This is a genomic window from Pseudonocardia sp. Ae150A_Ps1 (assembly GCF_001932315.1).
Lineage (GTDB): Bacteria > Actinomycetota > Actinomycetes > Mycobacteriales > Pseudonocardiaceae > Pseudonocardia.
The window spans coordinates 2105640-2162600 of the sequence record NZ_MCIJ01000001.1 but is presented as its reverse complement, the minus strand read 5'-3'; the positions used below and the strand labels follow the sequence as shown (position 1 = coordinate 2162600).

49 protein-coding genes, 3 tRNA genes and 2 pseudogenes (2 of these 54 running past the window's edge) are annotated in these 56961 nt (G+C 73.0%); 34 read left to right on the top strand and 20 right to left on the bottom strand.

Going from position 1 to position 56961, the window contains the following annotated elements; genetic code table 11:
• Positions 1 to 928, top strand: the 3' portion of a protein-coding gene (locus Ae150APs1_RS09880; protein ID WP_075297111.1) for a PEP/pyruvate-binding domain-containing protein. Its footprint begins 1694 nt before the window's first position; the window shows 928 of its 2622 coding nt (coding positions 1695-2622); its start codon lies off the left edge, out of view; the stop codon is at positions 926 to 928.
• A gap of 14 nt (positions 929 to 942) precedes the next feature.
• Here Ae150APs1_RS09880 and ilvD read toward each other — a convergent pair whose 3' ends face one another.
• Positions 943 to 2784 (bottom strand): dihydroxy-acid dehydratase, encoded by a 1842-nt coding sequence (gene ilvD / locus Ae150APs1_RS09875; protein ID WP_075297109.1) that lies wholly within the window; start codon positions 2782 to 2784, stop codon positions 943 to 945.
• A gap of 388 nt (positions 2785 to 3172) precedes the next feature.
• Here ilvD and Ae150APs1_RS09870 point away from each other — a divergent pair, with 388 nt between their 5' ends.
• A complete protein-coding gene (locus Ae150APs1_RS09870; protein WP_075297107.1) occupies positions 3173 to 4588 on the top strand; it encodes a selenium-binding protein SBP56-related protein in 1416 nt (471 codons plus the stop codon).
• A 7-nt stretch (positions 4589 to 4595) separates the two neighbouring features.
• Here the strand turns inward: Ae150APs1_RS09870 and Ae150APs1_RS09865 are convergent, their stop codons facing one another.
• On the bottom strand, positions 4596 to 5111 hold the full coding sequence (locus tag Ae150APs1_RS09865; protein ID WP_139316857.1) for a PH domain-containing protein: 516 nt from the start codon (positions 5109 to 5111) through the stop codon (positions 4596 to 4598).
• A gap of 275 nt (positions 5112 to 5386) precedes the next feature.
• Between Ae150APs1_RS09865 and Ae150APs1_RS09860 the strand changes: the two genes are divergently transcribed.
• The 4 genes from Ae150APs1_RS09860 to serA all read left to right on the top strand — a co-directional run bounded on the left by Ae150APs1_RS09860 (position 5387) and on the right by serA (position 10786).
• A complete protein-coding gene (locus Ae150APs1_RS09860) occupies positions 5387 to 7327 on the top strand; it encodes an acetolactate synthase large subunit (protein WP_075297103.1) in 1941 nt (646 codons plus the stop codon).
• Positions 7324 to 7833 carry an acetolactate synthase small subunit gene (gene ilvN / locus Ae150APs1_RS09855; RefSeq protein WP_010244179.1) on the top strand — a complete coding sequence of 170 codons (510 nt, stop codon included), beginning with the start codon at positions 7324 to 7326 and terminating at the stop codon, positions 7831 to 7833. Before Ae150APs1_RS09860 ends, ilvN begins: the two co-directional genes overlap by 4 nt.
• A 44-nt stretch (positions 7834 to 7877) precedes the next feature.
• Positions 7878 to 8882, top strand: coding sequence for a ketol-acid reductoisomerase (gene ilvC, locus Ae150APs1_RS09850; protein ID WP_010244175.1), 1005 nt, complete (start codon positions 7878 to 7880; stop codon positions 8880 to 8882).
• Between the two features lie 293 nt (positions 8883 to 9175).
• Positions 9176 to 10786, top strand: coding sequence for a phosphoglycerate dehydrogenase (gene serA / locus Ae150APs1_RS09845; protein WP_075297100.1), 1611 nt, complete (start codon positions 9176 to 9178; stop codon positions 10784 to 10786).
• 156 nt (positions 10787 to 10942) lie between these two features.
• On the opposite strand, the gene Ae150APs1_RS09840 is transcribed toward serA, so the two are convergent.
• Complete coding sequence (locus Ae150APs1_RS09840; RefSeq protein ID WP_075297098.1) at positions 10943 to 11959, bottom strand: LLM class flavin-dependent oxidoreductase; 1017 nt, start codon at positions 11957 to 11959, stop codon at positions 10943 to 10945.
• A gap of 271 nt (positions 11960 to 12230) precedes the next feature.
• Between Ae150APs1_RS09840 and Ae150APs1_RS09835 the strand changes: the two genes are divergently transcribed.
• On the top strand, positions 12231 to 13271 hold the full coding sequence (locus Ae150APs1_RS09835) for a 3-isopropylmalate dehydrogenase (RefSeq protein WP_075297096.1): 1041 nt from the start codon (positions 12231 to 12233) through the stop codon (positions 13269 to 13271).
• 49 nt (positions 13272 to 13320) lie between these two features.
• Here Ae150APs1_RS09835 and Ae150APs1_RS09830 read toward each other — a convergent pair whose 3' ends face one another.
• On the bottom strand, positions 13321 to 13629 hold the full coding sequence (locus tag Ae150APs1_RS09830; protein ID WP_075297094.1) for an EthD family reductase: 309 nt from the start codon (positions 13627 to 13629) through the stop codon (positions 13321 to 13323).
• A gap of 113 nt (positions 13630 to 13742) precedes the next feature.
• On the opposite strand from Ae150APs1_RS09830, the gene gltX reads away from it, so the two are divergent.
• The 6 genes from gltX to Ae150APs1_RS09800 all read left to right on the top strand — a co-directional run bounded on the left by gltX (position 13743) and on the right by Ae150APs1_RS09800 (position 16645).
• Positions 13743 to 15227, top strand: a complete 1485-nt coding sequence (gene gltX, locus Ae150APs1_RS09825) for a glutamate--tRNA ligase (RefSeq protein ID WP_075297092.1) — start codon at positions 13743 to 13745, stop codon at positions 15225 to 15227.
• 66 nt (positions 15228 to 15293) lie between these two features.
• A tRNA-Gln gene (locus Ae150APs1_RS09820) sits at positions 15294 to 15365 on the top strand.
• 62 nt (positions 15366 to 15427) lie between these two features.
• A tRNA-Glu gene (locus tag Ae150APs1_RS09815) sits at positions 15428 to 15503 on the top strand.
• Between the two features lie 69 nt (positions 15504 to 15572).
• Positions 15573 to 15645 (top strand) — tRNA-Glu (locus Ae150APs1_RS09810).
• 197 nt (positions 15646 to 15842) lie between these two features.
• The gene (locus Ae150APs1_RS09805; RefSeq protein ID WP_075297090.1) at positions 15843 to 16307 is read left to right on the top strand and encodes a hypothetical protein; all 465 of its coding nucleotides are present in this window, start codon (positions 15843 to 15845) and stop codon (positions 16305 to 16307) included.
• The gene (locus Ae150APs1_RS09800; RefSeq protein WP_075297088.1) at positions 16304 to 16645 is read left to right on the top strand and encodes a transcriptional regulator; all 342 of its coding nucleotides are present in this window, start codon (positions 16304 to 16306) and stop codon (positions 16643 to 16645) included. Before Ae150APs1_RS09805 ends, Ae150APs1_RS09800 begins: the two co-directional genes overlap by 4 nt.
• 22 nt (positions 16646 to 16667) lie before the next feature.
• Here the strand turns inward: Ae150APs1_RS09800 and Ae150APs1_RS09795 are convergent, their stop codons facing one another.
• The 3 genes from Ae150APs1_RS09795 to Ae150APs1_RS09785 form a co-directional block, all read right to left on the bottom strand.
• A complete protein-coding gene (locus Ae150APs1_RS09795; RefSeq protein WP_249266282.1) occupies positions 16668 to 17951 on the bottom strand; it encodes an acetylxylan esterase in 1284 nt (427 codons plus the stop codon).
• Between the two features lie 274 nt (positions 17952 to 18225).
• Positions 18226 to 20127 (bottom strand): Hsp70 family protein, encoded by a 1902-nt coding sequence (locus Ae150APs1_RS09790; RefSeq protein ID WP_075297086.1) that lies wholly within the window; start codon positions 20125 to 20127, stop codon positions 18226 to 18228.
• Between the two features lie 95 nt (positions 20128 to 20222).
• Positions 20223 to 20927: an IclR family transcriptional regulator gene (locus Ae150APs1_RS09785; RefSeq protein ID WP_050802284.1), complete on the bottom strand. Its 705-nt coding sequence runs from the start codon at positions 20925 to 20927 to the stop codon at positions 20223 to 20225.
• A 92-nt stretch (positions 20928 to 21019) separates the two neighbouring features.
• Here Ae150APs1_RS09785 and leuC point away from each other — a divergent pair, with 92 nt between their 5' ends.
• The 8 genes and pseudogenes from leuC (at position 21020) to Ae150APs1_RS09745 (ending at position 32006) form a co-directional block, all read left to right on the top strand.
• Entirely contained in the window at positions 21020 to 22447 is a 1428-nt protein-coding gene (gene leuC, locus Ae150APs1_RS09780; protein WP_060575045.1) for a 3-isopropylmalate dehydratase large subunit, read from the top strand.
• 14 nt (positions 22448 to 22461) lie between these two features.
• Positions 22462 to 23052, top strand: coding sequence for a 3-isopropylmalate dehydratase small subunit (gene leuD / locus Ae150APs1_RS09775; protein ID WP_075297084.1), 591 nt, complete (start codon positions 22462 to 22464; stop codon positions 23050 to 23052).
• A 54-nt stretch (positions 23053 to 23106) separates the two neighbouring features.
• A complete protein-coding gene (locus Ae150APs1_RS09770) occupies positions 23107 to 24159 on the top strand; it encodes an HU family DNA-binding protein (RefSeq protein ID WP_349289878.1) in 1053 nt (350 codons plus the stop codon).
• A 714-nt stretch (positions 24160 to 24873) separates the two neighbouring features.
• Positions 24874 to 26250 (top strand): annotated as a pseudogene (locus tag Ae150APs1_RS09765) (sugar transferase).
• Between the two features lie 176 nt (positions 26251 to 26426).
• Positions 26427 to 29408 (top strand): lipid II flippase MurJ, encoded by a 2982-nt coding sequence (locus Ae150APs1_RS09760; RefSeq protein WP_139316856.1) that lies wholly within the window; start codon positions 26427 to 26429, stop codon positions 29406 to 29408.
• Complete coding sequence (locus tag Ae150APs1_RS09755) at positions 29408 to 30103, top strand: polysaccharide deacetylase family protein (RefSeq protein ID WP_075297080.1); 696 nt, start codon at positions 29408 to 29410, stop codon at positions 30101 to 30103. The genes Ae150APs1_RS09760 and Ae150APs1_RS09755 overlap by 1 nt, the downstream gene beginning before the upstream one ends.
• The gene (locus Ae150APs1_RS09750) at positions 30100 to 31233 is read left to right on the top strand and encodes a glycosyltransferase (RefSeq protein ID WP_075297078.1); all 1134 of its coding nucleotides are present in this window, start codon (positions 30100 to 30102) and stop codon (positions 31231 to 31233) included. The genes Ae150APs1_RS09755 and Ae150APs1_RS09750 overlap by 4 nt, the downstream gene beginning before the upstream one ends.
• Positions 31230 to 32006: a Wzz/FepE/Etk N-terminal domain-containing protein gene (locus Ae150APs1_RS09745; protein ID WP_075297076.1), complete on the top strand. Its 777-nt coding sequence runs from the start codon at positions 31230 to 31232 to the stop codon at positions 32004 to 32006. The genes Ae150APs1_RS09750 and Ae150APs1_RS09745 overlap by 4 nt, the downstream gene beginning before the upstream one ends.
• A 178-nt stretch (positions 32007 to 32184) precedes the next feature.
• On the opposite strand, the gene Ae150APs1_RS34285 is transcribed toward Ae150APs1_RS09745, so the two are convergent.
• Entirely contained in the window at positions 32185 to 32310 is a 126-nt protein-coding gene (locus tag Ae150APs1_RS34285) for a hypothetical protein (protein ID WP_256385581.1), read from the bottom strand.
• 101 nt (positions 32311 to 32411) lie between these two features.
• Here Ae150APs1_RS34285 and Ae150APs1_RS09740 point away from each other — a divergent pair, with 101 nt between their 5' ends.
• Positions 32412 to 33278, top strand: a complete 867-nt coding sequence (locus Ae150APs1_RS09740) for a cytochrome P450 (RefSeq protein WP_212567194.1) — start codon at positions 32412 to 32414, stop codon at positions 33276 to 33278.
• Between the two features lie 206 nt (positions 33279 to 33484).
• Here the strand turns inward: Ae150APs1_RS09740 and Ae150APs1_RS33480 are convergent, their stop codons facing one another.
• Positions 33485 to 33739 carry a hypothetical protein gene (locus tag Ae150APs1_RS33480; protein WP_075297074.1) on the bottom strand — a complete coding sequence of 85 codons (255 nt, stop codon included), beginning with the start codon at positions 33737 to 33739 and terminating at the stop codon, positions 33485 to 33487.
• A gap of 286 nt (positions 33740 to 34025) precedes the next feature.
• Between Ae150APs1_RS33480 and Ae150APs1_RS09730 the strand changes: the two are divergent.
• Positions 34026 to 34508: pseudogene (locus Ae150APs1_RS09730) on the top strand (GNAT family N-acetyltransferase); the annotation flags it as partial.
• 30 nt (positions 34509 to 34538) lie between these two features.
• Here Ae150APs1_RS09730 and Ae150APs1_RS34280 read toward each other — a convergent pair.
• The 6 genes from Ae150APs1_RS34280 to cofC all read right to left on the bottom strand — a co-directional run bounded on the left by Ae150APs1_RS34280 (position 34539) and on the right by cofC (position 40850).
• Complete coding sequence (locus Ae150APs1_RS34280) at positions 34539 to 34661, bottom strand: hypothetical protein (RefSeq protein ID WP_256385580.1); 123 nt, start codon at positions 34659 to 34661, stop codon at positions 34539 to 34541.
• The gene (locus Ae150APs1_RS09725; RefSeq protein ID WP_212567193.1) at positions 34628 to 35560 is read right to left on the bottom strand and encodes a glycosyl hydrolase; all 933 of its coding nucleotides are present in this window, start codon (positions 35558 to 35560) and stop codon (positions 34628 to 34630) included. The genes Ae150APs1_RS34280 and Ae150APs1_RS09725 overlap by 34 nt, the downstream gene beginning before the upstream one ends.
• Positions 35557 to 36624 (bottom strand): glycosyltransferase, encoded by a 1068-nt coding sequence (locus Ae150APs1_RS09720; protein ID WP_249266281.1) that lies wholly within the window; start codon positions 36622 to 36624, stop codon positions 35557 to 35559. The genes Ae150APs1_RS09725 and Ae150APs1_RS09720 overlap by 4 nt, the downstream gene beginning before the upstream one ends.
• A gap of 77 nt (positions 36625 to 36701) precedes the next feature.
• A complete protein-coding gene (locus Ae150APs1_RS09715) occupies positions 36702 to 37649 on the bottom strand; it encodes a bifunctional NUDIX hydrolase/histidine phosphatase family protein (RefSeq protein ID WP_083680040.1) in 948 nt (315 codons plus the stop codon).
• Entirely contained in the window at positions 37649 to 39907 is a 2259-nt protein-coding gene (locus Ae150APs1_RS09710) for an RNA degradosome polyphosphate kinase (protein ID WP_075301916.1), read from the bottom strand. Before Ae150APs1_RS09710 ends, Ae150APs1_RS09715 begins: the two co-directional genes overlap by 1 nt.
• Positions 39908 to 40100: 193 nt before the next feature.
• Positions 40101 to 40850, bottom strand: coding sequence for a 2-phospho-L-lactate guanylyltransferase (gene cofC / locus Ae150APs1_RS09705; protein ID WP_075297068.1), 750 nt, complete (start codon positions 40848 to 40850; stop codon positions 40101 to 40103).
• Positions 40851 to 41001: 151 nt separating this feature from the next.
• On the opposite strand from cofC, the gene Ae150APs1_RS09700 reads away from it, so the two are divergent.
• Both Ae150APs1_RS09700 and Ae150APs1_RS09695 read left to right on the top strand, forming a co-directional pair.
• Entirely contained in the window at positions 41002 to 41724 is a 723-nt protein-coding gene (locus Ae150APs1_RS09700; protein ID WP_010241175.1) for a lysophospholipid acyltransferase family protein, read from the top strand.
• A complete protein-coding gene (locus Ae150APs1_RS09695; protein ID WP_083680038.1) occupies positions 41721 to 42770 on the top strand; it encodes an NAD(P)H-dependent glycerol-3-phosphate dehydrogenase in 1050 nt (349 codons plus the stop codon). Before Ae150APs1_RS09700 ends, Ae150APs1_RS09695 begins: the two co-directional genes overlap by 4 nt.
• Before the next feature lie 75 nt (positions 42771 to 42845).
• Here the strand turns inward: Ae150APs1_RS09695 and Ae150APs1_RS09690 are convergent, their stop codons facing one another.
• Positions 42846 to 44084 carry a DDE-type integrase/transposase/recombinase gene (locus Ae150APs1_RS09690; RefSeq protein ID WP_249266236.1) on the bottom strand — a complete coding sequence of 413 codons (1239 nt, stop codon included), beginning with the start codon at positions 44082 to 44084 and terminating at the stop codon, positions 42846 to 42848.
• Between the two features lie 155 nt (positions 44085 to 44239).
• On the opposite strand from Ae150APs1_RS09690, the gene Ae150APs1_RS09685 reads away from it, so the two are divergent.
• Positions 44240 to 45370, top strand: coding sequence for a cystathionine gamma-lyase (locus Ae150APs1_RS09685; protein ID WP_075297066.1), 1131 nt, complete (start codon positions 44240 to 44242; stop codon positions 45368 to 45370).
• Positions 45371 to 45402: 32 nt separating this feature from the next.
• On the opposite strand, the gene Ae150APs1_RS09680 is transcribed toward Ae150APs1_RS09685, so the two are convergent.
• On the bottom strand, positions 45403 to 45591 hold the full coding sequence (locus Ae150APs1_RS09680; RefSeq protein WP_075297064.1) for a hypothetical protein: 189 nt from the start codon (positions 45589 to 45591) through the stop codon (positions 45403 to 45405).
• A 272-nt stretch (positions 45592 to 45863) separates the two neighbouring features.
• Here Ae150APs1_RS09680 and Ae150APs1_RS09675 point away from each other — a divergent pair, with 272 nt between their 5' ends.
• Positions 45864 to 46517 carry an HNH endonuclease gene (locus Ae150APs1_RS09675; RefSeq protein WP_083680037.1) on the top strand — a complete coding sequence of 218 codons (654 nt, stop codon included), beginning with the start codon at positions 45864 to 45866 and terminating at the stop codon, positions 46515 to 46517.
• A 10-nt stretch (positions 46518 to 46527) separates the two neighbouring features.
• Here the strand turns inward: Ae150APs1_RS09675 and Ae150APs1_RS09670 are convergent, their stop codons facing one another.
• Complete coding sequence (locus tag Ae150APs1_RS09670) at positions 46528 to 46812, bottom strand: hypothetical protein (protein WP_075297062.1); 285 nt, start codon at positions 46810 to 46812, stop codon at positions 46528 to 46530.
• A gap of 407 nt (positions 46813 to 47219) precedes the next feature.
• Here Ae150APs1_RS09670 and Ae150APs1_RS09665 point away from each other — a divergent pair, with 407 nt between their 5' ends.
• Positions 47220 to 48134: an LCP family protein gene (locus Ae150APs1_RS09665; RefSeq protein WP_139316855.1), complete on the top strand. Its 915-nt coding sequence runs from the start codon at positions 47220 to 47222 to the stop codon at positions 48132 to 48134.
• 68 nt (positions 48135 to 48202) lie between these two features.
• Here the strand turns inward: Ae150APs1_RS09665 and Ae150APs1_RS09660 are convergent, their stop codons facing one another.
• Both Ae150APs1_RS09660 and Ae150APs1_RS09655 read right to left on the bottom strand, forming a co-directional pair.
• Positions 48203 to 48991, bottom strand: a complete 789-nt coding sequence (locus tag Ae150APs1_RS09660) for a glucose-1-phosphate cytidylyltransferase (protein WP_075297060.1) — start codon at positions 48989 to 48991, stop codon at positions 48203 to 48205.
• Between the two features lie 146 nt (positions 48992 to 49137).
• Positions 49138 to 49929: a glucose-1-phosphate cytidylyltransferase gene (locus Ae150APs1_RS09655; protein WP_075297058.1), complete on the bottom strand. Its 792-nt coding sequence runs from the start codon at positions 49927 to 49929 to the stop codon at positions 49138 to 49140.
• A gap of 340 nt (positions 49930 to 50269) precedes the next feature.
• On the opposite strand from Ae150APs1_RS09655, the gene Ae150APs1_RS09650 reads away from it, so the two are divergent.
• The 6 genes from Ae150APs1_RS09650 to Ae150APs1_RS09625 all read left to right on the top strand — a co-directional run.
• Positions 50270 to 51772, top strand: coding sequence for a polysaccharide biosynthesis tyrosine autokinase (locus Ae150APs1_RS09650; protein WP_075297056.1), 1503 nt, complete (start codon positions 50270 to 50272; stop codon positions 51770 to 51772).
• Positions 51773 to 51818: 46 nt separating this feature from the next.
• Positions 51819 to 52943, top strand: a complete 1125-nt coding sequence (locus tag Ae150APs1_RS09645) for a DUF1972 domain-containing protein (RefSeq protein ID WP_249266280.1) — start codon at positions 51819 to 51821, stop codon at positions 52941 to 52943.
• A 73-nt stretch (positions 52944 to 53016) separates the two neighbouring features.
• On the top strand, positions 53017 to 54402 hold the full coding sequence (locus Ae150APs1_RS09640) for an O-antigen ligase family protein (protein WP_075297053.1): 1386 nt from the start codon (positions 53017 to 53019) through the stop codon (positions 54400 to 54402).
• Positions 54399 to 55424, top strand: coding sequence for a glycosyltransferase family 2 protein (locus Ae150APs1_RS09635; protein ID WP_075297051.1), 1026 nt, complete (start codon positions 54399 to 54401; stop codon positions 55422 to 55424). Before Ae150APs1_RS09640 ends, Ae150APs1_RS09635 begins: the two co-directional genes overlap by 4 nt.
• A 51-nt stretch (positions 55425 to 55475) precedes the next feature.
• Positions 55476 to 56696 (top strand): glycosyltransferase, encoded by a 1221-nt coding sequence (locus tag Ae150APs1_RS09630; protein WP_170918068.1) that lies wholly within the window; start codon positions 55476 to 55478, stop codon positions 56694 to 56696.
• Between the two features lie 31 nt (positions 56697 to 56727).
• Positions 56728 to 56961 carry the 5' end (the start) of a lipopolysaccharide biosynthesis protein gene (locus Ae150APs1_RS09625; protein ID WP_075297048.1) on the top strand. 990 nt of this gene lie beyond the right edge of the window, so 234 of the gene's 1224 nt are visible here — the first part of the coding sequence; the start codon lies at positions 56728 to 56730; its stop codon lies beyond the right edge, outside the window.

The window sequence follows — 56961 nt, the reverse complement described above, 5'->3', positions numbered from 1 at the left end:
CCGGCGGCGGGTGCTGCCGCCGCTACTGACCGCCGAGCTGGACGGCTTCCTCGCCGAGCACGGGCACCGGGCCGTCGCCGAGATCGACCTGGGGGCGCCCCGCTGGTCCGACGACCCGTCGTACCTGCTCGGGGTGCTCGCCAACTACCTGCGCACCGACGATCCGGACGCCGCGCCGGACGTCCGCTTCGCCCGGGTGCGGCGGCGGTCCGCGGTCCGGGCCGTGGCCGTGCGGTTCGCGCTCGGACGGACGCGGCGCCTGGCCGGTCTGCGCGAGGAGCACAAGGACCTGCTTGTGCGGATGCTCGCCGTCGCCCGGGCCGATCTTACCGCCGTCGGCGCCGAGCTGACGGCGCGCGACCTGCTGGACGGACCGGACGACGTGTTCGACCTGCAGCTCGCCGAGATCCGCTCGGTCCTGGACGGCGACAGAGACAGAGACAGAGACGGCGACGGTGCCGTCGTGCCCGGTGACCTCCGCGCGCTGGTCGTGACCCGCCGGGCCGGGCGGGAACGGGAGCGGGCGCGACGGCACGTCCCGCGGGTCCTGCTCTCCGACGGCACCGAGCCCGAGACGCTCGCCGCCACTGGCACCGGTGCCCCGGGCACGCTGCTCGGGTCGGCGGCCTCGGCGGGGACCGCGACCGGGCCCGCGCGGGTCGTGCTCGACCCGGTCGGCGCGCACCTGGAACCCGGCGAGATCCTCGTCTGCCCGTCGACGGATCCCGGCTGGACGCCGCTGTTCCTCACCGCGGGCGGGCTGGTGATGGAGATGGGCGGCTCGAACTCGCACGGTGCCGTCGTCGCCAGGGAGTACGGGATCCCGGCCGTCGTCGGCGTGGCCGGTGCGACGGAGCGGATCGGCACCGGGGCGACGGTGACGGTCGACGGCGCGGCCGGCGAGGTGCGCCTCGCGGCCGCGCCGTGATCAGGACCGGCGGGTCAGGGGACGCGGCGGACGGCGCCGGTGTCGGCGCTCGTCGCCAGGTGGGCGTAGGCCCGCAGGGCCCGGCTCACCGGACGCTGCCGGTCCTTCGGCTGCCACGGCCGCTCGCTCGACTCCATCTTGCCGCGCCGGTCGGCCAGCACCTCCGGGTCGACGAGCAGCTCCAGCGAGCGGGCGCGGACGTCCAGCCGGACCCGGTCGCCGTTCTCCACCAGGCCGATCGTCCCGCCGGCCGCGGCCTCGGGGGAGACGTGCCCGACCGAGATGCCGGACGACCCGCCGGAGAACCGGCCGTCGGTGATCAGCGCGCAGGTCTTCCCGAGACCGGCGCCCTTGAGGAACGCGGTCGGGTGCAGCATCTCCTGCATGCCCGGGCCGCCCGAGGGGCCCTCGTAGCGGATGACCAGCACGTCCCCGGCCTTGATCTCCTTCTTCAGGATCGCCGAGACGGCCTCCTCCTGGCTCTCCAGGACCACGGCGGGGCCCTCGAACTGCCAGATGTCCTCCGGGATGCCCGCGGTCTTGATGACCGCGCCGTCCTCGGAGAGGTTCCCGCGCAGCACGGCGAGACCTCCGTCCGGGGTGTAGGCATGCTCGAAGTCCCGGATGCACCCGCCCGCGGCGTCGGTGTCCAGCGACGACCAGCGGTTCTCGGTCGAGAACGCCTCGTTGGTCCGGACCCCGCCCGGCGCGGCGTGGTACAGCTCGACGGCCGTCTCCGACGGCGAGCCGGAACGGACGTCCCACTCGGTCAACCACTGCTGCAGCGACGGCGAGTGCGCGGTGTGCACGTCCTCGTTCAGCAGCCCGGCCCGCCACAGCTCGCCCAGCAGCGCGGGGATGCCGCCGGCCCGGTGGACGTCCTCCATGTGGTAGTCCGAGTTCGGCGCCACCTTGCTCAGGCACGGCACCCGGCGGGAGATCGCGTCGATGTCGGCGAGCGTGAACTCGATCTCGCCCTCCTGCGCCGCGGCGAGGATGTGCAGCACGGTGTTGGTCGAACCGCCCATGGCGACGTCGAGCGCCATCGCGTTCTCGAACGCCTCGCGGGTCGCGATGTTGCGCGGCAGGGCCGTCGCGTCGTCGTCGCGGTACCAGCGGGTCGCCAGGTCCATCACGGTCCGGCCGGCGTTCAGGAACAGCTCGCGGCGGGCGGCGTGCGTGGCCAGCGTGGAGCCGTTGCCCGGCAGCGACAGCCCGAGCGCCTCGGTGAGGCAGTTCATCGAGTTCGCGGTGAACATCCCCGAGCAGGAGCCGCAGGTCGGGCAGGCCGACCGCTCCACCTCGGACAGGCCGGCGTCGTCCACCTCGGACGACGCCGACGCCGAGATCGCGGTGATCAGGTCGGTGGGCGCCTGCGCGACCCCGCCGACGACGACCGCCTTCCCGGCCTCCATCGGACCGCCGGAGACGAACACGGTCGGGATGTTGAGCCGCATCGCGGCGTTCAGCATCCCCGGGGTGATCTTGTCGCAGTTGGAGATGCAGACCAGCGCGTCGGCGGCGTGCCCGTTGACCATGTACTCGACGGCGTCGGCGATCAGCTCGCGCGAGGGCAGCGAGTAGAGCATCCCGCCGTGGCCCATGGCGATGCCGTCGTCGACGGCGATCGTGTTGAACTCCCGCGCGATGCCGCCGGCCTCCTTGACCGCACCCGCGACGAGGTCACCCATGTCCTTGAGGTGCACGTGACCGGGCACGAACTGGGTGTAGGAGTTGGCGATCGCGACGATCGGCTTGCCGAAGTCGTCGTCCCCCATGCCGGTGGCGCGCCAGAGCGAACGCGCTCCGGCGGCGTTGCGGCCGTGGGTGGTGACGCGGGAACGCAGGGCGGGCATCGGCTCTGTTCTCCAGGCTCGGTCGGTACGGCGCCCGGGCGGCGGGCACCGGGACGGATGCGTGCTGCACGGTCCGGGTGGGCGCGTCGCGGTGGTGGTGGGCGGCCGGCCCCGGGCCGGTGCGCGGCGGCGCGGGGCGGGTCGGCGCCCGGGCGGCTCGTCGCGTGCCGGTCGCGCCCAACCGTACGCTCCGTGGCCGCGTCCCGGTGGCACGGGTGACCTGGGCGACGGGTGGTGCCCGCTCCGCCGAACGCCCGGCCCGGCAGCCCCGCCCGGTCGATTGCGACCGCCACGCCACCAGGGCTATCCAGGAGTGCCCGGTCGTCGCCGCCGGGCGATCCGGGGAGTCGCCGCGCACCGTTCACCGTCGAACAGCGAGGACCCTCCGATGAGCACTCCGACCACGGACCCGACCTTCTACCGCTCGGCGGCCGAGGCCGCTGCCGCACCGCCCGAGCAGCTCGCCTACGTGGCCGCGTTCGACCGGTCCGGGCAGCGCGACGACGCGATGGTCGTCGTCGACGTCGCCCCCGGCTCGTCGAGCTACGGGCGGGTGGTCGGCTGGACGCCGGTGCCCGGCGGCGGGGAGCTGCACCACTTCGGGTGGAACGCCTGCTCCAGCGCGCTGGCGCACGAGGGCCACGGGACGGACGGGCTCGCCCGCCGTTACCTGCTGGTGCCGGGCCTGCGGTCGTCGGACGTCCACGTCCTGGACACCGAGCCGGACCCGCGGGCGCCGCGGCTGGTGCGCACGGTCGGCGCGAAGGAGCTGTCCGAGCGGGCCGGGTACTCCCGTCCGCACACCCTGCACTGCGGTCCGGACGGCGTCTTCATGACGTGCCTGGGCGGTGCCGAGGGCGACGACGACGGCCCGGGCGGCATCGCGCTGCTCGACCACGACACGTTCGAGGTGCTGCGTGCGTGGGAGACCGACCGCGGCCCGCAGCACTTCCACTACGACGCCTGGTGGCACCTCAACCGCAACGTGCTGATTTCCAGCGAGTGGGGGAGCCCGTCGATGATCGAGGACGGGCTGCAGCCGGAGCTGCTGCTGAGCAACGCCTACGGGCACGCGATCCACTTCTGGGACCTGGCCGAGGGCCGGCACCTCCAGCGCGTCGACCTGGGGGCCCGGCACCAGATGGCCCTGGAGGTCCGGCCGTCGCACGATCCGGAGGCGACCTGGGGCTTCGTCGGTGTGGTGATCTCCACCGAGGACCTGTCCGGCTCGGTGTGGCGCTGGTACCTCGACGAGGCCGCGGGGGAGTGGAAGGCGGAGAAGGTCATCACGATCCCCGCCGAGCCGGCGGCCACGGAGCAGCTGCCGCCCGCGTTGCAGCCGTTCGGCGCCGTGCCGCCGATCGTGACCGATATCGACCTCTCGGTCGACGACCGCTTCCTGTACGTGTCCTGCTGGGGCACCGGGGAGCTGAAGCAGCTCGACGTGTCCGACCCCGCGCACCCGCGCGAGACCGGATCGGTGCGCCTCGGCGGGATCGTGGAACGCACCCCGCACCCGGCCCGTCCGGAGCTGCCGCTGGCCGGGGGCCCGCAGATGGTGGAGGTCAGCCGGGACGGGCGGCGGGTCTACTTCACGAACTCGCTCTACGGCGCGCTGGACGACCAGTTCTACCCCGACGGGGTCGGCGCCTGGATGGCCAAGCTGGACGCCGGCCCGGCCGGCGGGCTGTCCGTCGACACCGCCTTCTTCCCGCACGGCGACGAGTTCCGCGGCCTGCGGGTGCACCAGGTCCGGCTGCAGGGCGGGGACGCGTCGTCCGACTCGTACTGCCACCGCAGCTGAGCGGGCGTCAGTCCCCGACGGGGTCGGTGATCCGGCCGCCGCTGGCCAGTGCCAGCGCCGGCAGGTCGCGGACGTGCACCGACGGCAGGACGAGCTCGGTGTCGTCGGCGAGCAGAGCGGTCACCGAGGAGCGCCGCGCCAGGCTCAGCCCGCGCACGTCGTCCCACCGCACGGTGCGCGAGCCCCGGAGGCTCCGCACCCGCAGCGAGTCGGGATCGACCGTCGTCCGCACCCACAGCACGCGGCCGATGATCGCGATGGGCACGAGCAGTGCCAGCCAGAAGTACGGGACGCTGAACAGCAGCGGGAGCGCGCCGACCACGGTCACCAGGACGACGAAGATCGTCAGCCGGGACGGCGTGAAGACCAGCGCCCGCGCGCCCTCGCGGACCTGGTGCCCCTCGGCCCGGACCTTCGGTGTCGGCACGACCGCGCCGTCCACATCCTGGGAACCGGTGGCGACAGGAGCGAGGTCCTCCGCCTGGGCGGTCGTGCCGGCCTCGCGATCATCGGTGCTGCTCACGACCCCAGTGTGACACCGCCGGACGGACGATCCCCACCGGAAGGGGTGCGGCCGATTGACTCCGCGCGTGGGACGCGTGTTAGCGTCGTCGGCATGTTCGCCGTTCGAATTCTCGTACTTCCCGGGCGCGTCGCCGCCTGAGTTCGACCTACTCGAACGACGACGCGCTCACCCTCGCACCAGCCCAGAGCACCGGGCGGCGGGGGTTTTTTCATGTCCAGCACGGTTTCATGTCCGGCATCTGATCGACACGATCTCCAGCGAGGCAGACCCCGATGACCACCGCCCCCTCGAAGTCCGGCTCCGCCGGCCCGAAGCCGGGTCCGCCGCCCGGTCGGTCCACGGCGCCGCGGACCGAGTCGTCCCGCAGCGGCGTCCCGGACACCACGGTGCCCGGCCCGCACGTCGTCGACGAGCCCATGACCGGGGCGCAGTCCCTGGTGCGCTCGCTCGAGGAGATCGGCTGCGAGGTGGTCTTCGGACTGCCCGGCGGGACGATCCTGCCGGCGTACGACCCGCTGCTGGACTCGACGAAGGTGCGGCACATCCTCGTCCGGCACGAGCAGGGCGCCGGGCACGCCGCCACCGGGTACGCGCAGGCCACCGGCAAGGTCGGGGTCTGCATGGCGACGTCCGGTCCGGGAGCCACCAACCTGGTCACCCCGATCGCCGACGCCCACATGGACTCGGTGCCGCTGGTGGCCATCACGGGTCAGCAGACCCGGGGGCTGATCGGCACCGACGCCTTCCAGGAGGCCGACATCACCGGCATCACCCTGCCGGTGACCAAGCACAACATGCTGGTGACCGAGGCGACGGAGATCCCGCGCGCGATCGCCGAGGCCTTCCACCTGGCGTCCACCGGCCGGCCCGGCCCGGTCCTGGTGGACATCCCGAAGGACGTGCTGCAGGAGCAGACCACGTTCTCCTGGCCCCCGGAGCTGCAGCTGCCCGGCTACCGGCCGACGACCCGGCCGCACGGCAAGCAGATCCGCGAGGCCGCGCGGCTGATCCGCGAGTCCCGCAAGCCGGTGCTCTACGTCGGCGGCGGCGTCCTCAAGGCCGAGGCCGCGGAGGAGCTGCGCGAGCTGGCCGAGCTGACCGGGGCGCCCGTCGTCACCACGCTGATGGCGCGCGGGGTCTTCCCGGACAGCCACCCGCAGCACCTGGGCATGCCGGGCATGCACGGCACGGTCGCGGCGGTGGCCGCCATGCAGCGCTCCGACCTGCTGGTCGCGCTCGGGTCGCGGTTCGACGACCGCGTCACCGGCAAGCTGGAGAGCTTCGCCCCGGACGCGAAGGTCGTCCACGCCGACATCGACCCGGCCGAGATCTCCAAGAACCGGCGCGCCGACGTGCCGATCGTGGGGGACTGCAAGGAGGTCCTCGCCGAGCTGATCGACGCGGTCCGGGCCGACCGCGCCGAGCACGGCGAGCCGGACCTGTCGGGCTGGTGGAAGCAGGTCGGCGGGCTGCGCGACCGGTACCCGCTGGGCTGGACCGAGCCGTCCGACGGCTCGCTGTCGCCGGAGTACGTGATCGAGCGGATCGGCGCCATCGCCGGTCCGGACGCGATCTACGCCGCCGGTGTCGGGCAGCACCAGATGTGGGCGGCCCAGTTCGTCCGCTACGAGAAGCCGCGCACCTGGCTGAACTCCGGCGGGCTCGGGACGATGGGCTACGCCGTCCCGGCCGCGATGGGCGCCAAGGTCGGCGAGCCGGAGACCGTCGTCTGGTGCATCGACGGCGACGGCTGCTTCCAGATGACCAACCAGGAGCTCGCCACCTGCGCGATCGAGGGCATCCCGATCAAGGTCGCCGTGATCAACAACGGCAACCTCGGCATGGTCCGCCAGTGGCAGAACCTGTTCTACGGCGAGCGGTACTCCAACACCGACCTCAAGACCCACAAGCTCCGCATCCCGGACTTCCCGATGCTGGCCGAGGCGATGGGCTGCGCGGGCCTGCGGGTCGAGTCGAAGGAGGACGTCGACCGGGTCATCAAGCAGGCCATGGAGATCAACGACCGGCCGGTCGTCGTCGAGTTCGTCGTCGGCGCCGACGCGCAGGTCTGGCCGATGGTCGCCGCGGGCACCAGCAACGACGAGATCAAGGTCGCCCGCGACATCCGGCCCGAGTTCGACAACGACGACCTGGCCGCCTCGGTCGACGAGGTCGCCGACGTGACCGAGCAGGCCCTGGAGGGCGACAAGTGAGCGAGCTGCACACCCTCTCGGTCCTGGTCGAGGACAAGCCGGGTGTCCTCGCCCGGGTGTCGGGCCTGTTCTCCCGCCGCGGGTTCAACATCAACTCGCTGGCGGTCGGGCCGACCGAGCACCCCGACGTCTCCCGCATGACGATCGTCGTCGAGGTCGACGAGCTCCCGATGGAGCAGGTCACCAAGCAGCTGAACAAGCTCGTGCACGTGATCAAGATCGTCGAGCTGGAGCCGGGTGCCTCGGTCCAGCGCGAGCTGTTGCTGGTCAAGGTCCGGGCCGACGCCACCGTGCGCAGCCAGGTCCTGGAGACGGTGCAGCTGTTCCGGGCCAAGGTCGTCGACGTCTCCCCGGAGGCCGTCACGGTCGAGGCCACCGGCACCGCCGACAAGCTCGCCGCCCTGCTGCGGATGCTCGAGCCCTACGGCATCCGCGAGATGGTCAAGTCGGGAATGGTCGCGGTCGGGCGCGGCCCCCGCTCCATCACCGCCGCGGCCGTCCGTTAGACAGACGTCGCTACACAACCTCCGAGAGGAATCGTCCCAGAGCCATGAGTGTCAACATCTACTACGACGCCGACGCCGACCTGTCGATCATCCAGGGCCGCAAGGTCGCCGTGATCGGCTACGGCTCCCAGGGGCACGCGCACTCGCTGTCCCTGCGCGACTCCGGGGTCGAGGTGAAGATCGGTCTGCCGGAGGGCTCGAAGTCCCGGCAGAAGGCCGCCGACGAGGGCCTCGAGGTCGGCACGCCGGCCGAGGTCTCCGCCTGGGCCGACCTGATCATGGTCCTGGCGCCGGACACCAAGCAGCGCTCCATCTACACCCAGGACATCGAGCCGAACCTGAAGGCCGGCGACGCGCTGTTCTTCGGCCACGGTTTCAACATCCGCTACGAGCTGATCAAGCCCCCGGCGGACGTCGACGTCGCGATGGTCGCGCCGAAGGGTCCGGGCCACCTGGTCCGCCGCCAGTTCGTCGACGGCAAGGGCGTCCCGGCCCTGATCGCCGTCGAGCAGGACCCGTCGGGCAACGCCAAGGCGCTCGCCCTCTCCTACGCGGCCGGGATCGGCGGCGCCCGCGCGGGCGTCATCGAGACGACCTTCAAGGAGGAGACCGAGACCGACCTGTTCGGTGAGCAGGCCGTCCTCTGCGGCGGTGCCGCTGCCCTGGTCCAGACCGGGTTCGAGGTGCTCACCGAGGCCGGCTACGCCCCGGAGATCGCCTACTTCGAGTGCCTCCACGAGCTCAAGCTGATCGTCGACCTCATGTACGAGGGCGGCATCGCCAACGAGCGCTTCTCCATCTCCGACACCGCGGAGTACGGCGACCTCACCCGCGGCCCGCGCGTGATCACGCCCGAGGTGAAGAAGAACATGCAGGCCATCCTCAAGGAGGTCCAGGACGGGACCTTCGCGCGGGAGTGGGTGGCCGAGGACGAGAACGGCCGTCCGAACTTCACCAAGCTGCAGCAGCAGGGCCAGGAGCACCCGATCGAGCAGGTCGGCGAGAAGCTGCGCGGCCTGATGAGCTGGGTCGGCGAGAAGGCCAAGTGAGCAAGGCCAGGTGATCGACTGCCGGACGCGTCCGGCAGGATGAACCCCGCGGGCCCCAGACGGCCCGCGGATGCCCGGGTCCGGACGCACCCATCCGGACCAGGCGACGTGGAACCCCCGTACCGGCGACACCGGGCGGGGGTTTCGCGCGTCCGGGGCCGGGCGGGCGACCGGGGCTCCCGAGGGGGTCTCGCGGCTCACGTCGGCACCGCGCCGGGCCGTCCCGGCCCTAGGATGGCCGTGGCCCGACGCAACGTACGACCACCACCCGACCCCGGGAGCACCTTCACACCGTGAGCACCGTCGCCACTCACCCCCGTCCCGTCGTCCTGCTCGCCGAGAAGCTCGCGCCCTCCGCGGTCGAGCTCCTGGGCGACGGCGTCGAGATCCGCCACGTCGACGGCACCGACCGCCCGGCGCTGCTGAAGGAGATCGCCGACGCGGACGCGCTGCTGGTCCGGTCCGCGACCCAGGTCGACGCCGAGGCGCTCGCGGCCTCGACCCGGCTCAAGGTCGTCGCCCGCGCCGGTGTCGGCCTGGACAACGTCGACGTCGACGCCGCGACCTCGCGCGGCGTCATGGTCGTGAACGCGCCGACCTCCAACATCGTCTCCGCCGCCGAGCACGCGATCGCGCTGCTGCTGTCGGCGGCCCGGCACGTCCCCGCGGCGGACGCGTCGCTGCGGCAGGGGCAGTGGAAGCGGTCGTCGTACGGCGGGGTGGAGCTGAACGGCAAGACCGCGGGCATCGTCGGGCTCGGCAAGATCGGGCAGCTGGTCGCGCAGCGGCTGGCCGCCTTCGGGATGAAGCTGGTCGCCTACGACCTCTACATCTCGCCGTCCCGCGCCGCCCAGCTCGGCATCGAGCTGCTGGAGCTCGACGAGCTGCTCCGCACCGCCGACATGATCACGGTGCACCTGCCGAAGACCCCGGAGACGCTGGGGCTCATCGGCAAGGACCAGCTCGCGATCACCAAGCCGGGCGTGCTGATCGTGAACGCCGCCCGCGGCGGGCTGATCGACGAGGACGCGCTGGCCGAGGCCGTGCGCTCCGGGCACGTCGGCGGGGCCGGGGTCGACGTCTACGTCACCGAGCCGACGACCGCGAGTCCGCTGTTCGAGCTGGAGAACGTCGTCGTCACCCCGCACCTGGGCGCCTCCACCGCGGAGGCCCAGGACCGGGCGGGCACCGACGTCGCGCGCTCGGTGCAGCTGGCGCTGGCCGGCGAGTTCGTGCCGGACGCGGTGAACGTGCAGGTGCACGGCGCCGTCGGCGAGGAGGTCCGGCCGTGGCTGCCGCTGGTGCAGAAGCTGGGGACGACGCTGCACGCCGTCGCCGGGCGGACGCCGAGTTCGGTGACCGTCGACATCGCGGGCGAGCTCGCCGGTGAGGACGTCTCGGTGCTGTCGCTGGCCGCGCTGCGCGGGGTGTTCACCCACGTCGTCGAGGACCAGGTCACGTTCGTCAACGTGCCGCGGCTCGCCGAGGACCGTGGGGTCTCGGTCGACCTGGCCACCACCCCGGAGAGCGCCAACCACCGCAGCGTCGTGCAGCTGCGCGGGGCCATGCCGGACGGCGAGTCGATCACCGTGTCCGGGACCCTCACCGGCCGCGCCGAGGTGCAGAAGCTGGTCGAGATCAACGGGCGGCACTTCGACCTGCGGGCCGAGGGCGAGGTCGTCCTGCTCGAGTACACCGACCGGCCGGGCGTGATGGGCCGGGTCGGCTCGTTGCTGGGCGAGGCCGCGGTGAACATCGAGGCGGCGCAGATCTCGCAGACCACCGAGGGCACCGACGCGCTCATGCTGCTGCGGGTGGACCGGCACATCGACCCGGCGGTGCTGGAGCCGATCGGCGCCTCGGTCGGCGCGCGGACGATCCGGCTGATCTCCTTCGACGACTGATCTCCTTCGACGACCGAGCTCTGCGCGGCCGACCGGCCGGTTCCGCACTCGTCGGGGCCGGCCGGTTCCGCGGGCCGGTGGTCCTCCTACGGAATCGCTTCCCGAGGAAGCGATTCCGCAGGTCCCATGGGCCGGCCGGTGACGGGCCGCCCCGGATCAGGACGCGGGCGACCAGCCCATCGCCGGCCCCAGCTTCGTCGCGATGTCGGTGACGATCTGCAGGTAGTCGTCGTGCGGGAAGCCGAAGGGCAGGGCGAACACCGCCTCGCGCACCTCGCGGAACGCGGCGTGCGCGTAGAGGCCCTCGGCGATCTCGTCGGACGTCCCGACCAGGTCCCGTGCGAACAGCAGGCCGGCCGGGCCCTGCGGGATCCCGACGCGGGCGTTGCGCTGCTCCGCGTAGGCGGCGTAGCGCTCGCGCTGCTCGGGTGTCGCGGAGTCGGTCGGGACGACGACGAGCCCCTGCGACACCCGGCCGGCGGGGTTCGCCTCGCGGAACGCGCGGATCTGCCGCTGCTGGATCGCGGCGAAGTCGGTGTCGCCGTCGCCGGGGGCGCGGACGACGTTGCTGGTCAGCAGGTTCAGCCCCTGCTCGCCGGCCCAGGCCGCGGAGCTGTCGCTGCCGGCGCCGTACCAGACGCGGTCGATCAGGCCGGGGGAGTGCGGCTGCACCCGCTCCGAGAACGACTCGATGCCGACGGTCCCCGAGAACGTGCTTGCCGCGTCGCCCCGCACGAGGCGCAGCAGCCGCGAGACGCGTCCACGCCCGAAGTCCTCGACGTCGGCGGTGTCCGGGTAGAGCGCGTCGCGGACGTGCTCCCACTGCATCGGCGGGCCGACGCTGATGCCGGGGTTCAGCCTCCCGCTGGAGAGCACGTCGACGGTGGCGAGGTCCTCCGCGAGGCGCAGCGGGTTCTCCCAGCCGAGCGGGATCACGGCGGTGCCGAGGTCGATCCGCGACGTCCGCTGGGTCGCCGCCGCCAGCACCGCGACGGGCGAGGAGATGCCGAACTGGAGGTGCCGGTGCCGGACGAACGCGCTGTCGTAGCCCAGCCGTTCGCCGAGCTCGATTATCTCGAGGGTCGTCTCGTGCCCGGCGCGCGGGTCCGCGCCGTCGAACGAGCCGATGGTCAGGAAGCCGAGCCGGTCGAGCGGCTCCGAGGGCGTGGGCACAGCCGGGGCAACGCCGTCGGATCCTGCCTTCTTCCCGTGCCCGGCGCGTGGGCGATCCACCCGGACGGGGGAACCCGGAGGCGACCTTCCCGGCCAGTGGACCGGTGTGACTGGCGACACTGTTCCCCGGATCGGCCGCGTACGGGCGCTCGGACGACCGCGGGCCGCTCATCGTTCACCCGTCCGTGCGCACCCCACCGGGTGGCCGGACGATGACCCTGCGTCGGCAGGCGGTAGCGTGCGGCCAGCAGTACGACGAGAGGACGAGGTCATGCGCCTTGCGGTCATCCCCGGTGACGGCATCGGCCCGGAAGTGATCAACGAGGCACTGAAGGTCCTCGGAGAGGTCGCCCGCGACGTCGAGACGACCGAGTACGACCTCGGTGCCGCCCGCTGGCACTCCACGGGCGAGCTGCTCCCCGAGACGGTGCTGACCGAGATCAAGCAGCACGACGCGATCCTGCTCGGTGCGGTCGGTGACCCGTCGGTCCCGAGCGGCATCCTGGAGCGCGGACTGCTCCTGCGCCTGCGCTTCGAGCTGGACCACCACGTGAACCTGCGCCCGGCGCGGCTCTACCCCGGTGTCCGCAGCCCGCTGGCCGGCAACGCCGAGATCGACACGGTGGTCGTGCGCGAGGGCACCGAGGGGCCGTACGTCGGCACCGGTGGTCTGCTCCGGAAGGACACCCCGCACGAGGTCGCCACCGAGGTCAGCCAGAACACCGCGTTCGGCATCGAGCGGGTCGTCCGCGACGCGTTCGCCCGCGCCCAGCGCCGCCCGCGCCGGCACCTGACCCTGGTGCACAAGACCAACGTGCTGACCTACGCCGGTGCGCTCTGGTCGCGGATCGTGGAGGAGGTGTCGCTGGAGTACCCCGAGGTGTCGGTGGCCTACCAGCACGTCGACTCCACCACGATCCACATGGTCACCGACCCGGGCCGGTACGACGTGATCGTCACCGACAACCTGTTCGGCGACATCCTCACCGACCTCGCGGCCGCGGTGACCGGCGGGATCGGCCTCGCGGCCAGCGGCAACCTCGACGCGAGCCGGACCAACCCGTCGATGTTCGAGCCGGTGCACGGCTCCGCGCCGGACATCGCGGGCCAGGGCATCGCGGACCCGACGGCTGCCGTCCTGTCGGTCGCGCTGCTGCTCGACCACCTGGGACACCCCGACTCGGCCCGCCGGGTCGAGGCCGCGGTCGCCTTCGACCTCGCCACCCGGGACCACGCGGCGACGGGCAACACGTCGTCCATCGGTGACCGGCTGGCCGCGCTGGTGTCCAGCCGTGAGGTGGCTACTTCGTAGCCCGTGAGTGGTTATCGCGGTCCTGACCGCGATAACCACTCACGAGCGCCTACGGCGCCGTGGACGGCCCGGTCAGCATCGTGGCGCCGCCGGTCGCGAACTTCCCGACGTCGGCGACGGCGGCCTCGCCCTCCGGGCTGCCCATCGCGGCGCCGAACGCGGCCTGGTCGGCGAACTCCAGCGTCGCGACCAGGTGGTAGGCGGGCTGCGCGCCGTCCGGTGCCGGCTGCGGGCGGCTGACGGTCAGTCGCTGCAGACCTGGGAGCGCCTTGGCCAGCGGGGTGTGGGTGCCGTCATAGTACTCGTCGAACGCCTTCGGGTCGTCCGGGTGGTGGTACAGGACGGTGAGCTGGTACACGATGCGCGACCTCCTTCGCCGCCGGAGCCTCGGTGCGCCGGCACGATCACCTTGACGCATCCCGGCGCCTCCCGCACCACCCTCGCGGTGGGGGTGGATACGCTGACGGCACCATGAGTACTCCAGCCCAGGTCCGGGTGCGGTTCTCGCCGTCCCCGACCGGAATCCCGCACGTCGGTCTCATCCGCACCGCCCTGTTCAACTGGGCGCACGCCCGCCACCACGGCGGCTCGCTGGTGTTCCGTATCGAGGACACCGATGCCCAGCGGGACTCCACCGAGTCCTACGAGGCCCTCCTCGACGCGCTCACCTGGCTCGGGCTGGACTGGGACGAGGGCGTCGAGAGGGGCGGCCCGCACGGGCCGTACCGGCAGAGCGAGCGCGCCGAGGTCTACGCCGACGCGCTGCGCCGGCTGATCGACGGCGGCGAGGTCTACGAGTCGTTCTCCTCCGGGGAGGAGATCGAGGCCCGCCACCGCGCCGCAGGCCGTGACCCGAAGCTCGGCTACGACAACGCCGACCGCGACCTCACCGACGAGCAGAAGCAGGCGTTCCGCGACGACGGCCGCACGCCCGTCTACCGGCTGCGGATGCCCGACCGCGACATCACCTTCACCGACCTCGTCCGTGGCGAGATCACCTTCAGGGCCGGCCAGGTGCCGGACTTCGTGCTCGCCCGCGGCGACGGCACTCCGCTGTACCCCCTGACCAACCCCGTCGACGACGCGCTGATGGAGATCACGCACGTGCTGCGCGGCGAGGACCTGCTCGCCTCGACGCCGCGGCAGATCGCCCTGCTGGAGGCGCTGGCGCGGGTCGGCATCGGCCACGGGCCCTTCACCTACGCGCACCTGCCGCTGGTGACGGGTGAGGGCAACCGCAAGCTCTCCAAGCGCGACCCGCAGTCGAACCTGTTCCACTACCGCGACCGCGGTTTCGTGCCCGAGGGCCTGCTCAACTACCTCGCCCTGCTCGGCTGGTCGATCGCCGAGGACAGGGACGTGTTCTCGCTGCAGGAGATGACCGAGGCCTTCGACGTGTCCCGGGTGTCGAGCAACGCCGCCCGGTTCGACATCAAGAAGGCCGAGGCGATCAACGCCGCGCACCTGCGGCTGCTCGCCCCGGACGACTTCGCCGCCCGCGTCGTGCCCTACCTCGCGGCCGAGGGGATCGAGGTGACCGACGCCGACCAGGAACTCCTCGCCGCCGCCGCACCGCTCGTGCAGGAGCGCAGCCAGGTGCTCTCGGACGCGGCCCGGATGCTCGCCTTCCTGTTCCGCGACGAGGACACCTTCACCCCCGACGAGGACGCCGCCACCAAGAACCTGGGTGCCGACGCCGCCCCGGTCCTCGAGGCCGCCGTCGCCGGGCTCTCCTCGCTGGAGGCGTGGGACGCCGCGGTCATCGAGGAGTCGCTGAAGACCTCGCTCGTCGACGGGCTGGGACTCAAGCCGCGGAAGGCGTTCGCGCTCGTGCGCGTCGCGATCAGCGGGCGGACCGTGTCGCCGCCGCTCTACGAGAGCATGGAGCTGCTCGGCCGCGAGCGGTCGCTCGCCCGGCTGGGGGCCGGTGTCAGGCGCTCCCAGGGCATGGTTTAGAGTAGTCGTATCACGGAGATCGGGGCCCGGCCGCGAGCAAGTGAGCGGCCGAGCTCCGATTTTCGATGGGGTATAGTGTAATCGGCAGCACGACTGATTCTGGTTCAGTTAGTCTAGGTTCGAGTCCTGGTACCCCAGCGGGAGCCGTTTGTCGCTCGTTCGACATCTCGGTTTCTGGCACATCGGAATCATCTCGTCTCGGTCCCGTCGTCTAGCGGCCTAGGACGCCGCCCTCTCAAGGCGGTAGCGCGGGTTCAAATCCCGTCGGGACTACCACGCGAGATGTACATATCGCGTCCGAGCCACGGTTCGTGGTTCGGCATCGGAGATCGATTCCGATGTCCTGGTCCCGTCGTCTAGCGGCCTAGGACGCCGCCCTCTCAAGGCGGTAGCGCGGGTTCAAATCCCGTCGGGACTACTCTGGTCGAAGGCCCCTGCTGCTCGGAGCGGGGGCCTTCGTCGTGTCCGGGGCCCGGTCGTCGGTCGCGGTGTCCTCCTCCTCGTGCAGCGTGCCCCACCGGCACGCCGTCTCGGGCTGCCTCTGGCATCTACTTCCCAAGTCGCGTACGCTTTCCATATCGCAAGTTTATGCCGATGTAGATGAGGAGTCCCCAGATGTCCGACACGCCCGAGCTCGACCAGGTCGCCGACGCGCGACGACGGATCGCGGCCCACGCCGGGTTCCCCCTCGCTTACTGGGTGCTCCTCGGGGTCGCCCTGGTGTTCATCGCCGGGCTCCCGATCTGGTCGAACCTGCTGAACCTCGATCCGGCGTACACGTCGTGGGCGCTCGCGGCGATCGGTATCGCCTCGGCGGTCTACTCCGTCCTCCGGCGCCGCCGGTCGGGGGTCCACCTCCCCAAGCGGATCGGCGCCTACCCCAGCGCCCGGCCGAGTTGGATGATCGGGCTCGCCATCGCGCTCGCCGGGTTCATCGTGATCAACCTGCTGGTCCGTGAGGAGCAGCAGACGATCGCGTTGCTCGTGCTCCCGGTCGTCGCGGTGGGGGTGTTCGTCGCACAGGTCAGGACCCGGTCGGCGATGCGGCGGGACATCGAGGCGGGCCGGGTCAGGCCGTGACCGGGGACGACGTCGAGCAGGACCCGACACCCGATCCCGGTGACCGTGCGGGCCGTGAACCGATCTTCGAGACCGGGCCCCGCCTGGCGTTGTGCGCGCTGCTGCAGGGCGCCGAGTGGGTCGACTTCGCCACCGCCCGCGACATGCTGGGCGCCAGCGACTCCGCGGTCTCCAAGCACAGCCGGACGCTCGAGGAGGCCGGCTACCTCGAGGTGCGCAAGGGGTCGGTGGGGCGTCGGCCCCGGACCTGGTTCCGGCTCACGCCGGACGGTCAGGACGCGATCCGCAGGCACCTCGACTGGCTCGCCGGTCTGCGCAGCGCGCTGGACACGCCCTGAGCGTGGCGGCGGTCCGTGCCGGCTACCGGCGGAACAGGTCGCCGTCGAGGTAGCGCTCCCAGTCGGCGTCCTCGAGCCCGTGGCCGCCGGACCGCAGGTGGTAGCTCATGCCGGGCCTGCGGAACACCTCGTTCTCGGCCGGGGGCCAGCTGCGCGACGGCAGGCCGGTGTCACCGAGCCCGTACAGGTCGTAGACGGGTGCCGCGCCGAGGTAGGACAGGAACTCGCCCTGGGGGTCGGCGTTGGCGTCCTCGGTGGCGCTGCCGACGACGACCCGGCCGGGCGCGATCAGGGCCAGGAGCTGGTTCTGGTCGACCGGGAGCGAGCCCGCGTCGCCCGCGTAGCGGCGGTAGGTCTCGGGGAACCAGTGCGGGAACTGCTCGGTGATCGCCGCGATCGACTCGCCACTGCCGTCCCGGCGGGCCGACTTGGCACCGGCGGCGCCGGAGTTGTTGGAGATGACCACCGGGAACCGGGGATCCTGGGCACCGGCCCACAGCGCGGCCTTGCCGCCCCGCGAGTGACCGATCACCGCCACCGTCGACGGATCGATGGCCGGATCGGTCTCCAGGACGTCCATCGCCCGGCTGGCGCCCCACGCCCACGCGCTGATCGTGCGGCCTGCGTCCGCGGGCAGGTCCTCCCCGGCGGGGAAGAACGCGTCGATCACACCGTTCCGGTAGCCGGCAGGGTCGTCGGGGGCGACCTCCTCCGCGTCGAGGATCGTCGCGACCGGCGCGTAGCCCGACGTCGAGCCGGGATCGTCGCCGACCGAACCACGGTGGTCGATCAGCAGGAACGTGCCCTTCGGCCGGCCCTGCCCGGGGACGAACGTCCGCAGGGTGAACTCGGCCGTCCCCTCCGGCCCGGTGACGCCGATGGTCACCCTGCGGGCGGCGCCCGGTGCCGCGGGTCCGGCACCGTCGTCGACGGTCATGTCGAGGGGCTCGGGCAGGCTCTGGCCGTAGACGTGCTCCCGGAAGGCCGCCAGGAGCTCGGGTCGCCGCCGATTCTCCCAGGTCGCGATGTCGTCGACTCGGGCGCCGTCGTCCAGCACCAGCGGGTCCGGGACGGCGTCGTCGCCGTCCGGAGGTTCGGCACGCACCCCGGACGTCTGCGGCACGACGGCGGCGGTGGTGTGCCACGGCGGCGGCTCGGTGCCGGGGCGGGACGATCCGGCCGCGGGCAGGACCGCGGCGGCCGCGACGAGTGCGACGACGAGTGCCGCGGCTCCGGTCGCGCCGCTCGCCGGCCGGCGGGGTGTGGTCGGACCCGGTCCGGGTCCCCGGGTGCGGGGTGCTGGCACGGCGCTCTCTCCGCGTCGGGACGGCGGTCGGGACCCTCCGGTCGGGGGCCGGCCCGTCGTCGTGCTCCAGGTCGTGGCGTCGACCGTTCCGGCCCCGTCGGGACCGCGATCTCGGGTGGACCTGGTCGTCCCGGACGTGAGGGGGCGTGTCCGGTCGACGGGCACACCGTCGCACCGCAGCGGGCCGATCCGGTGCCGGTCCGCCGATGATCGGGAGGGCCGGGGGGAATCCCTCGCCACGCCGGCCGGCCGCCGTGCGACGGCGCGCTCGCGACTAGCGGGGCTCCGGCCGGGGCACCGGCTGGATCGTCATCGAGCCCGAGGGCTCCGGCGTCGGCGTGGAGCTCGTCGGGTCGGGCGGATCCGGGTTGTCGTCGGTCGGCGGCGGGTCCTGCGTCGTCGGTGCCGGGGGCGGCGGGGGCGGCGGCGGTACCACCTCCTCCGACGTCGTCCGGGGGGTCGACGTGCGTTCCCGGGTCGGCTCCGGCTGCCGGGTGGTCGGCTGCTCCTCGGTCGTCGTCGGCGGGGCCTCCGCCGTCGTCGGCATCGCCGGCAGCTCCGGGGTCGCGTTGCTGACGGTCCGGTCCTGCGGCCAGAAGAAGACCGCACCCAGCACCGCCAGCGCTGCCACGACACCGCCCGCACCGATCAGCAGTGCGGGGGACCGGGGCGCGCCGGCGGGTTCGGGAGAGACGGTGGTCTCGCCGTCGTCGTAGGAGCCGGGGTAGCCGTAGACCGCCGTGCCCGGGTCGGCGCCGGGGTGCCCGCCGTACGGCGGTGGGACGACCGGGAGCCGGTCGGTCGGCGGGTCGGCGTTCGCGCCGTCGAGGTACGCGGTCCGGTCGCCGTCCACGGCCGTGACCGGACCGCCGGTGGGCATCCGGTCGGTCAGCGGTTCGCTGCTCTCCCACGGGAGCGGGCCGGGGTCGTCGGCGAGCGAGGCGGCACCGGCGCCGGGAGGCCCGAGGGGGCCGGACGCACCGAGAGCGCCGAGGGCACCGGCGGCGCCGGCTGCACCGGCGGCTCCGGCGAGGAGGTCGGGACCGGCGGGCGACGGCGCGGCCGTCGCCGGGTCCACCGGGCCGAGGGCGACGACCGCGCCCTTGCCGATCGCGTTCTTCGGGTCGGCGTCGACCTGCACGGGGCGGCCGAGGCCGGACGACACCAGCTGGGCGACCAGCGGCACCCGTGACGACCCGCCGACGAGCAGCACCACCGACGGCCCGGACGCCGCCAGCCCCGCGGACGCGATCGCCCGCTGCAGGGCGTCGACCGACTCGTCGAGCCGGGGGCGGATGCGGTCCTCGAAGTCGCTGCGGTGCAGGCGGACCGTCGTCCGGACCTCGCCCAGCCAGACCGGGATCGAGACCTCGGTGTCCGCCGAGAGCGCCTCCTTGGCCTCGCGGCAGTCGCGCCGCAGCCGGGCCATCTGGGCCAGCACGTCGGGATCCGACTCGTCGAGCGCCTCGAACGCCTGCGGCACCGCGTCGCGGACGTGGTCGACGACGGCCTGGTCGAAGTCGGCACCGCCGAGCTGCTCGACGCCCTCGGGCCGGCCGAGCAGGGTGAACAGCGTCCCGCCGATCACCGTCCCGCCGGTGTCGGTGGTCCCCGCGGCCTCCTTGCGGACGACGGCGGCGTCGAACGTCCCGCCGCCCAGGTCGTAGACGGCGACCGTCGCGCCCGCCTCCACGCGTTCGTTCGTCGCGTAGTGCAGGGCGGCGGCCTGCGGCTCGGTGAGGAAGGTGACGGCGAGGCCGCGCTGGGCCAGTGCACCGGCGAAGAGGTCGCGCTTGTGCGCGCCCCAGGACGCGGGGTGGGTCACGGCGACCCGCTCGGCGGGACCGCCCTCGACCCGGGCCACGATGTCGACGACGTGCCCGGCGAGCAGCGCGGACAGCTGCTCGGCGGTGAAGGCCTGCTCGCCCAGCGGGATCGGCGTCGGGTCGCCGATGCGGCGCTTGAACTCCCGGGCCACCCGGTCCGGCTCGGTCAGCGCGCGGCGCTCGGCGGCCTCGCCGAACAGCAGTGATCCTTCGGGGGCGGCGTACACGACGGACGGGATGTCGACCGAGTGGTCACCGAGGGTGACCATCTCCGGGCCGGGGCTGCCGGAGCGGATGACCGCGGCCGCCGTCCTGGTCGTGCCGACGTCGATGCCCAGCAGGTAGCCCATCGTCTCCCCGGAATGCACTCCACGTCACAGGTGCCCGGCCAGGTGCCGGACCACCACACGGTAGTGGGACGCCTTCCGGTCCAGGACCCCGGGGCTCAGGCGAGCCGGTGCTGCAGGGCGTCGGCCGCGGCGAGCAGGTCGGCCGCCCACCGGACCCCCGGGCGCCTGCCGATCCGCTCCACCGGCCCCGACACCGACACCGCGGCCACGACCTGGCCCGTCGCGTCGCGGACCGGCGCGGACACCGACGCGACGCCGGCCTCGCGCTCGGCGACGCTCTGTGCCCAGCCGCGGCGGCGGACGTCGACCAGCACGCGGTCGGAGAACGTGGCCTCGGAGAGGATGTGGCGCTGGGTCGGGGTGTCGCACCAGGCGGCGAGCACCTTCGCGCCGGACCCGGCCGTCATCGGGAGCCGGGAGCCGACCGGCACGGTGTCCCGCAGGCCGGAGGGCGGCTCGGCGTGCGCGATGCAGATGCGGTGGACGCCGTCGCGCCGGTAGAGCTGGACGCTCTCACCGGTGATGTCGCGCAACCGCGGGAGGACGGCGGCCGCGGCGTCGAGCAGCGGGTCCGGCCGCCCGCCGGCGAGCTGGCCGAGCGTCGGCCCGGGGTGCCACCGGCCGTCGGGGGTGCGCAGCAGCATCCCGTGCGCCTCGAGCCCGACGGCGAGCCGGTGCGCCGTCGCGCGGGGGAGGCCGGTGCGTTCACAGAGCTCGGCCAGCCCACACGGGCCCTCCGCCGTCGCACGGAGAACCCCCACCGCCTTGTCGAGCACGCCGATCCCGCTAGACTGTCCCACGAAGCGATACTAGCTTCCCACGATCTGGGAAGTCCACCGAACTGGACGGTGTCGCGGACCACCACACGAGAGATCGACGAGAGGGAGGCGGCGTGAGCACCGACGCGAAGCCGCGCACGCTGGCCGAGAAGGTCTGGGACCGGCACCTCGTCCGCAAGGGCGAGGGCGACGAGCCCGACCTGCTCTACATCGACCTGCACCTGGTGCACGAGGTCACCAGCCCGCAGGCGTTCGACGGGCTCCGGCTCGCCGGCCGGAAGGTCCGCCGCCCGGACCTCACCATCGCCACCGAGGACCACAACGTACCCACCCTCGACGTCCTCTCCCCGATCGCCGACGAGGTGTCCCGTACCCAGGTGGACACCCTGCGCCGCAACTGCGACGAGTTCGGCGTCCGGCTGTACCCGATGAACGACCCCGAGCAGGGGATCGTGCACGTCGTCGGGCCGCAGCTCGGGCTGACCCAGCCGGGCACGACCGTCGTCTGCGGGGACTCGCACACCTCCACGCACGGCGCGTTCGGTGCGATGGCGTTCGGCATCGGCACCTCCGAGGTCGAGCACGTCATGGCGACCCAGACGCTGCCGCTGAAGCCGTTCCGGACGATGGCGATCAACGTCAACTCCTCCGACGGTACCCTGCGCCCGGGCGTGACCAGCAAGGACGTCATCCTCGCCGTCATCGCGAAGATCGGCACCGGCGGCGGCCAGGGGCACGTGCTGGAGTACCGCGGCAACGTGATCGAGAACCTCTCGATGGAAGCCCGGATGACGGTGTGCAACATGTCGATCGAGGCGGGCGCGCGGGCGGGCATGATCGCTCCCGACGCGACGACGTTCGCCTACCTCGAGGGCCGCGACCACGCGCCGTCCGGTGCGGACTGGGACGCCGCCGTGGAGGACTGGCGGTCCCTGCGCACCGACGACGGTGCCGAGTTCGACCGCGTCGTCGACATCGACGCCGACGACCTGACCCCGTTCGTCACCTGGGGCACCAACCCCGGGCAGGGGCTGCCGCTGGGCGCCTCGGTGCCGGACCCGGAGCGGATCACCGACGAGGGTGAGCGTGCGTCGGTCGAGAAGGCCCTGTCCTACATGGGCCTGACCGGCGGCACCCCGCTGCGCGACGTGAGCGTCGACGCCGTCTTCGTCGGCTCCTGCACCAACGGCCGGATCGAGGACCTCCGCTCGGTCGCGCAGATCCTGGACGGGCGGACGATCGCGAAGGGCGTCCGGATGCTCGTCGTCCCGGGGTCGATGCGGGTGCGGTTCCAGGCCGAGGAGGAGGGCCTGGACGCGATCTTCACGACGGCCGGTGCCGAGTGGCGCTCCGCCGGGTGCTCGATGTGCCTGGGCATGAACCCGGACCAGCTCGCCCCGGGTGAGCGGTGCGCGTCCACGTCGAACCGCAACTTCGAGGGCCGGCAGGGCAAGGGCGGGCGGACCCACCTGGTGTCGCCGCTGGTGGCCGCCGCGACCGCCGTCCGCGGCACCCTGAGCTCGCCCGAAGACCTGGACTGAGAGGACCGCGACAGATGGACAAGTTCGAGACCCACACCGGGATCGGCGTGCCGCTGCGCTGGTCCAACGTGGACACCGACCAGATCATCCCGGCCGTGTACCTGAAGCGGGTCACGCGGACCGGCTTCGAGGACGGGCTGTTCTCGGCGTGGCGGCAGGACCCGTCGTTCGTGCTCAACAACGAGCCGTACGACCGTGGGTCCGTGCTGGTCGCCGGCCCTGACTTCGGCACCGGGTCGTCGCGGGAGCACGCCGTCTGGGCGCTGATGGACTACGGCTTCCGGGTCGTGGTCTCGGCGCGGTTCGCCGACATCTTCCGCGGCAACTCGGCCAAGGCCGGCCTGGTCGCCGCCCAGGTCGAGCAGTCCGACGTCGAGCTGATCTGGAAGAAGCTCGAGAACGAGCCCGGGACCGAGGTCACGGTCGACCTGGGGGAGAAGACGATCCAGGTCGGCGACCTGACCGTCACCTTCGACATCGACGACTACGCGCGGTGGCGGCTGCGGGAGGGACTCGACGACATCGGGCTCACCCTGCGCCACGAGGACGCGATCACCGCGTTCGAGGGAACCCGCCCGGAGCGGATGCCGCGCACGACGGCCTGAGGTTGCAGCGGGTGGCCGCCGTCCGCACCCCCGGGTGTGGCGGCGGTCACTCACATGGACCTGTTCCGACGGAGGGTATGCGAGCTGGACTCCCGGCGGGATCTGGTGCGGGGCAGGGGCGGAGCCCTACCGTTCGTGACCATGAACAAGGCTCAGCTCGTCGATGCGCTGACCACCCGGCTCGGTGACCGTCGCGCGGCGGCCGAGGCCGTGGACGCGATGGTCGACGTCATCGTGGACACCGTCGGCGCCGGTGGCACGGTCACCCTGACGGGGTTCGGGGTGTTCGAGCCCCGGCGGCGGGCGCCGCGGACCGCGCGCAACCCGCGGACCGGGGAGACGGTCCCGGTCGCCGAGACGGTGGTGCCGTCGTTCCGTCCGGGGGCCGCGTTCAAGGAACGGGTCGCGGACAGCGAGGCCGCCGCGGCGGGCGCGACGAGCGCGCCGCGTCGTGCCCCGCGCGAACGCGCCGCCTCGGACGGGGCCACGGGGGCCTCGGCCGACGCGTCGGCGAGCGCACCGGCCACCGGGGCCGCGTCGTCGGGGTCGCGGACGAGGTCCGCCCCCGCACGGGGATCCGGGGCGAAGCGGACGCCGGCCCGGAGCAACGCCGCCGGGAGCGCGGCGAAGGGCTCGGCCGCGAAGGGTGCCGCCGCTAAAGGCACTGCGGCGAAGACCGGTACGGCCGCTAAGGGCACTGTGGCGAAGACCGGTACGGCTGCGAAGACCGATACGGCTGCGAAGAGCACGGCGAAGACCGGCACAGCCGCGAAGAGCACATCCGCGAAGAGCGGCACGGCGGCGAAGACCGGCACGACCGCGAAGAGCACCGCTGCGAAGGGTGCATCGGCGGACGGCGCGGCTCCCACGAGCGCGGCTTCGACGAGCGCTCCCGCGAAGGGCGCGAGCGCGAAGGGTGCGGGGAGCACGGGGGCGTCCACGGGTCGCGCCGCGAAGGGTGCCGGCGCGAAGAGCGCGTCGGGTGGGCGCAGCACCCGGACCACCGCCACCAGGAAGACCGTCCCGCCGGACACGAGCGCGCCGGGTGCCGGCGACGCGGCGGGCAGGCCCGCGACCCGCCGGAGCGCGGGAGCCGCGAAGAAGTAGCGCGTCCCGGGCCCGGCCCGCGCGGCGGCGACGTCCCGCGGGCGCCGTCGGCGACCCCGGCGCCGGTCATCGGGGCCGCGCCGCGGGACGAGTCCGGGTGGCCCCCGCCCCGGGGCGGCGGGTTCGGCCGGGCCGACGTCGATTCCGGAGGGCGGTGGCGGACCCGGGCCCGCGCACCCGGCCGGCGGTGCTCCCGCCGACAGCTGTACCCCTGCGCTCATTCCTTGATCGAATTGTTCGTCGGCCGGTCTGTCCGAAGGTGAATCGTCGTGGTCCGGTGCCGGGTGACGTGTACGCGGAAAGATCCGGAACCCGCCACGAAATGTCTGGTTCGCGACGGAGGGTTCGATTCCGGATCCGCGTGATCCACCGTTCCGAACGGATCATGCACATCGTGCAGCCTGTGTCGTCGCTGGTCCACGCGCCGTAGAGCGTCTCCTCCCTCTGTCATACAGGCCCTGGTCCTCGGGCTGCGGGGATCGTCCCGGCAACGTCGGGCCAGTGCGCCGGACGTACCAGTCCGACTCCGTCGTTCGGGCTCAGAATCGGGTCGCATACACAATTCTGGGGTGCTGGACCGCCGCCTTCGCTAACACCGGCGTCGTGCCGGGCGAATCGACGTGTACCGCGCCGGTGCGAACCGGGGAATCGGTATCCGGGTCAATTTCCGTGGGTGGGGGCACTCGTGGGGCCGGCGCGCGTCGGAGGTGGGTAATGATCGGGAACGCCGTGACGGTCGGGGGGATCCGGGACCAGGTCCCGCGATGGCTGCCCGGCGTGCGGGCCTGGATGGTCGTCCCGTCCCTCGACGGCCTCCTGCTGCTGACCCCGGTCCTCTGGAACCCCGACCAGTGGAAGGCGGTCGTCGTGCACGCGGTGCTCGGCGTCCTCCTGCTGACCGGGGCCCGCCGCTACCGGGCCCGGCTCCAGCTGGGTGCCCTCGACGAGCTGCCCTCGATCGTCGGCCGGATGCTGATCGCGACCGGGATCGTGGCCGCCGTCATCGCCGCCCGGCACGAGCAGCAGTCCGCGGTCGTGTTCCTGACCAACGCCGCGCTCGTCACCGCGCTGGTCGTCCTCGGGCGTGCGCTCACGACCGCGCTGATCGCCTGGTCCCGCCGGAACCGGATCAGCCGGCACCGGGGGATCCTCATCGGCGGCGGACCGCTCGCCGCGGGGCTCGCCGACATCACCCGGCACGACCCGGGCTACGCGCTGGAGGTCGTCGGGTACGTCGACGACGGCCCGTCCCAGCCCGACCCGCCCGACGTGCCGTGCTGGGGCAAGGTCACCGATCTCGACGCCACCGTCCGGCGGACCGGGGCCGACGTCCTGATCGTCGCCGACGGGGCGTTCTCCGAGCGGGAGGTGCTCGACGCCGTCCGGGCACCGGCCTGCGCGGCGTGCGACCTGCTCGTCGGCCCGCGGTTGCACCACTTCCAGACCCAGGGTTCGTCGGACCGGATCGGGTCGATCCCGGTGATGCGGATCCTGACGCCGTCGCTGCGGGGGCCGTCCCGGCTCGTGAAGCGGATCTTCGACCTCGTGCTGTCGGGGGCCGCGCTGGTCGTGCTCTCCCCGGTCGTCGCGCTCGCCGCGCTGGCCACCCGGTGGGAGAGCGGGCCCGGGGTGATCTTCCATCAGGAGCGCGTCGGCCGGGACGGACGGGTGTTCGACTGCCTGAAGATCCGCACCCTGACCCCGCGCGACGCCCAGGACTCCGGCCAGACGTGGTCGGTCTCGCACGACGACCGGGTGGGACCGGTCGGCCGGTTCCTCCGCCGGACCTCGATCGACGAGCTGCCCCAGTTGTGGAACATCCTGCGCGGGGACATGTCGCTGGTCGGGCCCCGTCCGGAGCGCCCGTTCTTCGTGGACCGGTTCACCGCCGACTTCGACCGGTAGGGCCACCGGCACCGCGTGCAGGCCGGTCTGACCGGGCTCGCGCAGGTCAACGGGCTGCGCGGGGACACCTCGATCGCCGACCGGGCCCGCTACGACAACCACTACATCGAGAACTGGACGCTCTGGCTGGACCTGAAGATCGTGTTGCGGACCTTCGCCCAGGTCCTCCTGGCCCGGGGCCGGTAGAGCGCCGGTGGGAGAGAGGATGCCGGTCCTGGATCGGCCGACCGGCGTCCCGGAGCACGCCCCGGCGTCCACGGTGGCCGGATCGCGGCCGGTCCGCGCCGCGCTCGTCCCGCTCGCCGCGCTCGCCACCGGATGGTCGTCGGCCGTGCACCGGCCCGCCCCCCCTGGTGGCGGCGATGCTGGTGTTGCTGTGCGTGCCGCTCCGGATCGACGCCGGCGGATCCGCCTTCGGCCCCGGCGACCTCGCCTCGGTCGTCCTCGTGGGCGTGGCCGCGACGGCGTACGTCCGCTCCGGTCCGCCGCTCGCCCGTCCACTGGTGCTGCTGTTCGGGGGTGTGCTGCTGGGCGGGGCGCTCGCCACGCTCACCGCGTACGACCCGACGGGCAGCCTGGTCGGGCTCGTCCGCTACCTCCAGCTGTTCGTGCTGGTGCCGCTCGCCGTCGTCGTGGCGATCCGGTCCGTCCGCGACGCGCGGCTCGTCGTCGGGGCGCTGATCGGGATCGCGGCGCTGCAGGGTGCGTCCGGGCTGTGGCAGGTCGCCACCGGCGACGGCGCGTCGTTCGGCGGGGCGCCGATCCGCGCGGTGGGCACCTTCGGCGCGAGCGACGTCATCGCGATGTCGGCGGTGGTCGGCACCGGCCTGGTGGCCTGCGTGGCGTTCGCGACGACGACGCGGGGCCGGGAGCGGGCCTGCTGGATCGCGTTGTCGGTCGTCCTGCTGGTGCCGCTGGGGCTCTCGCTGAGCCGCGGCAGCTGGATCGCCACCGGGATCGCGGTGCTGCTGGTCCTGGCGCTGGCCGGGCGGCGGGTGCTCCTGGTGTCGCTGGCCGTCGCGCCGGCCTGGGCCACGGTGCTCGTCGGCGGCTTCGGGATCGGCTCCGCGGTGCTGGCCGAGCGGCTCGACTCGATCACCGGTGCGGTCGGGACGCCGGACTCGTCGGTCACCGACCGGTACGACCTGTGGGAGACGGCGCTGTCGATCTGGCGGGACCACCCGTGGACCGGGGTCGGGATCAAGGCCTTCCCGCTGTTCCGGGACGGGCACGCGCCGATCGGTCTGAGCTCGGGCAGCGACATCGAGGGGGCCGGGTCCGGGTTCGCCCGGCAGGCACTGCTGTCCCCGCACAACCAGTACCTGCTCGTCCTGTCCGAGCAGGGGATCCTGGGGGCCGGTGCGTTCGCCGCGCTGGTGCTGGTTCTGACGGTCGGCGCCGTCGTGGTGCTCCGGCGGTGCCCGGCACCGGTGCGGGGGATCGGTGCGGCGACGGCCGGGCTGATGCTCTGGCAGGCGGTCCAGTTCACCTACGGCGATCTCGGCGGCCCGTCGAGCCTGCTCACCTCGACGGTGATCGGGCTGGCGGGATGGTGGGTGTTCGGCCGGTGGACGGCGCCGGCCCTGACCGACGCGGAGCGGACGGCCCGGGTGCGCGCGGTCCGGCCGAGGAGGGCCGAGCCGGGAACGGTCGCCGCCGCGGTGGTCGACGGCCGGGTGCCCGGGGCGCGGCCCGCGCCGTCCGGGCCCGCCGTTCCCGCGCCCCGCCCGCCGGGCGCGGTGCCACCCCGGACCGGAACCCCGCGCCCGGAGAACCCGGACACCCCGGACCCCGACTCCGGGCGCGCGGTCGCGCGGGCCGCCGCGCTCTCGGCGGCCCTGGCCGCGGCCGGATCGCTCCTGGGGCTCGTCCGCGACCTCCTCGTCGCCGCCTTCTTCGGCGCCACCGGCGAGACCGACGCGTTCCTGGTCGCCTGGACCGTCCCGGAGACCCTCGCGCCCCTGCTGATCGAGGGAGCGATGGCGTTCGTGCTGGTCCCGGCGTTCGGCCGGGCCCTGGTGGCGGCCGAGGAGCGCCGCCGGACCACCCGCCTGCTGGGCGTGCCGAGCATGTCCGACCCGGTCGCCGAGCTGATCGAGAGCACCCTGCCCGTGGTCCTCGTGGCGCTCACGCTGCTCGGGGCGGTGACCGGGCTGGGGGCGCCGTGGCTGATCGCCGTCCTCGCCCCGGGGCTGACCGACCCGGCGCTGGCGGTGCTCTGCATGCGCGTCGTCGCGATCACGATCCCGCTGCTCGGCGCGGCCGGCTACCTCGCGGCGGCACTGCGGACGCACCACCGGTTCGCGGCGCCCGCCGCCATCTACCTGGCCTACAACGCCGGGATCGTCGGCACCGTCCTGCTCACCCGCGAGTCCCTCGGGGTGGTCGGCGCGGCGCTCGGGATCTCGGTCGGTGCCGCACTGATGGTGCTGGTGCAGCTGCCGTCGGCCCGCCGGGTGCTGCCCCGCATGCGGGCGTTCTCGCTGCACAGGCGCACGACGCTGTTCACCTTCGCCGCGGTGCTGCCCGTCGTCGCCTACACGCTGTCCCGGCAGGCGCAGACGTTCGTCGAACGCTTCGCCGGTTCGGGGCTCGCCGAGGGCACGATCTCGCACCTGAACTACGCGCAGAAGGTCGCCCAGATCCCGATCACGTTGTCCTTCATGGCGGCCGCCGTCACCTTCCCGATCTTCGCGCGCAGCGTGGCCGCCGGCCGGCGGGACGACGCCCGGCGCCGGATGGAGGTCGACGTCCTGGCCATCGGCACGGTCGCGATGGTCGTCGCCGTCTACCTGTGGATCTTCGGCCCGGCGGTGGTCGGGACGCTGTTCGAGCGGGGCGCGTTCACCGCCGCGGACACCGCGGCGACCGTCGCGATCCTGCGGGTCTACGTCCTCGGGCTGCTCGGGCAGGCGCTGGTGAACCTGCTCGTGCGGCCGTACTACACGTTCGACGGCCGGGTCTGGTTCCCGGCGGTCGCGATGGGGGCCGGACTGGCGGTGACCGTCGGTGCGACGTTCCTGCTGGTCGGGCCGTTCGGCGCGGCCGGGATCGCCGGCGCGAACGCCGCCGGCATCTCGCTGACCGCGCTGCTGCTGGTCGTCGGGTCCGGCCGCAGGCTGCCGGTGGCGCCGGGGCAGGCGGGCTACGAGCGGCTCGCCGCCGTCGGGCTGCCCGCCGCGGCGGCCGCGGCGGGCGCCGGATACCTGGTCTCCGGTCCGCTGGCCGGGCTGCCCGTCGTCGTCCAGGCGGCCGTGGGCGGGGTGGTCGTGCTCGCGGCCGCCGCGTCCGTCCCGCTGCTCGTGCACGCCGTCCGCCGGCGCCGGCCGGCGAGGAGGACCTGATGCGCCGCCCGTTCATCCTCATGTACCACTCCGTCGGCCGGATCGGCGACGACCCGCACCGGCTCACCGTCACCCCGGAACGGCTCGACGCGCAGCTCGCGGCGCTGCGTGCGCAGGGCCTGCGGGGACGGCCCATCCGGGACCTCGCGGCGAGCGGCGGCCGGGTCGTCGGGCTGACCTTCGACGACGGCTACGCCGACTTCCTCACCGAGGCGGTCCCGGCGCTGCAGGCGCACGGCTGCACCGCCACCGTGTTCGCGCTGGCCGGCCTGTTCGGCCGGGACAACGAGTGGGACCCCGACGGTGACCGGAGACCGTTGCTCGACGTCGCCGGGCTGCGTGCGGTCGAGGACGCCGGCATGGAGGTCGGCTCGCACGGGCTGCGGCACCGGCACCTGCCGCTCCTGGAGCCCGACGAGCTCGCCGACGAGGTCCGGACGAGCCGGAACCGGTTGTCGCTGGTCCTCGGCCGTCCGGTCGACGGGTTCGCCTACCCCTACGGCGAGCTGGGCGGACGCGAGGTCGAGGCGGTCCGCCGGGCCGGGTACCGCTACGCCTGCGCGGTCGACCCGCGCGGGTCGGCCGCGGCCGGGATCCACGCGCTGCCCCGCAGCTACGCGGGGCAGCGCGACACCGGGCCGCGGCTGCTCGCCAAGCGGCTCCGGCACGCCGGACGGGTGGCGGTGTCGTCATGAGGGTGCTGCATGTGATCACCGGGCTGAACGCGGGCGGGGCGGAGCAGTGGCTCCGGACGCTGGTCGGGAACAGCCGCCACGACAACGAGGTGCTGGCCCTGTCCGAGCCGGGGGTGCTCGCCGAGGCCCTGTGCCGGACGGGCGTGCGGGTGTCCTGCGCCGGGATGCGCGGCAACCGGGACGTGCTCGCCGCGGTGGGCCTGGTCGGCCGGATCCGGGCGCGGCGGCCGGACGTCGTCCACACGCACCTGTTCCGGGCCCAGCTCTACGGCGCGCTCGCCGCCCGGCTCGCCGGGGTCCGCACGGTGGTCAGCACCGAGCACTCGCTGAACCGGACCCGGATCGAGGGCCGGCCCACCACGCGTCCCGGGGTGCGGCTGCTCTACCGGGTCGGTGCGGCCTGCACCGACCGCACCGTCGCGGTGTCCCGGCCGGTCGCCGACCTGCTCGCGGACGGATGGACGCGGGCGGACCGCACCGTCGTCGTCCCGCTGGGGATCGACCGGCAGACGTTCGTCTTCGACCCGGCCGCCCGGCGCCGGGTACGGGACCGGCTGGGCGTGCCGCCGGACGTGCCGCTCGTCGGCGGGGTCGGACGGCTGGTGCCGGGGAAGCGGTTCGAGGTGCTGCTCGACGCCGTCGCCCACCTGCCCGGGGCGCACGTCGTCGTCGCCGGTGCCGGGCCGGAACGCGACCGCCTGCTCCGCCGGGCCGCCCACCTCGGGATCGCGCACCGGGTGCACCTGCCCGGCGAGGTGGCGGAGCCGGCTCCGCTGCTGTGCGCGATGGACGCCTTCGCCTCCCCGTCGGCCGAGGAGACCTTCGGCATGGCCGTGCTGGAGGCCCTCGCCTCCGGCCTCCCGGCGGTGTACGTGCGGTGCCCCGCGCTGGAGGGCGGCCCGCCCGTGCCCGGCGCGGTGCACGTCGGACCGGGCACCGACGAGCTCACCGCGGCGCTGCGCGCGGCGCTGCTGCGGGGGCCGTGGGCGCGGCGGCCGCCGCCCGGGCTGGACCGGTTCGACCCGGCCGTGGCGGCCCGCACGATCGACGACCTCTACGACGAACTCGTCCGCGGCGGGGGCCGCGGGCACGGCGTCCGGACCGGACGCGGAACGAGGAGCAACCGATGATCGCTTTCCGACGGAACCTCGACCGGCTGGCCGCGCGCTGGCTGCTGGTCGTGCTGCTCGTCCTGCTCGGCGCCGGTGCCGGGCTGCTCTACACGTACCTGACGCCACCGACGTACCGGTCGTCCGCGCTGGTCGTGGCGACCGAGCTGCAGCCCGGCGGGGACCGCCGCGACGTCAGCTTCGGGCAGGCGTACGGCCGGCTGATCGACCAGCAGGGCATCCTGACCTCCGCCGCCGAGGCCGCGGGGACGACCGTCGAGGAGGCCCGGAACTCGCTGGCCTCCTCCACGTCGCCGGAGAGCCCGATGATCGAGATCACCGGCACCGGGGCCACCCCGGTGGCGGCGGCGGACATGGTGAACGCGGCCGCGGCGGCGATCGTCGACACCGCGGGGACACGCCTCGGCGACACCGGGGTCCGGCTGCTCGTCCTGAGCCCGGGGGTGCCGCCGGACCAGCAGATCTCGCCCGACCTGACCGTCGACGTCGCGGTCGGCGGGGCCGCCGGGTTCCTGCTCGGCGGCCTGCTGCTGCTCGGCGGCCCCGCCACCCGTCGTCGCGACGGCGGGCCGGGCGTCCCGTGGCAGCGCCGCAACGACCGGCCGTGGCCCCCGGAACCGGCGCCCGGTCCGGCACTCGGCCCGGCACCCGGCCAGGCACTCGGCCCGGCGCCCGGTCCCGTCGCGGACACGGGCGACACGACCCGCCCGGTCCCCACCCCGGAGCGGGCGGAACGCAACGGGGCGGCCCCCTCGCCCACCCCCCGGCGGTGACGGAGGTGCGGCACACGGATGCGGGGCCGTCGTCCCCGCTGCGCGGCCGACCGGCCGACGACGTCGCCGACCCGGCGTTCTGGGCGCTGCCCGAACAGGAGCGGGCGGACGCGTTTGCCCGGCTCCGCGCCGCGGGCGGACCGCGCTTCGTGCCCGGCCACGGCCGCGACGAGGGGTTCTACGCGGTCGTCCGGCACGCCGACGTGATGACGGCGAGCACGTCGCCGCAGCTGTTCGCCAGCGAGCCGAGCGTGACGACCCCGCCGCCGCCCGCCTGGGTGCGTGCGGTGTTCGGCGACTCCATGGTCAACCTCGACGGGGACCGGCACACCGAGCTGCGCCGGATCGTCCAGCGGGCCTTCACCCCCCCGGCGGGTCGCGCTCATCGAGGAGTCGATCTCCCGGGTGGCCCGGACCGTCGTCGACGACGTGCTGGCCCGCGGCTCCGGGGACGTCGTGTCCACGATCGCGGCTCCGGTCCCCACCCACGTGATCTGCGAGATGATGGGGATCCCGCCGGAACGCCGCGGGTGGGTCCTCACGCAGGTCGACGGCTCCACCGAGCTCATCGGCGTCGAGGGCGCCGGGCGCAGGCGGCTGCGGGTCCCCGGCCGCAACCTCGCCGCCCTGGTGCGGCTGCACCTGCTGGTGCGCCGGATCGGGCGGGACCGTCGCGCCCGGCCCGCCGGTGACCTCGTCTCCGACCTGGTCTCCGCCGAGGTGGGCGGTGACCGGCTCGACGGGCGCCGGCTCGGGGCGTTCTTCTCGCTGCTGCTGGTGGCCGGGATCGAGACGAGCCGCAACGCCGTCGCGCACGGGGTGCGGCTGCTGTCGGAGCACCCCGACCAGCGCGCGCTGCTGCTGTCCGACCTCGACCGGCACCTCGACGGCGCGGTCGAGGAGATCCTGCGGGTCTCCACCCCGATCGTGCAATTCCGGCGGAACGTCGCGGGCGACACCGAGCTGGGCGGGACGCCGCTCCCGGCCGGTGCCCGGGTGGTGCTGTTCTACGCGTCGGCGAACCGCGACGAGGCCGTCTTCACCGACCCGGACCGCTTCGACATCACCCGCCGGCCGAATCCGCACCTCGCCTTCGGCGGCACCGGGCCGCACTACTGCCTCGGCGCCCACCTCGCGCGCCGCGAGCTGCGGACGCTGTTCCGCGAGCTTCTCGAACGGGCGCCCGGCATCCGCACCACGGGCCCGGCGGAGACCGTGCCGTCCAGCTTCGACCACCGGATCCGGCGGCTGCCCTTCACGGTCGACCGCTGACCGTCCCCACCCCACCGACCTCCGGGAGCACCGATGACGAGCAGCCCGTCCACGAGAGCCACCCACACGCCGGGGTTCGACCGGGTCGTCCGCCGCGACGACGGCGCGTTCGCCGCGCTGGGCGCCGAGTGGGACGCGTTGCACCGGCGGTGCCCGACGGCCGGGGTCTTCCAGAGCGTGGAGTGGCTGGAGTCCTGGTGGCGGTCCTACGGCAGGCCCGGTGCGCTGCGGCTGGTCGTCGTCCGGCGCGACGGCCGCGCGGTGGCCGGGGCGGCACTGACCCGCACGGTGCGGGCGGGGGGGGGGCGGTCCTGGTCCCGGTCGGGGCCGGGATCTCGGACTGGTCGGACGTGCTCGTCGATCCGGCCGTCCCGGGCGCGGCGGCGGCGCTGCGCGGGGCCCTGCTCGCCGAGCCCGGCTGGTCGGTGCTCGACCTGCCCGAGGTCGCCGCCGGCGGGCACGCCCGCGACCTCGCCGGGGGCTGGCCGGGCCGCTGCCTGAGCACCCCCGCGTCGGTGTGCTCGTCGCTGCCCGCCGCGCCGATCGAGGACCTGGTCGGGTCGCTGTCGTCGTCGATGCGGGCCGACGTGCGCCGCGCACTGCGCCGGGTGGACGCGGCCGGGGTGACGGAGCGCCGGGTGCCGGTCGACGAGCTGCCCGCGGCCGTCGGGCGGCTGCTGGAGCTGCACCGCAGGCAGTGGCGCGCGCGGGGCGGGATGACCCCCCCAGCACGGGCGGCCCCGGTTCGCCGGGCACCTCACCCGCTCCGTGACCGCGATGGCGGCCGTCGGGCGGGCGGCCCTGCACGAGTACCGCGCCGGCGGCGAGCTGGTCGCCTCCAGCCTGCTGCTGATCGACGCAGAGCAGGTCGGCGGCTACCTCTACGGCGCCGATCCCGGGCTGTACGGCCGGGTCAACGTGACCACCATGCTCACCCGCACGGCGTTGCGGGAGGCCGTGGACCGCGGTGCCGCGCGGTTCGGCCTGCTGCGGGGCCGGGAGGAGTACAAGTCGGGCTGGCGGGCGGAGCCGGCGCGCAACGACCGGCTGCTGCTCGTCCGGCCGGGGGACCCGCGCGGGCTCGGCTACGCCGTCGTCGTGCGGGCGGCGGCGCGCGGGCGGGACGTGGTGCGGGAGCGGCTGCCCGCGGTGCGCGCGGCCGTCGCGGCGGCCCGCCGCACCGCCCGCAACCCGCGGCTGCTCCTGCGGGGCCGGTCCGCGGGTCGCTGAGCGCGGCCGGAACGGGTGTGGGGGCCGGCCTCAGCGGGTGGTGCCGAACAGCTCCCGCACCGCGTCGGCCGCCTGCGGGTTCTGCGTGCACCGGTACACCCCGTGCGGGCAGTAGTCGGTCAGGGTGCTGTAGACGGTGTCCTGGGACGCCATCCAGGCGTGCAGGTCCCGGACGTACTGCGCGTTGTCGCCGTAGCGGAACAGCCCCACTCCGGGAACGACACCGGCTTGCCGTGCTCGGCGGCGAACCGTGCCTGGTCGCCGAGCCCGTCCTGCTGGCCGACGTACTCCTCCCAGCTCGCGCCGGGCGGCTGGTCGTAGGTGTCCATCCCGATGATGTCGACGACGTCGTCGCCCGGGTAGCACTGCGGCCACGAGATCGCGTCGACGCCCCGGCTCGGGGTGAAGTCGAAGCGGAAACGCTGCCCGGGCTGCGCCCGCAGCACGTCGACGACGCGCCGGTAGTACTGCTTCCACGCCTCCGGGGCGGGTTCGCAGCGGTGGGTGTAGGTGTCGCCGTTCATCTCCCAGCCCGGCAGCAGCACCGCGTCCTGCAGGCCGCGGTCGACGAGCCGGCGGGCGAGCTCGGCGTAGTGCCGGTCGTACTCGCCGGCCGCGCCGCGGCGCAGCAGGGCCGCGACCTCGTCGTCGCCGACCTCGGCCTCGTTGGGGGCGGCCATCGGCACATTGAGCACGAACAGGTCGCCGGGGTGCTCGGCCTTCCAGCGCGACCACGGCCCGAGGATCTGCTCCGGGCCCTCGATCCCCTCCCAGGTCTCGCCGGGCAGGTAGGTGTGCCCGACCGTCGTGGGGCGGCCGAGGAACTGCTCGAATCCGCCGATCGCCTCCACCCCGGAGGAGTCGGAGCCGAGGAAGGCGCCGAACGCCTGCCGGGGGAGCCCGTCGGAACCGGGGGCCGGCGGTCCGCCGCCGACCGGGGGCGGCGGGACCACCGGCGCCGGTGGCGGCTCCGGGGCCGCGGTGCATCCGGCGAGCACCAGCACCCCGGCGAGCAGGACGGCGGACCACGCCCTCCGGCGACCCAGGCTCATCGGCTCTCCTCACAGACCTCGGTCGTCAGGGCGGCGACCGCGGCCGTCATGACGCGGACGTCGAACCGTTCCAGTACCCGGGCCCGTCCGGCGTCGCCCTCCCGGGCCGCGCGCCCGTCCGGGCCAAGCCGGTGCCCGAGCGCGGCGGCGAGCGCGCCGACGTCGCCCGGTGCGACGACCTCGCCGGCGTCCGGGCCGACGGCCTCCCGCAGCCCCGCGACGTCGAACCCGACGACCGGCCGTCCCGCGGACATCGCCTCGAGCGCGACCAGCGGCATGCCCTCCCAGCGCGACGGCAGCGCGACGACGTCGGCGGCCGCGTACCAGGGCGCGGGATCGCCCGCGGTGTCGCGCCACAGCACCGTCGGATCGCTGCAGCCGGACTGCCACGCCGCCCGGCGGGGACCGTCCCCGACGAGCACCAGGCGCGCGTCCGGGTGCCGGGACCGCACCGACGGCCAGGCGTGCAGCAGCAGGTCCTGGCCCTTCTGCTCGGCGGTGCGCCCGAGGCACAGCACGATCCGGGCGTCGGCGGGCAGGCCGAGCGCCGCCCGCGCGGCCGCCCGCGACGACGGCCGGAACCGGTCGGTGTCGACGCCGTTCGGCACCGTCACCGCCGGGCCGGCGACGCCGGCGGCGCGCCCGGCCGCGAGCTCGTCGTCGCTGACGCACAGCAGCCGGTGGGTCCACCGGGCCCCGAAGCGCTCCCAGCGGCGGGCGGCGGAACCGGCCGTCCCGTTGACCGCCGCGAACGACCAGGCGTGCGGCTGGAACAGCGTCGGACGGCGGCCGCGCAGCGCGAGCCGTCCGGCCAGCCCGGCCTTGGAGCTGTGCAGGTGCGCCACGTCGGGATCGTGTGCCCGGATCAGCCCGGCCAGCGCGCGGGTCTCCGCGAGCGTCGCCGGGCCGGGGGAGCGCCCGGCGCACCACGTGCCCACGGCGATCCCCGCCCCGGTCATCCGCGCGGCGAGCGGACCGTCCGGGCAGGCCACCCGGGGGTCCCAGCCCTGCTCACGCTGGCTGACGCACAGCTGGGCGACGCCCGCGTCGACGGGCTGGCTCACGTGGAGGACCCGCACGGGCCGTCCCCCTCCCCGGTGTGCAGGCGACGCGCTCTACCGGAGGACCGAGCCTAGCGCTCTCAGCCCGGCGGGCGGCGGTAGTAGTCCGCGAACAGGAGCGCCCCACCGGTGCCGAAGCCGAGGACCCAGGTGCTCGCCTTGTGCGACGGCACGTCGCCGTGCCCGGCGCCCGAACCGTCCAGCAGCTGCTCGACGACGTCCGGGATCACCCCGCCCTGGCTGCTGAGAAGCGTCACCCCCGGCAGCGCCGCGAGCTCGCGGAAGCGGGCCAGCCCGGCCGGCGGGTCCGTCCAGTAGTCGTGCTCGCCGAGCAGCGGCTCGACGCCCGGCTCGCCGAGCCCGCTCCGCTCCACCAGCGGCGCGATGGTCTCCCCGCAGCGCAGCGGCGGCGCCGTGTACGCCCGGTCCGCACCGAACCGGGGCAGGAACGACGCCAGCCGGTCCGCCTGGGTGTGGCCGGTCCCCGAGAGCGGGCGGAGGTCGTCGTCCCCCTCCCAGGCCGAGCGGCTGCCCGCCTTCGCGTGCCGCACGAACAGCACCGTCGACGTCGGCACCCCGGCGTCGGAGAGGCGGGCGATCAGCGTCCGGTCGTGCTCGTGCTCGACGAGCCCGGACGCCTCGGCCGCCCCGGCCCAGCGCAGCTCGTCGGTCCCGTCGGTGGCGGTGAACCCCTGGTCGTCGACCACCTCGGCCGCCCAGTAGTGCACGACCTTGCGGCCCTTCCCCGGCACCGTGTACGTCGTGTGCCCGAGCCGCCCGCCGAGCCGGCACCCGAGGTGCGCCTCCTCGGCGGTCTCGCGCAGCGCGGTCAGCGTCAGTGCCTCGCCCGGGTCCTGGTGGCCCTTGGGCAGGGACCAGTCGTCGTAGCGGGGGCGGTGGACGAGCGCGAACTCCAGCGAGCCGTCCGCGGCCAGCCGGTAGGGCACCGTCTCGGCTGCGACGACGTCGGTGAGCCCGGCCGGGTCGGCCTCGGCCCCACCGGTGTACAGGGCGCCGTACAGCCCCATCAGTCCTCGTCCGACCCGCGCCGCGAGTTCATCATCTCGATCTGGTGGTCGCGGACCCGGACGTTGTCCGACCCGGCCGCCGGCGACGGTGACCAGGACCCGTCCGGCCCCAGCGTCCAGCAGCGGGTGGCGGGATCGAGGCAGGAGTCGAACATGGCGCCGAGCTGGTCGGCGAGCTTCGGGTCGGCCACCCGCAGCATCACCTCGACCCGCCGGTCGAGGTTGCGGTGCATCATGTCCGCCGAGCCGATCCAGTACTCGTCGGCGGCCTCGAAGTGCAGCACCCGGGAGTGCTCCAGGAACGGGCCGAGGATCGAGCGGACGGTGATGTTCTCGCTCAGCCCCGGCCGCCCGGGGACGATCGCGCAGATGCCGCGCACCACGATGTCGACCGGCACCCCGGCCTGCGACGCCCGGTAGCACGCGTCGATGATCGCCTCGTCGACCAGTGAGTTCGCCTTGATCTGGACCCGCGCGGTCTCTCCGGAGCGGTGCGCCTCGATCTCGTCGTCGATCCGGCGGACGATGCCGCGGCGGATGCCGTAGGGGGCGACGAGCAGGCTCCGGTACGAGGTCTGGCGCGAGTAGCCGGTGAGCGAGTTGAACAGGTCGGTGAGGTCGGCGCCGATCGTCGGGTCGGCGGTGAGCACGCCGACGTCCTCGTAGAGCCGCGCCGTCTTCGGGTTGTAGTTGCCGGTGCCGATGTGGCAGTAGCGGCGGATCTCCGAGCCCTCCTGGCGCACGACCAGGCAGGTCTTGCAGTGCGTCTTGAGGCCCACGAGCCCGTAGACGACGTGCACGCCGGCCTTCTCCAGCTGGCGGGCCCAGCGGATGTTGGCCTGCTCGTCGAACCGGGCCTTGATCTCGACCAGTGCGACGACCTGCTTGCCGGCCTCGGCGGCGTCGATCAGCGCGTTGACGATCGGGGAGTCGCCGGAGGTCCGGTACAGCGTCTGCTTGATCGCGAGCACGTTCGGGTCGGCGGCGGCCTGCTCGATGAACCGCTGCACCGACGTCGAGAACGAGTCGTAGGGGTGGTGCACCAGCACGTCGCCGTCGCGGAGGGTCGCGAACACGCTGCGCGGGGTCTCCCGCTCGGCGAACGCCGGGTGGGTGGCCGGGCGGAACGGCTCGTCCTTCAGGTCGGGGCGGTTCACCCCGTGCACCTGCCACAGCCCGGTGAGGTCCAGCAGCCCGGGGACGGTGACGACGTCGTTCGGGTCGACGTCGAGCTCGCGCAGCAGGAGCTCCAGCACGTGCTCGGACATCGTGTCGAGCACCTCGAGCCGCACCGGCGGCCCGAACCGGCGGCGCGCCAGCTCGCGTTCGAGGGCCTGCAGCAGGTCCTTGTCGCGGTCCTCCTCGACCTCCAGGTCCGCGTTGCGCGTGACCCGGAACGGGTGGACCTCGGTGACCTCCATGCCGGTGAACAGGTCCCCGAGGTGCGCGGAGATGAGGTCCTCGATCGGCAGGAAGGTGACCTGCCGGTTCCCGGCGCGGGTGTCGGTGTCCGGCGGGTCGACCGTGACCAGGCGGGGCACGTTGTTCGGCACCTTCACGCGGGCGAACCGCTCGGTGCGGCCCTCGGGGTCGCGGACGGTCACCGCCAGGTTGAGCGACAGTCCGGAGATGTAGGGGAACGGGTGCGCCGGGTCCACCGCGAGCGGGGTGAGGACCGGGAACACCGACTCGGAGAAGTAGTCCGACAGGCGCAGCCGCTCCGCGTCGGTCAGGTCGTCCCAGGCCCGGATGTGCACGCCCGCCGAGTCCAGCTCGGGGCGCAGCTCGTCCATGAAGACCTCGGCGTGCGCCCGGGACAGCGCGCGGCTGCGCTCGGCGATCCGGGCGAGCTGCTGGCGCGGGGTGAGCCCGTCGGCGCTGCGCACCGACAACCCGGTCTCGTCGCGGCGCTTCAGCCCGGCGACCCGGACCATGTAGAACTCGTCGAGGTTCGACGCGAAGATCGCGAGGAACTTGGCGCGCTCCAGCAGGGGCTGGCTGGAGTCCTCGGCGAGCGCGAGCACCCGGGCGTTGAAGTCCAGCCACGACAGCTCGCGGTTGAGGTACCGGTCCTCGGGCAGGGGATCGGGCAGCGCCGGTGCGGTCGCGCCGGCGGGGGGCGCGATCAGCGATGCTCCCTGGCCCGGGACCGGTGTCGGCGGGGCCGGCGGCCCGGGTGGCGTGGCCTGGACCTGCTGGACCGGGATCTCGGGACCGGGCGCCTTCTGCTCGGCGACGGTGCGCGCGGTGGTGTGCACCCGGCGCGAGGCCGGGCGTGGAGCGCGCCGGCCCCCGGGGCGGGGCCGGGCACCCGAGGAGGAGGCGCCGTTCCGTCCGGTCGGGGCTGCCGAGTCGTCACTCACCCGGCGATTGTTTCGTACCGTCGTCGTGGCGGCCAACCACACACCGGACGACGAAGATGAATTCCAGGTGGCGTGGCCGACGGATGCGTCACACCTTCGGGCAGGGGAGCGGCCCGTCCGGGTGACGGCCGGGTGGTTCCGGCGCCGTCCCGGCCCTGGTGGCGGGGCCGCCGCCGGGCGTGCGCCTCCGGTGACCGAGTACCGCACGCGTCCAGGAGCCCACGCCCAGGGCGACCGCCGCGTCGAGGTCGGCGGCGGTGTCGACGTCGCGGCGCAGGCCGGGGCGGTCGCCCGGCAGGACCACCGCCCCCGACGCCCGGTGCGCCGCCGCCGAAGCGCCGCCGAAGTGCGGCTCGAGACGCACGCCGGGGGCGGCCAGCAGCAGGGTGGTGCCGGTTCCGGGCTCGTCGGGCTGGAACACCCGCCGTGCACCGTCGGCGTACAGGGCCGCGGCGGCGGTGACGGCGTCGTCGAGCTCGGCGGGCCGCAGCGCCGGAAGGTCGGCCTGCAGCGCACCGATCGCGGCCCCGTCGTCGCGGGACCGGAGCAGGGCCGCGCCGTGCCGCAGCGCGCCGTTGAGCCCGCGGCCCGGGTCGGTGACGACCTCGACCCCGAGCGCGCCGACCTCCACCGCGACGGCCGGGTCGGAGGAGATGACGAGGACCTCCCGCACGGCTGCGGCCGACACGGCGGCCCGCACGGTGTCGCGGGCCAGCGCGAGCGCGAGCCGCAGGTGCGCGTCGAGGTCGCCGACACCGCCGTCCGCGGCGCCGCGCAGCCGGGTCTTGGCCTTCGGCAGCGGCTTCACCGGGACGACCAGGTCCACCCGCAGGGTCACCGGCCCATCGTCGCACCACCCGGACCCGTTCCGGGGGTGGGTTTACCCGGGCCGCCCGATGTGGGGAGACTTCTGCACCAGAGATCCGGATCGGCTGTGGTCCGGGGACCGCTGACGACCCCGCCACGCTGCGGGTGGGAGGAGGCCGCCGGTGGCCCGCGAGAAGGGCGGATTCTGGGTCGGGCTCGCCGCCACGGTCTTCTACCCGGTGGGGTGGCTGACGGGGCGGCAGCGCTACCAGGGCCGCGAGCACCTGCCGTCGACCGGCGGGGCACTGCTGGTCGGCAACCACATCTCGTACCTGGACCCGATCCACACGGCGCTGTTCGTGCACACCGCGCGCCGGGTCCCGCGGTTCATGGCGAAGAACAGCCTGTGGGACGTCCCGGTGCTGGGGTCGATCCTGCGCGGCAGCGGGCAGATCCCGGTGTTCCGGGACACCGCCGACGCCCAGCAGAGCCTGTCCGCCGGGACGCAGGCCCTGGCCGACGGCAAGATCGTCATCATCTACCCGGAGGGCACCATCACCCGGGACCCGGAGGGCTGGCCGATGCGGTCGCGCACCGGCGTCGCCCGGATGGCGCTGGCCTCCGACGTGCCGGTGGTGCCGATGGTGCACTGGGGCACCCGGGAGGTGTACGACCACTACGGCAAGCGGTTCCGCCCGCTGCCCCGCACCGAGCTGGTGCTCCGGGCCGGGGAACCGGTGGACCTGTCGGCGTACCGCGGGCGCCCGCTCGACGCCGTCGTGCTGCGCGAGGTGACCGACCTGATCATGAGCCGGGTGCGTGACCTGCTGGCCGACGTGCGCGCCGAGACCGCCCCGGAGGAGTTCTACCGGCCCAGCGGTTCGGGCAAGGAGGCCGGCCGGTGAGCGCGCCGCCGTTCGGGGAGTGCCCGGTCAACGAGCCGGTGCACGACGTCCAGCGGGTCGCCGTGCTCGGCGCCGGCAGCTGGGGCACCGCGTTCGCGAAGGTCCTCGGCGACGCCGGCCGCGAGGTCCGGCTGTGGGCCCGCCGCGCCGAGGTCGCGGACGCGATCAACTCTGGGCGCCGCAACCCGGACTACCTGCCCGAGATCGAGCTGCCCGCGAAGCTGTCCGCGACCCACGACCCCGCCGAGGCCCTGCACGACGCCGACGCCGTGGTCCTCGCGGTCCCGTCGCAGTCGCTGCGGTCGAACCTCGAACACTGGCGGGGGCTCATCCCGGACGGCGTCACGATCACCAGCCTGGCCAAGGGCGTCGAGCTGGGGACGCTGAAGCGGATGACCGAGGTGATCGACGACGTCACCGGCGTCGGCGCCGACCGCCTCGCCGTCGTCTCCGGGCCGAACCTGGCCGCGGAGATCGCGCACGAGGAGCCGACCGCGACCGTCATCGCCTGCCCGGACCACGAGCGCGCGGTGGCCCTGCAGACCGCCTGCGCGACCGGCTACTTCCGCGCCTACACCAACACCGACGTGATCGGCGCCGAGCTCGGCGGGGCAGGCAAGAACGTGATCGCGCTGGCCGTCGGCGTCGCGTCCGGGATGGGGCTCGGCGACAACTCGCGGGCGTCGCTGATCACCCGCGGGCTCGCCGAGATGTCCCGGCTCGGGATGGCGCTCGGTGCCTCCCCGCTGACGTTCGCCGGGCTGGCCGGGATGGGCGACCTGGTGGCGACCTGCAGCTCGCCGCTGTCGCGCAACCGGACCTTCGGCGAGCAGCTGGGCCGCGGAGCGAGCCTCGGCGAGGCCGAGCGCGCCAACCACGGCCAGGTCGCCGAGGGCGTGAAGTCCTGCCTGTCGATCTGCGAGCTGGGGGAGCGCAACGGCGTCGAGCTCCCGATCGCCGACGCGGTGCGCCGGGTGTGCCACGAGGGGATGACCGCCCGGCAGATGGCCAAGGAGCTCATCTCGCGGGCGCCGAAGCCTGAGTAGGCGCTTCGCGCCCGTGAGTGGTTATCGCGGTCCGGACCACGTGTCGTGTCTCAGCACATCTAAGACAGATCTGTCTCAGCACATCGTGGACGGTTTGCTGGTGGTCCGCTGGTAGCGGACGCTGCGATCGAGGGTAAGGCTGGCGGCGACCGCGTCGTCGATGAGGATGGTGACGCGGTCGCCTTGCCAGAACACCTCCGCGGTGGTGCCGGCGTGGCGGCGGCCCAGACCGATCGAGGTTCCGGAGAAGCTGATGACTCCGGTCTCGGAGACGGTGCGGGTGAGGTGTCCGGCGATGCGGGGTGCGGGTCCGGCCGGTCGGGCGGGTTCGCGGGTGTGGAAACGCTGGTGCGGGGTGTCGCCGTCGAGGCTTTGGTGGCGGCGGTGGTTGTAGCCCTGCCGGTAGGTCTCGAGCAGGTTCTGGAGTTCGGTCAGGGTGGCCGGGGTGGGTCGGGCGGCGAGCCAGCGTTGCAGGGTCTGGTGGGCGCGTTCGTTCTTCCCGCAGGTCTGTGGGTGTCCGATCGAGGACACGATGGTGGTGATGCCCAGCGCGGCCAGGCGGCGTTCGAGGTCGACCAGGGGCCACTGGCGGCGCCGGCCGGAGAAGGCGGTGCCGTTGTCGGAGAGCACGCAGGCCGGGTGGCCGTAGCGGGCGAAGCCGGCGCTGAGCGCGGCCCAGGCGGCCTCGCCGTTCTCGCTGCTCGCGGCGTGGCAGGCGATGTCGAGCCGGGAGTGGTCGTCGATGACCTGCACCACCGTGGCGCGCCGGCCATCGGCCAGTACGGTCCGGGCGCCGTCGATCTGCCAGACCGCGTTCGGGGCCGGGTGGACGAACCGGTGCGTGCTGCGGCGGGGTCGTTTACGTGGTTGCGGGGTGATCTGGCCGCGGTCGGCCAGCAGCCGGTGGATCGTGGCCCGCGACGGGACCTCGGCCTGCTCGAGTGCCGGGCCGCTGCCGCCGCTACTGCCAGGGCCGCTGCCGGGGCTGCTGCCGGGGCGGGCCGCGTCGAGCAGCCGCCAGCGGATGGTCTGGGCTCCGTGGTCCCAGCCCTGGTCGGCGAGTTCTTTGCGGGCCCGCACCACCGCCTCGGCCACGTGTTCGGCCACCGCGCTGGGACGGGTGTGCGGAGCACGTGAACGCGGTGCCAGACCGGTGCTGCCCTGGTCTCGGAAACGGGACAGCTTGCGATAGAACACCGACCGGGACACGCCGAGTTCTCGGCACACCCGAGCGATGTTGATCTCTTGCCCGGCGGCGGCCCGGGCGACCGCCGCGACGCGGTCGGGATCCATCTCGAACCCTGTTCCACCCACCTGGACCAGGCTGGCCGATCACCAGGATCGACCAACCCGGCCAGCGGGCTACTCAGTGTCCTCGATGTGCCGAGACATCAACTGTGTCGGATGTCCTGAGAACAGGCACGCGGTCAGGACCGACACAACCACTCACGAGCGTAGGGTCACCAGCGATGAGCGGCGACGGCACCAGGTGCGTTCGGGGCGGCGGGCACGGCGAGCACGGGGTGGGTGAGCCGGTCCATCGTGGACCGGTTCTGACCAGCACCTTCCATCTCGGGCGTCCGGAGCAGGCGGAGTCCGGGACGGACTTCTACGCCCGCGCCGACAACCCGACCTGGCGGGAGTACGAGGCCGTCGTCGGTGATCTCGACGGCGGTGCCTGCACGGTCTTCCCGTCCGGCATGGCCGCGATCGCGGCGGTGCTGCGCGCCTTCGCCTCCACCGACCGTGGCGTGCTGCTGCCCGCCGACGGCTACTACGTCGCCCGGGCGCTCGCCGACGAGGAGCTCGCCCCGCTCGGGGTGCCGGTCGCGTACTGCCCGACGGCGGGGGACTGGGCGACCGCGATCGCCGAGCACCGGCCCGGGCTGGTGCTGCTGGAGACGCCGTCGAACCCGGGGCTGGAGGTCTGCGACATCACCGCTATCGCCGAGGCCGGGCACGCGGCCGGCGCGGTCGTCGCCGTCGACAACACCACAGCGACGCCGCTCGGGCAGCGGCCGCTCGACCTGGGGGCCGACGTCGTCGTCGCGTCCGACACGAAGGCGCTGTCCGGGCACGGCGACCTGCTCGTCGGGCACGTCAGCACGGCCGGTCCGGTGCATGCGGAGCGGATCCGCGGCTTCCGGACCCGCGGAGGCGCGATCGCCGGGCCGATGGAGACCTGGCTGGCGCTGCGCGGCCTGGCCACCCTCGACCTGCGGCTCGCCCGGCAGGCGGAGAACGCCCGCGCGGTGGCGGTGGCGCTGCGCGAGGCAGCGGCGGCGGGCACCGTCGCGGTGTCCGACGTCCGCTGGCCCGGTCTGGCCGACGACCCGTCGCACGCGCCGGCATCGCGTCAGATGCGGCGCTGGAACGGCGTCCTGCGGTTCACCCTGCCCGACGTGCACGCGGTGTCGGAGTTCCTGGACCGCACCACGCTCGTCGACTCGGCGACCAGCTTCGGCGGCACCCGGACCGCCGCCGACCGGCGCGCCCGCTGGGGCGACGCCGTCCCCGACGGCCTGGTCCGGCTGTCGTGCGGGATCGAGGACACCGACGACCTGGTCGCCGACATCCTGGGGGCGCTTCGCGCCTCGTGAGTGGAAAAAGCGGCTGGGGCCGACTCAACCACTCACGGGCGCTGGTCGCCCAACCAGCCCTGGAGCTCGGCGGGCTGCAGGTCGCAGTAGGGGCACACCGCGATGAAGTGTGGCGCGCCGGGCCCGGTGACCTGCAGGCGCTCGCGGGCGCCGCGGCGGCCGCAGCAGGTGCAGGCGGAGTCGCGCGCCGTCGTCCTGTCGTCGACCGTGTTCTCGTCCATATGCCGTGTATAACCGCCGACACGGTGTCGCCACACGCGGCTGTGGCGGACTCCACGCCCCCGGTGAAGCAAGCGTTTCCGCTGGTTACGGCGGTGTGACCCGGGTCGCTCGGGGTCTGACGCGGGCCGCGGACAGGGATACGAGGGCCGCCCTGGTCCGTCGGCGGGAACCCGCCGGACACGCGCCGGCGGTTCCGATATCACACTCGCGAAACCTCGCTTCCGTATGGTCGACTACAAGCCGGACCTCGAGCAGTCGCGGAGGTGGTCGCGTGCCGCACCGACAACCCGTCCCCCATGGTGCCGAGTCCGTCGTCGCCCCCGATCTGCGAGCGGTCGATCCGCTCCCCGACGACGGCATCCCCGAAGATCACCTCCCGGCACCGGGGATCGAGCCGCTGACCACGGCTCCGGTCCCGACGGGGTCCCGGGTCCTGCTCCTCAACGCCAGTTTTGAACCGCTGGCCGTCGTCACGTCGAAACGTGCGATCTGCCTGCTGCTCTCCGGCAAGGCCGAGTGTCTCCAGGAGGCGCTGGAGGGCACCTCGTTCCACTCGGAGAGCCTCACCCTCCCCGCTCCCTCGGTGCTGCGCCTGTCCCGCTACGTCCGCGTCCCCTACCGGCGCGCGGTCCCGATGACCCGGGCCGGGGTGCTGCGGCGCGACAGCCGTCGCTGCGCCTACTGCACGAAGCGTGCCGACACCATCGACCACGTGATCCCGCGCAGCCGCGGTGGCGCGCACAGCTGGGAGAACTGCGTCGCCGCCTGCAAGGCGTGCAACTCGCGCAAGGCGGACCGGCTCGTGGAGGAGATCGGCTGGACGCTGCGGACGAAGCCCGGCCCGCCGAAGCGGAACGGGGCCGGCGTGCTCGTGCTGGCGGTCGAGCCGCTGCCGGCGTGGGATCCGTGGTTGTCGGCGGCCTGAGCGGGGCCGGTCAGGACCGGCGGGCCCGCCGCCGGCGCCGACGCGTGGTGGCCGGGTCGGTCGCGGCGCGGAACGCGCGGCAGGAGGTGCCGCAGATCCCGCAGTCGGTCCCGGGGCGGTAGTGCTCGTGGACGTCCTGCTCGTGCCCGCACCGGCAGAGCGCGGTCGTGGGCGTGGCCGGGACAGCGGGGGGAGCTGCGGAGGTGTTCTCGGCGTCGGTCGCGGCCCGCGGCGCCGGGATCGCGTCGGCGGTCGTGGCGGACACGCTCGCGGCGGTGTCGTGGGCGGTGCTCATCGGTAGCTCCTCCAGCCGGTCGCACGGCCTGGGCGGCCGTTCTGCTTCTGTCTCGCCTACTCCGGTCGGCGGATTAGCGATCCGGCCGGTGGTTCACTCCAATTGATGACACCGGGCGCACCCCCGTTCACCATGCGTCGCTGTGGGTCTCTGACCTCCGACGATGCGTAGTCGTCCCGTCGATTCCGACGATGCGCCGAACCCCGCGGTAACGACGCGCGTCCTACGACGACGAGAGGACCGGACCGGCCGACGGTCCGGAACGGTCCCGGAAGGATCCCGATGCGCAACGTGGTCACCCCACCCCCCGTGAAGCCCCGCCGTACCGGGCGCCGGCTGCTGGTCACCCTCGGAGCCCTCGTGCTCGTGCTGCTGCTCGTCGTGGGCGGCGCGGGCTCGTGTACCTGGTGTCGAGCGTCGGCAACGACGTCCCGCGCATCCCGGGCGCCTTCCAGGGCCTCGGCGCCGGCGACCGTCCGGCGACCTTCGGCGGCACGACGTTCCTGCTCGTCGGCACCGACTCCCGTTCGGACGTCCCGACGACCGGCAGCGGCGCCGAGGAGAGCGTCGACGCCGGGTCCGAGCGCAGTGACGTCATCATGCTCGGCACCTTCGCGCCGGACGGGCAGAGCGCCTCGGTCGTCTCGATCCCGCGCGACTCCTGGGTGGACATCCCCGGCCGCGGCATGAACAAGATCAACGCCGCCTACGCGTTCGGCGGGCCGTCGCTGCTGATCGGGACGGTCGAGCAGCTGACGGGCGTGCGCGTCGACCACTTCGGGGTCGTCGACTTCGCGGGGTTCACCTCGCTCGTCGACTCCGTCGGCGGGATCGACGTGACGGTCGCGCGGGCCACGAGCAACGCAGGCGTCGACTTCGTCCAGGGCGAGAACCACCTCGACGGCGCGCAGGCCCTGGCCTACGTCCGGCAGCGCTACGACCTGCCCAACGGCGACATCGACCGCGCCGCGCGCCAGCAGAACGCGATGAAGGCGCTGCTGGAGCAGGTGCAGCGCAAGGCGACGACCGACCCGGCCGCGCTGTACACGTTCGCGACGAGCGTGGGTGACGCGGTGAGCATCGACGACTCGCTGTCCAACACCGGCCTGGTGCAGCTGGCGGTGGAGAACCGCAACCTGCGCGGCTCCGACGTCAGCTTCCTGACGGCGCCGGTCGCCGGCCTGGGCCGGGAGGGCACGCAGTCGGTGGTGTACCTCGACGACCAGCGCGGCCCGCAGCTGTGGGATGCGATCCGGAACGGGTCGGTCGAGCAGTACGCCGACGCGAACCCGTCCGAGACGCTCAGCGGCACCCCGTCCTGAGACGCACGACGGGCCGGTACGCAGCTCGCGTACCGGCCCGTCGTCGTCCGTGGGGGCGCCTCAGGGCGTCACCAGACCTTCCAAGGGGCCTCGTTGCGGGACCAGAGCCCGTTGAGGTGCTGGAAGTCCTTGTAGGTGTCCATGGCCGACCAGAAGCCGTCGTGGCGGTGGACGTTCAGCTGGCCGTCGCGGGCGAGCTTCTGCAGCGGGGTGTGCTCCAGCCACAGCTGCGGGTCGTCGTCGAGGTAGTCGTCGAGGAACTCGCGCTTGAACGCGAAGAACCCGCCGGAGACGAAGCCGGAGACCTGGGTGGGCTTCTCGTTGAACTCGACGACCTCGTTGCCCTCGACGTTCATCTCGCCGAACTTCGAGGTGGGGTGCACGCCGGTGACGGTGCCGACCTTCCCGGACTCCTCGTGCTCCTTGGTGAGCCGGACGATGTCGATGTCGGAGACGCCGTCGCCGTAGGTCAGCAGGAAGTTGTCGGTGTCGACGTAGTCGCGGATCGCGCGGACGCGGGCGCCGGTCGCCGTCTCCAGGCCGGTCTCCGCGAAGGTGATCTCCCAGTCCTCGTCGACCCCGTTGTGGAAGTCGATCTGGTGCTTCTCGCCCATGTTGAGCGTGAAGTCCGCCAGCCGCGCCCGGTAGTCGAGGAAGTACTCCTTGATGGCCCAGGACTTGTAGCCGAGGCAGAGGACGAAGCGGCGGAAGCCGGCCTGGCGGTAGAGCTTCATGATGTGCCAGACGATCGGGCGTCCGCCGATCTCGACCATGGCCTTGGGGAGGGACTCGCTGGCCTCGCGGATGCGGGTGCCCTGGCCTCCGCAGAGGATGACGACTGGGGTGTCGGGGTGCATACGGACCTTTCGTCGGCTCGGGGGAGCCGCTCGCCGGCGCTGGGGGGGAGCGTGCCTCGGCCGGACAAGCTACTCGCTTCCCGGCTACCCGCACCGATCACGGCGAGGACTGTGACCAAGCCCCCGACGGTGCCGGGAAACCCTGCTCACCAGGTCTTCCACGGTGCGTCGCCGCGCGACCACAGGCCGTTGAGGTACTGGAAGTCCTTGTAGGTGTCCATCGCGCACCAGAAGCCGTCGTGCCGGTGGACGTTCAGCTGCCCGTCGCGGGCGAGCTTCTGCAGCGGCTCGTGCTCGAGCCACAGGTCGTCGCTCTCGGAGTCGAGGTACTCGGCCAGGAACTCGCGCCTGAACGCGAAGAACCCGCCGGAGACGAAGCCGGAGACCTGGGTGGGCTTCTCGTTGAACTCGTCGCCCTTGTCGCCCTCGACGTTCATCTCACCGAACTTCGACGTCGGGTGGACGCCGGTGATGGTCCCGAGCTTCCCGGACGCCTCGTGCTCCGCGGCCAGCGCGGCGATGTCGATGTCGGAGACGCCGTCGCCGTAGGGCAGGAAGAAGTGGTCGGTGTCGACGTACGGGGCGATCTTCCGGACGCGGGCGCCGGTCGCGGCCTCCAGGCCGGTCTCGGCGAAGGTGATCTCCCAGTCCTCGTCGACGCCGCCGTGGAAGTCGATGCGGTGGCGGTCGGACATGGCCAGGGTGAAGTCGACCTGCCGGGCCCGGTAGTCGAGGAAGTACTCCTTGACCGCCCAGCTCTTGTAGCCGAGGCAGAGGACGAAACGGCGGAAGCCGGCCTGGCGGTAGAGCTTCATGATGTGCCAGACGATCGGGCGTCCGCCCACCTCCACCATGGCCTTCGGGAGGGACTCGCTGGCCTCGCGGATGCGGGTGCCCTGGCCTCCGCAGAGGATGACGACGGGGGTGTCGGGGTGCAATGCGGGCCTCTCGTCGGCGCTGGGGGCGCGTGCTTCGACGGATGAAAGTACCGCGCAGCGGATCGCCAGCCCTCCGCGGATGCCTCGACCGGTCTCTGGAAGATCAGTAACGGCTACCCCCGTCTGGTCGATGTACGGGCGTAAAAGTCCTGACCACGGCAACTGTGTGCAATATTCGCGGCACTGAGCACGCTCGCGAGTTACCCCCGATGGGGTAACGCATTAGGCTCCGTGTCGGAGGACGTCGAGCGGCTGCGCGACGTCGGTGCCCGCGTCTTCGGATGTCGAAGCACCTCTTCGTCAGCCGTGATCATCACCAAGCGCATGATCGGGATGGCGGATGAATTTGCGTGGGCACCTTCGTGTGCTGGGCGAGCGCTGGATCGTCATCGCAGTCTGTGTCGGGCTGGGGATGCTCAGCGCTGCTGCGGTCTCGTTCGGACGATCGCCGGAGTACACGGCGCAGACCTCGTTGTTCGTGACGACTCAGGTCGTCAACAACCCGCAGGACGCCTACCAGGGTGCCCAGCTCTCCCAGGACCGCATCACCTCCTACGTCGAGTTGGTGACCGGCGACCGGGTGCTCGGAGAGACAGGTCGACGTCTAGGGCTCGCGACGACGCCTGCCGATCTCGCAGCACAGGTGGGTACGAGCAGTTCTCCGAACTCCGTGATCTTCGGGGTGACGGCGACGGATCCGTCGCCCCAGCGGGCGGCCGACATCGCAAACACGGTCGCCGAGGTGACCGGCGAGGTCGTCGGGGAACTGGAACGGCCCCAGAACGACCAGAACCTCACCTACGTCGGAGCACGGGTGATCCAGCCGGCTGCCGTACCGGATACCCCGTCGTCACCGGGGGCGGCTTTCCTGCTCGCACTGGGGTTGGCGGTCGGGCTGGTGATCGGTGTGGTTGCGGCCTATGTCCGCGACGCGCTCGACAACACTGTGACCACCTCCGACGAGGCAGCCGCGATCGTGAAGGCGCCGGCCCTCGGCGCGGTCCTGCTGGACCCAAGCGTTCCGGCCACGCCACTCACCGTTCACGAGTCGCCGAACACCCCGATCTCCGAGAACTTCCGGCGGATCCGTACGAACCTGCAGTTCGTCGACGTGGACAAACCGCGGAAGGTCGTGGTCGTCACCAGTGGTGTCGCTGGAGAAGGTAAGTCGACCACCACCGCCAACCTGGCCACCGCGGTGGCGTCCACGGGTCGGCGAGTCCTACTGATCGAAGGTGATCTGCGTCGTCCGGGCGTCTCGGCGCTGTTCGGCGTCGACCGGGCTGTCGGACTGACGACCGTCCTCTCCGGCGGGTTGTCGCTCGGGCGTGCCGTTCACAACTGGGGCGGTGGTTCGCTGGATCTGCTTCCGAGCGGTGTGCTTCCGCCGAATCCGAGTGAGCTTCTCGGAAGCAATCAGATGCGTACTCTGCTCCACGAGGCACGGGTCACCTACGACCTCGTTCTCATCGACACCCCGCCGGTGCTACCGGTCGCCGATGCCGCTGCGCTCCTTCCCGCTACCGACGGAGCGCTGCTGCTCTGCGGTTACGGCCGCACCACGACTCAGCAACTCTCCTCTGCTTCCCATGCGCTGCGTGCGGTGTCCGGAAACGTCCTCGGCGTGATTCTCACGCTCGTGCCCGCTCGGCGTATCGGTCGCGACTCCGGCTACGACGGCACCTACGAGAGCGTGCGTGACGGCCAGGCCGGTGGGACCTATCGCCACGGCGCGGCCGAGGACTCCCCTCCGCGCGCCTCAGCGGGATGGCCGCGTTCTGCGAGCGCATCGGCTCCGCGGGCCAGCGAGCGAACCACATGGGTGCAACGTCCTGGCCGCTGATCGAGCCGTCCGAGTCCCGTGAGGGTGCGAGGGAGATGAGAACTACGTGCACATCAGCATGATCGGTACGCGAGGGGTCCCCGCACGCTATGGCGGATTCGAGACCGCCGTGGAGGAGATCGGGCGCCGGCTAGCGGACAGAGGACACCAGGTCACCGTCTACTGCCGTGGCCGGGACGATGCGTCCACCCACCATCTCGGCATGCGGCGGGTCGTGCTTCCGAGCTTGCGGGGCCGCTCAGTCGAAACGCTCTCACACACGTTCCTGTCGGTCTTGCATGCTGTCCGACGTCGGCATCAGCCGGACGTCGCTCTCGTGTTCAACGCGGCCAACGCTCCACTGATCATCTTCCTGAAGATTCTTCGGATACCGGTGGCAGTGCATGTGGACGGGCTCGAGTGGCGCAGGGCGAAATGGGGTCGTGCTGGTCGCACCTACTACCTGCTGTGCGAGCGGTTCGCTGCCCGAATGGCCGATGCATTGATCGCCGATGCTCGCGGTATCGAGGACTACTACCGTCACAAGTACGGGGTGGGCAGCGACTTCATCGCCTACGGCGCTCCCGAGGTCGAACCGGACAGACCCGAGTTGCTGGATCCGCTTGGCCTCGAAGCCGGCGGCTATCACCTGGTCGTCGCGCGCATGGAGCCGGAGAACCACGTCGACGTGATCGTGGACAGCTACACGCGTAGCGGCGCTGTGCTGCCGCTGGTCGTTGTCGGGTCCGTGCCGTACGAGACCGAGTACAACCGCCGTGTAGCCGATCTCGCCGCCGCCGACGAACGGGTTCAGCTGGTCGGGGCGGTGTGGGATCAGGATCTGCTGGACCAGCTCTATGCAAACTGCGCCAGTTATCTACACGGGCACTCGGTCGGCGGCACCAACCCGTCGCTGCTGCGCGCGATGGGCGCCGGTGCTTACGTCGTCGCCTGGGACGTCGACTTCAATCGCGAGATCGTCCGGGACGACGGTTCGTACTTCGGTGATGCCACTGCGGTGGCCGAACGGGTCGAGGACGTCGAGGCCGCGCCGGACAGGGTCGAGGAGCAAGGACGGGCCGGCAAGAAGCACGTCCTGGCGACCTACGCCTGGGAGGCGGTGACCGAGGACTACGAGGCCCTCGCCCGGCGCCTGGACGCTCGGGGCCGCGACGGCGCGGCCGGACGGTGAAGGGGGCAGTCCGTTGAGGGCGATCTCCCGATTGCTCCGCGGTAGGCCGGCCGACCTCGTCGGCCCGGCACTCGTGGCGGCGATCGTCGCCGGCGTCGTGCCGATCGGATACGCGGTGGCAGCACTGACCCATCGCAACGGGAGTGTTGTCGGTGTCGTGCTGGTCCTCGTCCTGGTCGCGCTGGTCGCAGCGGCGACGGCACCGGTTCACGTCCTGCCTTCCGCGGCACTCGTCCTCTATGCAGTGCTACCCCAGCAACTGATCGGCTACGGGTACTTCGGTCTCACCCCGGCCCTGGTGGTGATCCTCTTCTGGGCGGTGCGGAGGTGGCCTGCGGCGCCGGCTGTTCGTCCTGACCCGATCCACCGGGGGTGGCTCGCAGCGCGGTTCGCAGCGGCGCTACTCGTGCTGTGGACCACCTACCTGATGCTGGTCCGGCCTCCGATCGTAAGCGGCGGGGGCCCGTCGGCCCGGGAGTGGCTGATCAGCTTCGCTGTCGGCACCGTGCTCGTACTCTTCGTGCGGGTGTCCGGTCGTGAAGCCGATCTACTCGTGCGGACGCTGGCGGTGGTGACCGTCGCTGCGGCCGTGTTCGCCGTGGTCGAGGTCGCGACCCAGCAGAACCCGATCTACATGCCGCTCTATGACGCGGTCGGTCGGGGCCTTCAGCTCGACGGTGGTGTTCATCGCGCCAGCGTCGGGTTCGGGCACCCGCTGTATGCCGGGACCTTCTTCACGGTGGCCTTCGCAGTGTTCTTCGTCCGCTGGATCGACGACGTGCCGCAGAGCCTGATCCCGCTGATCGCCGCTGTCGCGGGTGCGGCCTCGACAGTGTCTCGCGGTGCACTCGCGGTCGCCGCTGTCGTCGGCGCGGTCGTCACCGTCGTCCGTCTGCCACAGCTGCGTCGCACCCGATCTCCGAAGCCCATGCGGCTGCTCGCGCTGGCGCCCTTGGCAGTTGCAGCGGTGGCGGCCTCGGGTCTCCTCGGAGCACGGACGAGCACCGGCGAAGCCGCACGATCCAGTGAGGTGCGGGGGGACAACGTGGCCGAGGCCATCGCGTTGGCGCGTTCCTCCGGCTGGACCGGCAGCGGGCCGACCACGGCAGACCCGCTCACCATCGCGCTCTCGCACGGCGCCTACCCGATGGAGAACTCCCTGCTGCAGATCCTTGTCAGCCTGGGTGTTCCCGGCCTGGTGCTGCTCCTGGCGACACTGGCCCTGGTGGTAGCCGCAGCAGCGCGTTCGGGTGCGCACGCCGGAGCCGCCGGTGTCGTGGCCTTCGCCGCGGTGACGGCCGGCTACAACGGCCTGGAGGGGCTCCTCCCGCTGCACAGCCTCCTTGGTCTGGTCTTCCTGCTCTGCCTGGCCGGTGGGCAGTTGCCGGCTCGGACCGACTCTCCCCGCACAACGTCCCCGGGCCTCCGGGCCCCACGACCTTCGAACGGACCGGTGTGAACCCCACTCTCTCCACCCTGGTCGTCGTGATCACGTATCGGTCCGGCGCCGCCGTGGCCGACCTTGCCGCGACCATCAGCGGCTGGCTCATCGGCGGATCAGATCGCGCGGCGGTGTTCCTGGACAACAGTGACGACCACGAGTGCGTCGCGACGGCGCGCGCCGCGGTCGACCCGTCCGTGTCCGACCGGTTCCTGGCCGAGGTCGCGCCGTGCAACCTCGGGTTCTCCTTCGGCGTGAACCACGCCGTCGAGCTCGGCAGGGCACGATGGGGCGAGCCGCAGGTCGTCCTGCTGCACAATCCGGACGTCGCGACCTCCGCGCAGGTCCTGGACCGCGTCGTGGCGCTCGCCGAGGAGCCTGGCATCGGCGTCGCGGCACCGACCCTTCTGGCACCCGACGGGACCGTCGACCGTGGCTCGGCCCGCAGGGTCTGGAACAAGCGCCGGTTGTTCGCGACGCTGGTCGGTCTGCCTGCGCTACCTGGGCTACTGGGGACCCCACGGCGCTCGATCTCCGTCGGCGGCCCGGGCGTGCATGACGTCGACTTCACCTCCGGTGCCTATATGGCGATCCGCAAGGAGGTGTTCGGCAGGGGGCTGGACACCCGGCTCCCGATGTATCTCGAGGACCAGGAGATCTGTCATCGGTCGCACTCCCTCGGATATCGGGTCGTGGTGTCCGGGGACCTGTCCGCCGAGCACGTCGGCGGGGTCAGCCGGAAGTCGAACACGGCGCAGCGCCGCCAGCTCCGGCTCATGGAACTGGTCGTCGCCCCCTGTCTGTCGCTGATGGACACCTCCGGGGTAGGCGAGAGTCCACTGAAGCTGCTGGTGGCGGCCGGTGGCCTGGTCAGGGGAGCACTGGCGGTCCCGGCGGCGTTCGGGCAGCGGCGGGAGCGCGCCACCTGGTTGCGCGACCAGCTGACGCTCTCGGTGTGGTTCGTCCGGTGGGCGGTGACCCCTGGCCCGATCGGGGACGTCGAGTGGAACCGGTCGACGCGGCCGACGGAAGCGGGCTGATCGACGATGCGTGTACTCCTGGCCAGCAAGTTCTTGCACCGGGTGGGCGGCGTGGAGACGTACCTGGAATGGCTCGCGGACGAGCTCACAACCCGCGGTCACGAGGTGGCCCTGTTCGGGATGGAGGCACCGAGTGGATCGTCGCCCATCGCGCCCGGCTCTCCTCGATTCGAGACGCCCGCTCGCAGCTACACATCCGGAAGTCTCCGGGAGCGGCTCGACGACGCGGCGAGCAGCGTCTACTCGGTGGCGAACGGACGACGGATGGCGGCGGCACTGGAGCAGTTCGCGCCGGATGTCGTGCACTTCCACGGCACCTGCTACCAGTTGACGAGCGCCGTCGTCCGGGCTGCCGGCGGGCGCGGGATCGGTCGCGTCGTGACGGCGCACGAGTACAAGCTCGTGTGCGCGAACCAACGTCTGTGGGCCGACTCCACGTCCGACCTGTGCCAGGTGTGCGTCGGCGCCTCTCCGGTGCGTCGCGCGATCAACCCGGTGCGGCGCCGGTGCATCAAGGGCAGCCTCGGCGCGTCCGCGGTGGGTGGAGTCGAGACGATCGTCAGCGACCGGATCATGCGTGGTGCCGGCGACATGATCGTCCACTGCCCGTCGCGATTCATGGAGCAGACGCTGCACGCAGACGGATGGTCGCCGGCACGGACTGAGGTGCTCGATCTTCCCTGGCGAGAGACTCCCCACCGTCGGGATGCCGAGGCGACCGGTCTGCTCTACATGGGCCGGCTCGCCCCGGAGAAGGACGTACTGACCGTCCTACAGGCATGGAAGGCACTCGGTACGCGCACCGGCGACCGCATACTGACGATCGCCGGCACGGGAGCCGACGAACCGCAGCTGCACCGCTACGTGGCGGAGCACGCGGTGGACCGCGTCTGCTTCGTCGGACACCTCACTCCCGACCAGATCGGTGCGACCCTGCGGACCACCGCCGCGACGCTGCACCCTGCGATCTGGTTCGAGAACAGCCCGTTCAGCGTGCGGGAGAGCCTCATGGCTCGCGTGCCCGCTCTGGTGGCGGACCGTGGGGGCATGCCGGAGCTGGTCACCGACGGGATGACCGGGATGGTGTCCGAACACTCGGTCGCGGGATGGAGCGGGACGATCGAGCGGTTCCTCGGCGGTGAGATCGCTTCACCACAGGCGTTCGAGGAGGAGTTGGCCGATCGGGTGACGAGTGGGGATCAGCACTTCCGCGCGCTCACGGGGCTGTACGGGCGGGCACAGGCTGCCGCCGCGATCCGGACCTCTCGATGACATCCCCCGCCTACCCGGACTGTCGTCACCGATGAGGAAGACATTCCTCTCCGCCTCGATCGCCCGAGTGGCGGGTGCCGTCGCGCAGGCGGCGATGGGCATCGCGCTTGCGCGCTCAGTGGCACCGTCCGAGTACGGCGTCGTGACCGCACTGATCGGCGTGTTCCTGGTGTGGTTCATCGTCGCCGACGTCGGCATGTCCAGCTTCGCCGGCCGCTCGTACGCCGTAGGCAAGATCGACGAGGTCCGCACGATCCTCTGGTTC

Coding starts and splice junctions, on each gene's coding strand:
- ilvD (WP_075297109.1), bottom strand. CDS start 2,784: ATGCCCGCCCTGCGTTCCCGCGTCACCACCCACGGCCGCAACGCCGCC.
- Ae150APs1_RS09870 (WP_075297107.1), top strand. CDS start 3,173: ATGAGCACTCCGACCACGGACCCGACCTTCTACCGCTCGGCGGCCGAG.
- Ae150APs1_RS09860 (WP_075297103.1), top strand. CDS start 5,387: ATGACCACCGCCCCCTCGAAGTCCGGCTCCGCCGGCCCGAAGCCGGGT.
- ilvC (WP_010244175.1), top strand. CDS start 7,878: ATGAGTGTCAACATCTACTACGACGCCGACGCCGACCTGTCGATCATC.
- Ae150APs1_RS09835 (WP_075297096.1), top strand. CDS start 12,231: ATGCGCCTTGCGGTCATCCCCGGTGACGGCATCGGCCCGGAAGTGATC.
- gltX (WP_075297092.1), top strand. CDS start 13,743: ATGAGTACTCCAGCCCAGGTCCGGGTGCGGTTCTCGCCGTCCCCGACC.
- Ae150APs1_RS09805 (WP_075297090.1), top strand. CDS start 15,843: ATGTCCGACACGCCCGAGCTCGACCAGGTCGCCGACGCGCGACGACGG.
- Ae150APs1_RS09790 (WP_075297086.1), bottom strand. CDS start 20,127: ATGGGCTACCTGCTGGGCATCGACGTCGGCACGACCAGGACGGCGGCC.
- leuD (WP_075297084.1), top strand. CDS start 22,462: ATGGACAAGTTCGAGACCCACACCGGGATCGGCGTGCCGCTGCGCTGG.
- Ae150APs1_RS09770 (WP_349289878.1), top strand. CDS start 23,107: ATGGACCTGTTCCGACGGAGGGTATGCGAGCTGGACTCCCGGCGGGAT.
- Ae150APs1_RS09760 (WP_139316856.1), top strand. CDS start 26,427: ATGCTGGTGTTGCTGTGCGTGCCGCTCCGGATCGACGCCGGCGGATCC.
- Ae150APs1_RS09755 (WP_075297080.1), top strand. CDS start 29,408: ATGCGCCGCCCGTTCATCCTCATGTACCACTCCGTCGGCCGGATCGGC.
- Ae150APs1_RS09750 (WP_075297078.1), top strand. CDS start 30,100: ATGAGGGTGCTGCATGTGATCACCGGGCTGAACGCGGGCGGGGCGGAG.
- Ae150APs1_RS09745 (WP_075297076.1), top strand. CDS start 31,230: ATGATCGCTTTCCGACGGAACCTCGACCGGCTGGCCGCGCGCTGGCTG.
- Ae150APs1_RS34285 (WP_256385581.1), bottom strand. CDS start 32,310: ATGGAGTCGCCGAACACCGCACGCACCCAGGCGGGCGGCGGCGGGGTC.
- Ae150APs1_RS34280 (WP_256385580.1), bottom strand. CDS start 34,661: ATGGCGTCCCAGGACACCGTCTACAGCACCCTGACCGACTACTGCCCG.
- Ae150APs1_RS09725 (WP_212567193.1), bottom strand. CDS start 35,560: ATGAGCCTGGGTCGCCGGAGGGCGTGGTCCGCCGTCCTGCTCGCCGGG.
- Ae150APs1_RS09715 (WP_083680040.1), bottom strand. CDS start 37,649: ATGGGGCTGTACGGCGCCCTGTACACCGGTGGGGCCGAGGCCGACCCG.
- Ae150APs1_RS09685 (WP_075297066.1), top strand. CDS start 44,240: ATGAGCGGCGACGGCACCAGGTGCGTTCGGGGCGGCGGGCACGGCGAG.
- Ae150APs1_RS09680 (WP_075297064.1), bottom strand. CDS start 45,591: ATGGACGAGAACACGGTCGACGACAGGACGACGGCGCGCGACTCCGCC.
- Ae150APs1_RS09670 (WP_075297062.1), bottom strand. CDS start 46,812: ATGAGCACCGCCCACGACACCGCCGCGAGCGTGTCCGCCACGACCGCC.
- Ae150APs1_RS09660 (WP_075297060.1), bottom strand. CDS start 48,991: ATGCACCCCGACACCCCAGTCGTCATCCTCTGCGGAGGCCAGGGCACC.
- Ae150APs1_RS09650 (WP_075297056.1), top strand. CDS start 50,270: ATGAATTTGCGTGGGCACCTTCGTGTGCTGGGCGAGCGCTGGATCGTC.